This window comes from Yersinia ruckeri ATCC 29473, assembly GCF_000754815.1.
Lineage (GTDB): Bacteria > Pseudomonadota > Gammaproteobacteria > Enterobacterales > Enterobacteriaceae > Yersinia > Yersinia ruckeri.
On the sequence record NZ_KN150747.1, the window covers coordinates 3,614,891 to 3,672,048 of the forward strand.

The window sequence follows — 57,158 nt, forward strand, 5'->3', positions numbered from 1 at the left end:
TTGTCCATATCATCCAGATCAGCAACATTGGTTTCAGGACGATATTTACAGATAGCTTCTTTCATCGTCAGTTTGGTAAATGGCTTACCAAAATCGAATTCCTGTTCACCATACTTAACTACGCTGCTACCCAAAATAGTTTCGGTCAGAGTGCGGAACAGTTCTTCAGTCAGCACGATCAGGTCTTTGTAATCCGCATACGCCATATAGAGTTCCATCATGGTGAACTCTGGGTTATGGCGAGGGGAAACACCTTCGTTACGGAAGTTACGGTTAATTTCGAATACGCGCTCAAAACCACCAACAACCAGACGTTTCAGATACAGTTCCGGCGCAATACGCAGATACATATCGATATCTAACGCATTATGATGGGTAATAAACGGGCGTGCAGATGCGCCGCCGGGAATCACCTGCATCATTGGGGTTTCAACTTCCATAAAGCCTTTTTCCACCATGAACTGGCGGATACCGGACATAACCCGAGAACGCACTTTGAATGTGTTGCGGGATTCGTCGTTAGCGATCAGATCCAGATAACGCTGGCGATAACGGGTTTCTTGATCAGCCAAGCCATGGAATTTATCAGGCAGAGGGCGCAGAGCTTTTGTCAGTAAACGCAGTTCGCTACAGTGGATAGACAGTTCACCGGTTTTGGTTTTAAACAGCTTACCGCGCGCACCGAGAATATCCCCCAGATCCCACTTTTTAAACTCTTCGTTGTAGACGCCTTCCGGTAAGTCATCACGGGAAACGTACAACTGGATCTGGCCACCCACATCCTGCAAGGTCACAAATGAAGCTTTACCCATAATACGACGAGTCATCATTCGACCAGCAACGGTCACTTCAATACTCAGGGCTTCTAATTCTTCGTTATCTTTATCACCATACGCAGCATGCAACTGGTCAGAAAGGTTCTCTCGACGAAAATCGTTAGGAAAAGCAATACCCTTCTCACGCAGTGCCGCTAATTTTTCACGGCGTGCCTGTAACTCACTATTCAGTTCTTGCGCTTGCTCAGCGACTTGTGGTTTTTGTTCTGACATTTCAGTTCCTCATAACCCGGCTTTCAAACTTGCCTCAATGAATTTATCCAGGTCGCCATCCAGTACGGCCTGCGTATTACGCGTTTCAACGCCAGTGCGCAAATCCTTGATACGGGAATCATCCAGTACATAAGAACGGATTTGGCTGCCCCAGCCGATGTCGGACTTATTGTCTTCTAACATCTGTTTATCAGCATTTTTCTTTTGCATCTCAAACTCGTACAGCTTGGCTTTCAGCTGTTTCATTGCTTGATCTTTGTTTTTATGCTGAGAACGGTCGTTCTGGCACTGAGTCACAATATTGGTTGGTATGTGAGTAATACGTACCGCAGACTCAGTTTTGTTTACGTGCTGACCGCCGGCACCGGAAGCACGGTATACATCAATACGCAAATCAGCCGGATTGATTTCGATATCAATATCGTCATCAACTTCTGGATAGACAAAGGCGGAGCTGAATGAAGTATGGCGGCGGCCACCGGAGTCAAACGGGCTTTTACGTACCAGGCGATGCACGCCGGTTTCAGTACGTAACCAACCAAATGCGTAATCACCGATAATCTTGATAGTGGCAGACTTCAGACCAGCAACGTCACCGTCAGATTCTTCGATGATCTCGGTTTTGAATCCTTTGGCTTCGGCCCAGCGCAAGTACATGCGCAGCAACATGCTGGCCCAATCCTGCGCTTCGGTGCCGCCGGAACCAGCCTGCAAATCCAGGTAACAGTTTGCACTGTCATACTCACCGGAGAACATGCGGCGGAATTCCAACTGGCCCAATTTGCCATCAAGAATTTCCAACTCGGCAACAGCTTCGTCGAAAGTCTCTTCATCGTCAGCTTCAATAGCCAGTTCCAGCAGACCAGATACGTCTTCCAAACCTTGAGCCAACTCGTCAATTGTGGTGACAATTTCTTCCAGTGAGGAACGTTCTTTGCCCAAGGCTTGCGCGCGCTCAGGCTCGTTCCAGACGTCAGGCTGCTCCAGTTCGGCGTTTACTTCTTCCAGTCGCTCTTTCTTGGCATCATAGTCAAAGATACCCCCTGATAACGGCGGTCCGATCGGACAGATCCTGAATACGGCTTTTTACCGGATTAATTTCAAACATTTTTTTGATGTCTTAGGTTGAGTCGTTGATGGCGGAATGCCATTCGAACCAATAATTCTAACGGATCTCAACGACGGTTTATAGCGAGTTAATTGTATTATTATATTTATGGTGCTATATCGGCGAATAGCACCATTAGCCGTAGCATTTAACGCGGTTTTAGCATTCTGGTTAATAGGACCAGATATGCTGAATCAACAATTGAACACTGCGGTTACCGCGAAATTCATTAATATCTAATTTATAAGCCAGTTTAACCTCTCGCACGCTGCTATCCGGCCACAAAGTCGTATCAATATTGAATGCGATACCATCCAGTAACGGGCCGCCACTTAACGGTTCCAGCATCAGTTTAAGATGCCTTTCCCCCACTAGCCGCTGTTGTAGCAGGCGAAATTTACCGTCGAAGGTTGGTTCAGGGAAAGCTTGCCCCCAAGGGCCGCCGTCGCGCAATAACTCCGCCGTTTCCAACGTCAATTGGACGCCAGTCAGTTCGCCATCTGACCAGATAACGCCTTCAAGCTGAGAGGGATCCATCCATTCACCCACCAAGGCAGCAAACCGCTGGCGGAATTCATCAAATTTATCCTGCTCCAGTGATAAACCCGCAGCCATAGCGTGTCCACCGAATTTCAGCATCAAACCGGGGTTTAATGTGTCTAGTCGTTCCAGTGCATCACGCATATGTAGACCTGCGACTGAACGACCTGAGCCTTTCAATATCCCATCGCCGGCGGGCGCAAAGGCAATAACCGGACGATGGAAACGCTCTTTGATTCGTGAAGCCAGAATTCCCACGACGCCCTGATGCCATTCAGCGTGGTACATGGCAATACCGTAAGGCAATTCGCTACTGGTGCGTTCCAGTTGCTCACACAGTTGTAAGGCTTCGACTTGCATGCTTTGCTCAATTTCACGGCGCGTCAGATTCAGAGTATCCAAATCAATGGCCAGCGCTCGAGCCTGAGCGATGTCGTCACTCAACAATAACGCGACCCCAATGGACATATCATCCAGTCGACCGGCAGCATTCAAGCGTGGCCCGAGAGAAAAGCCCAAATCGTTAGCAGCCAGTTGGCGAGCGTCACGATTTGCCACTTCTAGCAGCGCTTTGATGCCTGGGCGGCATTTTCCGGCGCGAATACGGCTCAATCCTTGATGCACCAAAATACGGTTATTGGCATCCAGTGGCACCACATCGGCTACCGTACCCAATGCTACCAAATCCAGCAGCTCAGCCAAATTCGGTATGGCTAAAGCCCGTTGTTCGAACCAGCCGCTCTCGCGTAAACGCGCACGCAACGCCAGCATCAGATAGAAAGTCACCCCCACTCCTGCCAGAGATTTTGACGGAAAATCACAACCCACCAGATTTGGGTTGATAATGGCTTCCGCTGCGGGCAGTACTTCACCTGGCAAATGGTGATCGGTAACAAGAACCTTTATCCCTTTCACATGAGCCAAATCGACTCCAGTATGTGAAGAAATACCGTTATCAACGGTGACGATCAAGTCGGCTCCACGCGCTGCAACCTGCTCAACCACTTCTGGACTAAGACCATAACCATCGTCAAAGCGATTAGGCACCAGGTAATCAACGTTACCGCAGCCCATGCTACGGAGCGACAACACCGCCAATGCCGTACTAGTGGCACCATCAGCATCAAAATCGCCCACAATCATGATGCGCTGACGTTCGACCAGCGCTTGTTGCAATAAATTCACACCGGCTTCAATGCCATCCAGTAGCCCATAAGGTTGCAGGCCTTTAACACCACGCTCCAGTTCATCTGGGCTTTTCAGCCCACGCGTGGCATATAGGCGGCGCAGCAATGGGTGTAATTCTGCCGGCAGGCCACTTTCATCAGCGGCCTCGCGACGACGGAGTTGAGTTTTTATCGCCACCGGTGATTAACCACCTGTTTTCTGATTGGCCTGACGTGCGTTCAACATCGCCAGCATTTCTTTTGGCCCTTGATAGCCTGGAACAACGCTACCGTCTTGCAACACAATGGCCGGTGTGCCCTGGATACCGAACTGCACGCCTAATTGATAGTGTTTGGCTATATCGGTTTTACAGGTGGCTGGAGAGATAGCATCACCTTTCATCGCCGCATCGAAGGATTTATTACGGTTAGCAGTACACCAGATAGAACGCATATCTTTTTCAGCCTGAGAACTCAGCCCCTGACGTGGGAATGCCAGATAACGCACCGTGATGCCGAGGGCATTATAGTCACTTATTTCTTCGTGTAATTTATGGCAGTAGCCACAGGTAATATCGGTAAACACCGTAATAACGTGCTTTTCCTGTGGAGCCTTGTACACAATCATTTCGCCGCTCAATGCTTCCAATTTTTTCAGCAAAAGTTGATTAGTGACATTCACTGGTTGAGCACCACTAACATCATATAACGGGCCTTGCAGCAGGTTTTTTCCATCTGCGGAAATATACAACACACCGCTCTCGGTCACTACCGTACTCAAACCAGCAATCGGCGATGGTTGAATTTCAGCGTTTTTAATGTCGAGCTTTTTCAAGGTGTTGTAGATAGCCGTATCATCGGCATGAGCTAGGCCGACCAGCGATGCCATCAAAAATGGCAGCAGCAGTAAACTTTTTTTCATTCAATAATCCTATTTCTTTTCTACCGCACAATCATGCGCGAGGATGATGCTGTTGATGTAGCTGTTTCAAGCGTTCCGTTGCTACATGAGTATAAATCTGGGTGGTCGATAAATCGCTGTGACCTAATAACATCTGGACGACACGTAAATCTGCCCCATGATTTAGCAAATGCGTAGCAAATGCGTGACGTAATACATGGGGGGAAAGACGCTCACTATCAATACCCGCAAGGATCGCATAGTGTTTGATTCGATGCCAGAAAGTCTGCCTGGTCATTTGTTGGCTGCGATTACTGGGAAATAGCACATCCAGTGCCTGACCGTTAATCAGCCAGGGACGCCCATATTCCATATAATTCTCAATCCAGTAAACCGCCTCTTCCCCCAAAGGAACCAGCCGCTCTTTATTGCCTTTACCGATAACGCGAACCACCCCTTGGCGTAGGCTCACGTCACTGATGGTCAGACCAACCAGTTCTGAAACTCGTAGTCCGGTGGCATAAAGGACTTCGAGCATGGCTTTATCTCTAAGTTCCAACGGAATATCAACATTCGGTGAATTCAGCAAGGCATCAACCTGCGCTTCACTTAAATCCTTCGGTAAACGCTGAGGTAATTTTGGCGACGACAGCAATGCCGTCGGATCGTCTTCCCGCAGTTTTTCCCGGTATAAATACTGAAAGAAACGCCGCATGGCGCTCAGTAAGCGAGCCGAACTGGTAGCCTTATAACCGCCCTCAATACGTTCTGCCAAAAAAGATTGCAGATCCAGAGGATCGGCTAATAACAGACTTTTATTATGGCGTTGTAACCAGCCCGCCAGCGCCTGAAGATCCAGACGGTACGAAGCTAACGTATTTTCGGCCAGATTGCGTTCTAGCCACAGAGCATCCAAAAACTGTTCAATCAGCGGGTTATTTTGCTGTTGCATCCTGGCTCCTCTCATTGATTGAACTTAGCATGGCATTATGCCTGATGAGCACACAAATCTGATACACTCGATGCTATTCCTATTCGTTAATGCTATGGCTACACATCATGAAGATTGGTCTCTTTTACGGCTCCAGCACCTGCTATACCGAGATTGTGGCAGAAAAAATCCGTGAAATCCTCGGCGAAGACTTGGTAGATTTACATAACCTGAAGGACGTCGACCCTCGCCTGATGGAGCAGTACCCGGTGCTGATTCTCGGTATCCCCACTTGGGATTTTGGTGAACTGCAGGAAGATTGGGAAGTTATCTGGCCGCAACTGACTCAGTTGAATTTACAGGGCAAAATTGTCGCCATGTATGGCATGGGTGACCAATTCGGCTATAGCGAGTGGTTCCTAGATGCATTGGGTATGTTGCATGATCATATGCTCCCCCTTGGCGTGCAGTTTATTGGTTTCTGGCCGACTGAAGGGTTTGAATTTACCAGCCCGAAACCGCTCACTGCCGACGGTAAACATTTTGTTGGTCTGGCTTTGGATGACGTGAACCAATACGATTTGACCGATCAACGCGTTGAACAATGGTGTGAGCAGATTCTAGTGGAAATGGAGCCATTGCTATAATCGCTATGCTGGAAAGCCGTTGTGCAATGCTGCCAGCAACGGCTCGCCACGCTCAAACATTTGACGTCAAATTCCTCACCTTCCCAGTGTAGATTCGCGTCTCTGTTATGCTCGATTCGTCTTCCATCCACCAGATCGATGGGTTCATTACTCACGGCCTGCCGCAGAATCAAAAGTATGTCGTAATATCAGACACAACTCGCGCCATTTTTCTTCCGACATGCTGTCGGAGGCTAGCCAAATACGTTTTCGGCGGCGGCTGCCAGCGCCTTGTAACGATAATAATACGCCGTAGCGGGTAATCCACGGCGGCCGCACCAACGTCCACTCTTGCCACTTCCAAATCAACAGATTTCCCGCTTTAAGCCGGATCTCTCCCTGTCGAGAGGTAATGTTCTTCTGGCTGCGAATGCATTCAAACACCACCAGCGTCAGCAATATAAGCCATAGCGGAGTAAATCCGTCAGGCCAAGGTACCACCAGTGTCAGTAATACCAGAACACCGTGTACCAATAGTGAGAAAAGTTGGGTGCGCCATGAAACCCGCAGATCACATCGCCACTGGGCCACGGGCTTTATTTCGTGTCTGAATCAGTTTAACCATTCGTTTCAGTTCGCTATCCTGCGGCTCGCCGTGGTTCATCAACCAATTGAATAAATCAGGATCATCACTCGTCAGCAAGCGGATAAATACGCGCTTATCATTATCGTTTAGCGTGTCATATTCATGTTCGAAAAATGGCATTATGGAGATATCCAGTTCACGCATACCCCGGCGGCATGCCCAATGGATTCGGGCTTTGTTATCAATTTCCATGTTCTGATTAACCCCTTGCTTAAAATGTTGTCCAAATTCTGCCACAGACTCAGTTGCCCGATAGAGTAGCAATTTGGTATCCCCAACGCCGCGAAAACGCGGAGTAAGACGTTAAATGATAAAGCAATCCGTTTTTTTTACCCGCATTAATCATCTCATTAGCCAATATTTGCGTATTGTACCGCAGGATGGACTGCAACAAGGGTGAATGCGGATAATTACCCTTTGCAAAGCTCACCGCCTCTTTTACCATTGAGGCATAAGTTCACGACACCTTATTGGTAGGATGTAACATGGCATATGCAACTCCGCTCTCTACTCGCAAACCTTCCGCCTCTTCTACGCTACCTTTGACGCTGATTTCATTGGAAGATTGGGCATTAGTTACAGTAACCGGTGCCGACCGCGTAAAGTATCTTCAGGGTCAACTCACCGCCAACGTCGAAACCCTGGCGCCGGATCAACATGTTCTCACCGCCCATTGTGATGCTAAAGGCAAGATGTGGAGTGACCTGCGGCTGTTTCATCGTGGCGAAAGCTTCGCTTTTATCGAACGTCGTAACCTGCTGGAAAATCAGCTTGCCGAGTTGAAAAAATACGCTGTGTTCTCGAAAGTCACCTTTGCAGCACCGGCTGACTGCATTCTGCTCGGTGTTGCTGGCGAAAATGCCAGAGAAGCCCTTGCGCAAAGCTTCCCTGAGCTGCCTACGGCAGAAAAATCGGTGGTGCAATGTGGCGAAACAACGCTGTTGCACTTTACCCTTCCGGCCGAGCGTTTTTTACTGGTAACTGAGGCAATACAGGTTCAGAACCTGATTGACAAACTGGGTGATCAGGCTCAATTAAATAGTAGCCAGCAATGGCTAGCGCTGGAAATTGAAGCCGGATTTCCGGTGATTGATAGCCCGAATAGCGCCCAGTTTATTCCCCAGGCCACCAATATTCAGGCGCTAGCGGGTATCTGTTTTACCAAAGGCTGCTATACCGGGCAGGAAATGGTTGCCCGTGCAAAGTATCGTGGTGCCAACAAGCGCGCGTTGTACTGGCTTGCTGGACAGGCTGAGCGGGTACCTGAAGCGGGTGAGGATCTGGAATGGCAGTTGGGTGAAAATTGGCGTCGCACCGGTACCGTACTGGCCGCCGTACAACTGGCTGAGGGTTCACTTTGGGTTCAGGCCGTATTGAATAACGATCTGGCGGCGGATAGCATCTTACGAGTTAGGGAAGAGAGTACCGGAGTGTTGAATATTCAGCCATTGCCCTACTCTCTGGAAGAAGAAAAGTAAGCTATCAGGTCATCATGATATTTAGAGGCCGGTTCTGGCCTCTAAATATCCGATAATTTGCCGAGTCGACTCATGGCAGAAAAAGTCAATCGGATGCTGGCGCCACACCCGATTCAGTATCCGATATCTACCCCAAAATTAAACATAGAGATATATCGCCATAAAATGGCACAGGCTACCGCCTAAGACGAAGCCATGCCATATCGCATGACCAAACCGAATGCGTTTAGACGCGTAAAACACTACGCCCAAGGTGTACAGCAAACCACCGATGGCTAACAATGCGAGGCCCCCCATATCTAACTTAACCGCCAATTGATAAATAACGATCAGCGATAACCACCCCATAGTCAGATAAGTGATCAATGAAAGCACTTCAAAACGATGAGCGAAAGCTAACTTGAAGATAACGCCAAGCAACGCTAACCCCCAGATTACTGCCATCAATCCTCTCGCCAGAGGAGAGTCCAGTCCAACCAATAAGAAAGGTGTATAAGTACCAGCAATCAATAAGTAGATGGCGCAATGGTCAAATTTCTTCAGCCAATGCTTGGCTTTACGATACGGCACCGCGTGATACAAGGTCGAGGCTAGATACAACACAATAATACTGCCGCCATATAAACTGTAGCTAGTTAACGCAGTCGTATTTGCACCGTTATCAACGGCCTGTACCAGTAATAGTACCAACCCAATAATACCTAACACCACGCCAATACCGTGGCTGATACTGTTGGCAATTTCCTCGGCCCAAGGATAAGACGGGGCCTCGGCGCTCGCCGATTTCACTGATTCATTATTCAATACGGATATATCCTGTTGATTACGTTGTATATGGTTGGGGGATATTATTTCAGGTTCAGGCCTGTTCATTCTTGTTGAGATCCTCACGAAGTCATTGTATAAAAATACTACTTTTAGGTTATCTGAGAATCATTCCAGTGTACAAGTGTAAGCTCAAAATAATCTGTCATTCTTTGTAACCCGATAAAAACTCATAAGCTAATAAAATAGCTCACCGGCCTAAACACACCGTGAAAAATAGAAATAACCAACTGTTTTAAATTAATTTTTACCAAAATGATATCGTTATCCGCCCTACTGACTACCAAGGTTTATTATGTCGTTTCCCCCACCGATTTTGGGCTTTTGCTCTCTGACTGACTCAATTCAGTTTTTGATAGAAATTGATAAGCTAAAAACTATTTAGCGTCGTACCAAGCTCATTGTCTGCGGACGTCAGGAGAACTCAGCGATGCTCCGCTGGCACGGCAAAATGCTAATGAGGGAGTCAATATCAATCGGGGGATTCAAATGGCGTTATTGCACGATATTGTCGAAATCGATGCGAGTGATGTGATGGTTTACGACCTTGCCGACACCAGCGATAAAAACCCTATGGTAAACAACTTATTAGCAAATAATATCGTTCTCAAGCCAATCAGTTGGCTTACCACGTAAAAAGGGCCACTTTCGCGGCCCTCTATACAGATTTCGAACGTTAATTACTCGTAATCACTGATAGGTACACAGGAACAGAATAAATGACGATCGCCATAAACATCGTCCAAACGTTTTACCGTCGGCCAGTATTTATTCTCCATTACGCCTGCAATCGGGAATACCGCCAGCTCGCGGCTATAAGGATGTTGCCATTCACCAATCAGTTCAGCCTGAATGTGTGGTGCATTAACTAGCGGGTTATCTTCCAGCGGCCATTCACCTTTGGCTACTTTGTCGATTTCAGCACGGATGGCCAGCATGGCGGCAATAAAGCGATCCAACTCAACTTTGCTTTCAGACTCTGTTGGCTCAACCATTAAAGTACCAGCAACCGGGAAGGACATGGTTGGTGCGTGGAAACCAAAATCGATCAGACGCTTGGCGATATCCATTTCGCTAATGCCAATCTCTTCTTTCAACGGGCGAATATCCAGAATACATTCGTGAGCTACGCGGCCATCGTGGCCGGTATACAGCACTGGATAGGCATTTTTCAGACGGGTAGCAATGTAGTTGGCGTTCAATATGGCAACCTGACTCGCCTGTTTAAGCCCTTGGGCACCCATCATGCGAATGTACATCCAACTGATTGGCAGAATAGATGCGCTACCAAATGGAGCCGCAGAAACCGCCCCCAGCTGGGTGGTCATGCCATCAATTTGCACCACGCTGTGACCCGGAACAAAAGGTGCCAAATGTGCTTTCACACCTATCGGCCCCATGCCCGGCCCGCCGCCGCCATGAGGAATACAGAAGGTTTTATGTAGGTTAAGGTGGGATACGTCTGCGCCAATATAACCCGGCGTCGTAATACCGACCTGCGCATTCATGTTCGCGCCGTCCAGATAAACCTGCCCACCAAACTGATGAACAATCTGGCACACTTCACGGATGGTTTCTTCATACACACCGTGGGTTGACGGATAAGTCACCATGATGCAGGAAAGCTCATCACCGGCGACTTCGGCCTTCTGACGCAGGTCATGTAAATCAATGTTGCCTTGCTTATCACAGGCGACCACCACCACTGACATACCAGCCATTTGCGCCGATGCCGGGTTAGTACCATGAGCCGAGCTAGGAATCAGGCAAATATGGCGTTCGGTTTCATTGCGGCTTTCATGATAGCGACGAATCGCCAGCAAACCGGCGTATTCACCCTGAGCACCAGAGTTCGGTTGCATACACACGGCATCATAGCCAGTCAATTGCACCAGCCATTGTGATAGTTGACCAATCATCTGCTGATAACCCGCCGCCTGCTCTGGTGGGCAGAACGGATGCAATTCAGCGAACTCTGGCCAAGTGATTGGAATCATCTCGGCGGCAGCATTCAACTTCATGGTACAAGAACCTAATGGAATCATAGCTTGATTCAGTGCCAGATCCTTTTTCTCCAAACGATGCATATAACGCATCATTTCGGTTTCGCTGTGATAGCGATTGAATACCGGGTGCGTCAGAATAGGATCTTTACGCAACAAAGCTTCAGGAATGGAACGACTGTCTTGGCTAACTTGAGCGTCAAGTTTGTCAATATCCAAACCGTGTGCATCACCCGCCAACAAATTAAACAACGTCTGAATATCTGCGCGAGAAGTCGTTTCATCCAGGGTAATACCCACTGCGCCGTGAATATCAGTACGCAGGTTGATACCAAAGCTCAACGCCCGCGCCAATACTGCCGCTTTGTCTTTAACTTCAACCGTCAGCGTATCAAACCAGGTTTTGAAACGCAGCGTCAGCCCAGCCTGCTGCAAACCGCTAGCCAGAATATCCGTCATACGATGGATTCGCCCAGCGATACGCTGCAAACCTTGTGGACCATGATAAACCGCGTACAGGCTGGCAATATTGGCCAGTAAAACCTGTGAAGTACAAATGTTGGAGTTGGCTTTTTCACGGCGAATATGTTGCTCACGAGTTTGCATCGCCATACGCAGCGCCGTATTACCGGCAGCATCGCGGGAAACCCCGATAATCCGACCCGGCATTGAGCGTTTAAACTCATCGCGGCAAGCGAAGAAAGCGGCGTGTGGGCCGCCGTAGCCCATTGGCACACCAAAGCGCTGAGCCGAACCAAACGCCACATCAGCACCCTGTTTGCCCGGTGCCGTCAGCAGCACCAATGTCATGAGATCGGCGGCCATACAGGTAATGATTTTGCGTTGCTTCAATTGAGCCAATAATGCGCTGTAATTGTGCAATTCACCGGTGGTACCCACTTGTTGCAGCAGCGCACCAAAGATGCCATCTAGCTCCAACACTTTTTCAGCGCGATCGACAATCACATCAAAACCAAAGGTTTCGGCGCGCGTGCGAACAACATCAAGGGTTTGCGGATGCACATCGTCAGCAACAAAGAAACGGTTGGCATCTTTTAACTTACTGGCACGTTTAGCCAATGCCATGGATTCTGCCGCCGCAGTGGCTTCATCCAGCAAAGAGGCGGAAGCCAGATCCAGTCCGGTTAAGTCGAGTGTCAGTTGTTGGAAGTTCAACAAGGCTTCCAGTCGCCCCTGAGAAACTTCTGGCTGATAAGGCGTATAAGCAGTATACCAACCTGGATTTTCCAGCATGTTGCGTAGAATGACTGGCGGCGTCAGTACTGGGCTGTAACCCATTCCGATATAGGATTTATAGCGTTGGTTTTGGCTGGCAATCGCTTTAAGTTCGGCCAGCGCCTGATGTTCAGTGGCGGCATCACCTACCGGCGGTGGACAAGGTAACTGAATGTCTGCCGGAACAATCTGCTGGATCAATGCACTTAACGAACGGGCACCTACGGCTTCCAGCATTTCTTTCTGCTGTTCAGCATTGGAGCCGATATGGCGCTGGATAAACGCATCGTTATGTTCAAGTTGGCTGAGAGTCTGAGTCATGTGCAACAAATTCCTGAGTCAAGCATGGGACGGGAAACAGTCGGGCGATAGCAAAAAAACACCCCGATTCAGTGAATGAAACGGGGCGGAAGTCTTATTCGTCCAGCGTAGCGCGGTAGGCATCGGCATCAAGCAAATTTGCCAGCTCGGCTTCGTCTGCGGCCTTGATGCTGAAGAGCCAGCCTTCAGTATAAGGTGCGCTGTTTACCCACTCTGGCGAGCTTTCCAAATCGGTATTCACCGCAACGATTTCGCCGCTAATTGGCGCATAAATATCAGATGCAGCTTTAACGGATTCAGCCACGGCACAATCGCTACCAGCAGAGACTTCGCTGCCCACTTCCGGCAAATCAACGAACACCATATCACCTAATAATTCCTGCGCATGTTCGGTAATACCGACACTATAAACACCGTCTCCGTCGGCACGAACCCATTCGTGAGAGGATGCATACTTCAATTCTGATGGCACATTGCTCATGACTACCTTCTCCTTAGAAGATATTGGTGATTTGTTTTTAGATAAAATTACAGCGCGACCGCTTTACCCGCTCGCACAAAACCGGGTTTGGTGACCTTAACTGGCATTTCACGGTTACGAATTTGCACTACCGCCTGCTCGCCAATACCCGCAGGGACTCGCGCCAAGGCGATACTGAAGCCCAGCGTTGGAGAAAATGAACCGCTGGTAATCACCCCGGTATGCAGGTTACCTGCTGCATCGCTGAAATGAACGGGTAGCTCATTTCGCAGCACGCCTTTTTCCGTCATGATCAGGCCAACCAACTTATCGGTGCCTCTGGCACGTTGTTGTTCCAGCGCTTCACGGCCAATAAACTGACGATCTTCCGGTAGCCAAGCCACAGTCCAGCCCATATTGGCTTCCAGCGGAGAAACGCCTTCGTCCATCTCCTGACCGTAAAGATTCATGCCCGCTTCCAGACGCAGAGTATCTCGGGCGCCCAACCCAGCAGGTTTCACACCAGCAGCTAGCAGTTTCTGCCAAAAATCAACCACTTGTTCTTTTGGTAAGGCAATTTCATAACCTGCCTCGCCGGTATAACCGGTGGTGGCAATAAACAGATCGCCAGTCTGAATACCAAAGAATGGTTTCATCTCTGCAATAGCCTGCTTTTGCTCGGCAGTTAATAAGGTTGCCACGCGCTCCTGCGCTTGAGGCCCCTGAATGGCAACCAAAGCCAAATCATCACGTACGGTAATGGAGATGTTGTAAGACTCAGCGTGCTGAGTGATCCAGGCCAGATCTTTTTCCCGCGTAGCTGAGTTAACCACTAGGCGGAAATAATCTTCAGTAAGGAAATAAACAATCAAATCATCAATAACACCGCCAGAAGCATTCAGCATGCCGGTGTAGAGCGCTTTGCCCGGCTGAGTAAGTTTGGCAACGTCGTTCGCCAACAGATAACGCAGGAATTCACGGGTTCGGGCACCGTGTAAATCGACAATTGTCATGTGAGAGACATCGAACATACCAGCATCTTGCCGAACGATGTGGTGTTCATCTAACTGGGAGCCATAATGCAGCGGCATCATCCAGCCATGAAAATCTACCATGCGCGCACCGCACGCCACATGTTGGTCGTACAGTGGGGTCTGCTTTGCCATCTTTTCCCTCTTTTCACTCAAACAGTGTTCCGGACACAAGAGAAATTCAGGGCACCAATTCTGCGATAGAAATAATCCGAACATATAATCCGGTTCACGGCCTTACCGCTGGCACTCGCTGACTTGCTCAACAGAACGTTGCGTCAGACCAAATCCATCAAGACTTCGGTGAACGGTCGTGAAATCGCGGTTAAACACCGAAACGCAAACGATACCTTTCACCTGACGTTATCACTGAATCGACTAGGGAACCATAAACTAAATTATTCGGTAGGCGGTTCGGCAACCACAAAAGGCAGGGATATTGTGCAGAGTTTTCAACTAGCAAACTGCGCACAGAGGCACATAATTAACAAATAATCAGTAAAGTTACCGATGTTATATAACCAAACTGCCAGCTAGCCCTCAGTTTCAACTTTTGGGCATCTGGCAATACATGAGGAAATATAATGTGAAAACAGACTTGAAATTAGATTTTTTCAACCGAGGGTTAATACTTTAGCCATTCAGGTAGATCATTTAGCCCCATAGCCTGACGAACCAGCTTTGGTTTTACACCAGGTAGATTGTCAGCCAGCGTTAATCCGATATCGCGTAACAGTTTTTGCGCGGGATTACTGCCAGAAAATAGTTCGCGAAAACCCTGCATACCGGCAAGCATCAGCGCAGCACTGTGTTTGCGACGGCGCTCATAGCGGCGTAAATACAGGTTCTGGCCAATATCCTTGCCCTGTTTTTGTAACCGACGAAGTTCTGACACCAACTCAGCAACATCCATAAAGCCTAGATTGACCCCCTGTCCAGCCAGCGGATGTACGGTGTGAGCGGCATCCCCCACCAGCACCAGACGATGTGCGGCAAAGCTGCGGGCATAGCGCCCCATTAGCGGGAAAGTCTGTCTTTCGCTTTCAAGCTGACACATGCCCAAGCGCATATCAAAGGCGACGCCAAGCTCACGGTTGAATGCTTCAGGGGTTAATTCCGCCAATCGCACGGCTTTTTCTGGTGGTAACGACCAAACAATCGAACAAAGATCTGGCTCACTCAATGGCAAGAATGCCAGAATGCCATCACCGTGAAAGACTTGGCGAGCTTTGGCATGGTGTGGTTCTGCGGTACGGATGGTAGCCACCAGTGCATGATGACCATAATCCCAGAAGGTCAATGGAATATCCGCATGCTGGCGCAGCCACGAATTAGCGCCATCGGCTCCAACCACCAATCTCGCACTGAGCAGACGGCCGTCAGTTAGGGTAATGAAAGCTTCGTTCTCCCCCCAAGCTACCTGTTTCAGGCTGGCGGGAGCCAGCAACGTCACATCAGGTAACTGGTTGGCTCGTTGCCATAACGCTTGCTGAATCACTCGATTTTCAATGATATGGCCTAAATGACTGAAACCGTACTCATCGGCGCGGAAAGCAATTTTACCGAAGCTGTCTTGATCCCAGACTTCCATACCGTCATAAGGGCTGGCGCGCATCGCCACCATACGATCCCAAACGCCAATATGCTGAAGCAATTTCTCACTAGCGGCATTGATAGCAGAAACCCGCAGCTCTGGCGCACCCATCAGCGGCTCGGTTAATGCGTCTTCCGGCTGTTGATGCTCCAAGATGGCAATACGTAGGCCACTGCCCTGTAAACCGCAAGCCAGTGCCAGCCCCACCATACCGCCACCGGCGATAACCACATCAAATGATTGCATGCTGCTTTATTTCCTGTCGTGAAAACTGAAAAGAGCCGGTCCACCACGGATGGAAGGCTCTAAATGCACGCTTAACGCTCAACCCAGCCCAGCGTCCGCCGGGCAAAGGTATCACGCAGAGCTGGCGTCTGCTCCATCACCATTAAGCCCAAATTGCGCCCGACAGCCAGTGGCGCGTAATTATTTGCAAACAAACGAATCAACCCATCAGTGACGCCGATGGTGGCCTGTTGGTCCTTCTGGCGACGATGATGATAGCGACTTAATACTGCATAAGTGCCCAGATCGACACCTGCATGCACCGCATCAGCCAGCGTTTCGGCGAGCGACATCACGTCACGTAATCCCAGATTAAAACCTTGTCCAGCAATTGGATGCAGGGTTTGCGCCGCATTTCCCACCAATGCCAAGCGGTGGCTAACATGGCTGGATGCCGTTAACAATCGCAGTGGGTAGCTGTGTCGTTTTCCTGCTTGCAGCATTTTACCTAGTCGCCAGCCAAAAGCCTGTTGCAGCTCCGCCAAAAAGCGAGCGTCATCCCAACCATCGACTTGGCCCTGAGCTTGCTGTGGATGGCACCATACCAGCGAGCTACGTCCTTCCGACATCGGTAGTAACGCCAGCGGCCCATTGCAGGTAAATCGCTCAAATGCCCGACCGGCAGGAAGTTCAGACGTAGTGATATTAGCGATCACGGCAATTTGCTGATAATCCTGCTGCTGCCACTGAATATTGCAGGCCGCGGCCAGTTTGGAGTGAGAACCGTCAGCAGCAACCAGTAAATCAGCCGTCAGGCACTGACCGTTATCCAATATCACAGTCGCATTGTCAGCCGTTCGCTGTACGTCCACGAGTTTGGCGGGACAATGCACAGTCACGCCCGGAGCCTTCGCCAGTAACGCAAATAATCGCTCTCCGGCCTGGTGTAACTCGATAACGTTGCCCAAAGCCGGAACCCGATAGTCGTCAGCGCGCAGATTAACAAAACCAGCGTGACCCGTATCGCTAACCTGCACATGGGTTATCGCCGTCGCACCCTCAGCCAGCGCTGGCCAGATACCGATACGCGCCAATTGTTGGCAGGTTCCCTGAGATAACGCAATCGCCCGTCCATCAAAGCCTGGATGGGCAAGATTATCGGGCGAAGCAGCCTCTACCAGCGCAATGGATAATTGACCACGAGTCAGGTAAGAGAGCGCCAGAGCCAGTGTCGCACCGGCCATGCCACCGCCAACTATAATGATGCTCATCGTTTACTTTGCCGCCGCCATTAAGGCTTCAATCTCTTCAACCTTTTTCACGACTTTCGCCGTTAGGTTTTCATTACCGGTTTCGGTAATCAGAATATCGTCTTCGATACGAATACCAATACCCCGGTACTCCATAGGAACATCAGCATCTGGCGCAATATACAAACCCGGCTCAATGGTTAACACCATGCCTGGCTCCAAAATACGACTCCGATCGCTGGTTTGGTAATCGCCAACATCATGCACATCCATTCCCAGCCAGTGACTCAGGCCGTGCATAAAGAACGGTCTGTGGGCTTGCTCGGCAAGCAGTTGCTCGACGTCACCTTGAAGAATACCCAGTTCAACCAAACCGGTGACCATGATACACACCACGCGATCATTCACGTCACGGATACTGATGCCCGGTTTGAACAATGTCAGCGCGGTATCAATAGATTCAAGCACAATGTCATATACCGCACGCTGTGCGGGAGAAAACTTGCCGTTTACCGGGAAAGTACGAGTGATATCACCAGCATAACCCTGATATTCACAACCCGCATCGATCAATACCAGATCGCCATCGCGCAGCTCACACTCATTCTCGGTATAGTGCAAAATGCAGGCATTCTCGCCGCCGCCAACAATGGTGTTATATGCAGGAAAACGTGCACCGTGGCGGATAAACTCATGCAGAATTTCCCCTTCCAATTGGTATTCGAACATGCCAGGACGGCATTTTTGCATCGCACGGGTATGAGCCATTGCGCTGATTTCACCGGCGCGACGAATCGCTTCAATTTCTTCCGCCGATTTAAACAGGCGCATTTCATGCAGCCACGGACGCCAGTCTGTCAAGGTTGCTGGTGCGCGCAGGTTTTTACGGAACCCACGACGTAATATATCCAGCGCCGAATACACAATCTGATCGGCGTAAGCATATTCACCTTGAGCGTGGTAAACCACATCCAATCCATTGAATAACAGATGAAGTTGTTCATCAATCTCATCAAAAGGCAATGCCCGATCAACGCCGAGTTTCTCCGGCGCAGCATCCTGCCCCAAACGACGACCAAACCAGATTTCGGCGGTAAGATCTCGCACCCGATTGAACAAAACACTGTGATTATGGGTTTCGTCACTTTTGACTAAAATCAGTACTGCTTCAGGCTCATTAAAACCGGTTAAATAACTGAAATCACTATTCTGACGATAGGGATATTCAGAATCCGCACTGCGAATGGCCTCCGGAGCGGAGAAAATAATTGCGGCACTGGCCGGAGCCATCTTGGCCAGCAGCGCCTGACGTCGATTCTGATATTCTTGCTGAGTCATCACCTTCTCCTGAAATCTATTGTATCGAATATGGGAAACGATCAATCAATCTAGAAAAATATCAGCCTGTCGCAGTAAAACACGCCAGGCCGATGGCGGGTTGTATAACCGAAGTCATCAACCACCGATGCACGGTTAGTGCAGCGTAGGTTTCGGCATTTCTACCGCTGTCGGTTTTGGCTGAGTAAACTCGATATGGCAGAGTAACGCAGCAACCCGAACGTATTCGGCAACTTCTTCCAATGATTGAGCCAGTTCTTCTTGATCTTCATCTTCGTCATAGCCAAGTTGAGCAATATTACGTAAATCGTCAATGGCTTCGCCGACTTCGTCTTTCACTTGAGCCAGCTTAGGTTGTAGCATTCCCAAACCGAGCAGGAAGTGATTGACCCAGCCAGACAGGGCATCGGCGCGATCAAATACGCTGACATCATCGCCCTCTGGCAGTAATAGCTGGAACATAAAGCCTTCATTTTCGAGAGCTTCCTGAGTGGTTTCATGCAATTGTTGCAGAGGCAACCCCAGGGCCTGAGGGAAGGCCAAGCCTTCGTTGGTCAGTTCGTGAAGCAGCGTTTGCCAACCGTTGTCTTTACTGCCACCACACAGCATACCGCTGATCAGGCCATGCATTTCGGCAGGAGTTAACGCCACGGCCTGCTGATTCAGCGCCTGAGCAAGTGATAGGTAAGTGGGTAATGTATTCTGTATGGACATGCGTATTCATCATCGTTGGCAGGATAAGTTCGTGTTATGCTACCACCAAGATCAGTCGCTATACCAGAAAACGCAACGCTATAAAGGGGTTGTATCTTGGTATCGAGGTATATATAGTGGCGCCCGCTTTGACCGTCAAGAGCCATTCAGCTCTGGTGTTACAAGGCTAGCGCGAAAATCAGTCAGGAAGGTGGCATGTCTGCACAACCGGTAGATATTCAAATTTTTGGTCGCTCGTTAAGAGTTAATTGTCCGCCAGAACAACAAGATGCGTTGAACATGGCTGCAGAAGATCTTAACCAACGGTTGCAAGATCTTAAAGTTCGCACTAGAGTCACCAATACGGAGCAATTAGTTTTCATCGCAGCATTGAACGTATGTCACGAACTTGCTCAAGAAAGATTAAAAACACGTGACTATGCATCCAATATGGAGCAACGTATTAGGATGCTACAACAGACCATTGAACAAGCATTACTTGAACAAGGTCGCATCTCTGAACGTCAGGATGCACAATTTGAATAAATCGTTGTTGAATGATAGATTCAGCAGTGAGTAAAGAATTTCTCTGAGGTGTTCGTCAGCGGGCCAGTCCCCTGAGCCGATATTTAATACCAACAGAATGTTGTGATCCGTAACCGGTGAGCATGCTCGGTTCGCCGAGAAGCCTTAAGGTAGCGACACTGCGTTCACCTTGAACCAAGGGTTCAAGGGTTACAGCCTGCGGCGGCACCTTGGAGATCCCTTTATTAATCATGAAACGACGTGTTCGTGATTAGCAAAAATACCGATTTGTAAAATAGGCAGTTTATGCCTTTCAATTCCCAGCATAGTTCGTTACGCCAACAAATCAGAAGCGAGATTCGCCAACGGCGACGCTTACTCAGTCCTGAACAGCAACACGATTCCGCTCTGCTCGCCAGCCAGCAAGTCCAACAGCATAAAAAAATTCAACAGGCTCGCAGTATCGCTCTGTTTCTTTCTTTTGATGGCGAACTCAATACCCAGCCCATTATTCAGCAACTCTGGCAACAGAATAAACATGTTTATCTTCCGGTCTTGCACCCGTTTAGCCCCGGGAACTTACTGTTTTTGCGCTATGATGCCGAGACGCCGCTGAGACAAAATCGGCTGAAAATCCGCGAGCCACAATGGGATGTCACGCAGGTTCTACCATTATCACAGTTGGATATCATGATTACGCCGCTGGTGGCTTTTGACCGTCACGGGCAACGTTTGGGAATGGGTGGCGGATTTTATGATCGTACTTTGCAGAACTGGCAGCAATGCGGCCCTTACCCTATTGGATTGGCGCATGATTGCCAATTAGTCGACGACTTGCCAGTGGAACATTGGGATATTCCCTTACCTGAAATTATCACCCCTGGCAAAGTGTGGCGCTGGTAGCAATCCGAAACGGTTAGGCCAAATAATCGTGCAGATTTCCCGGAGTCAGAAGACACCGGGAAAATCGGACTAATACAGCAGACGGGCACGAATGGTCCCTGGAATCGCCTTCATCAGTTGCAGTGCTTTCTCCACCAACACCACATTTTCAGTTTCCACGTCGATAACCACATAACCGATTTCCGCACTGGTTTGCAGATACTGCGCGGCAATATTGATGTTTTGTTCGGCAAAAATCTGGTTAATACTGGTCAGAATGCCTGGACGGTTCTCATGAATATGTAGCAGGCGGCGAGTCTCATCGCCGTGAGCCGGTAGAGAAACCTCAGGGAAGTTGACAGCCGATAAGGTTGAACCGTTATCGGAATACTTAGCCAGCTTACCAGCGACTTCATCACCGATATTTTCTTGTGCTTCCTGGGTTGAGCCACCGATATGCGGCGTCAACAAAACGTTATCAAACTCGCAAAGTGGTGAGTTGAATGGGTCGCTGTTAGTGGCAGGCTCGGCCGGGAAGACGTCAATCGCCGCACCCGCGATATGGTTACTGGCCAGTGCATCACACAGCGCGGGAATATCCACAACAGTGCCACGTGAAGCATTTATCAGCAGCGCGCCAGGTTTCATCAGGGCCAATTCTTCAGTGCTGATCATATTCTTGGTCGAACGCGTTTCCGGTACGTGCAGGCTGACCACATCGCTCATATTGAGTAAGTCGGACAGATGACGAACCTGTTGGGCATTACCTAATGGTAGTTTGTTTTCAATATCATAGAAAAAGACCTTCATCCCCAGACTTTCTGCCAAGATACCAAGCTGCGTACCGATATGACCGTAACCGATGATGCCCAGCTTTTTACCCCGTGCTTCATAGGAACCAGCGGCCAGTTTATTCCACTCGCCGCGATGGGCTTTGGCGTTGGCCGACGGGATGCCACGAAACATCAACAGTAGTTCGCCCAGAACCATTTCGGCAACGGAGCGGGTATTGGAGAATGGCGCATTGAATACCGGAATACCGCGTTTGGCTGCAGCTTTTAAATCAACCTGATTCGTGCCGATACAAAAACAACCCACGGCGACCAATTTTTCAGCCGCAGCGAAAATCTCTTCGGAAAGATGTGTGCGCGATCTTAGCCCAATAAAGTGAGCATCGCGGATCGACTCCTTCAGCGATTCAGTATCTAGCGCACCCTTATGGTATTCAATATTGCTATATCCGGCTGCGCGAAGATTATCAACCGTGCTCTGATGAACCCCTTCAACCAACAAAAATTTAATTCTGTCTTTTTCCAGTGATACTTTTGCCATTTCCCCAACCCTATTTTCAGACTTCAGATGTGGCTGCCTTTATCGATGAATCTGGCTAGCACCTAGTCAACATAACAAATATTCTGCCGACGGCAATACAAACGATTGCCTGAACATCAGCATGAATTTCATTCAATAGTAAGTTTTACGGCAGAAAAAACCATGTAACTGCAAGTTAACGATAGGTTAATGGAATAGATAAAGGCACTGTGACATATGTCACTAAAATTAAGGTTTTAAAGAAAAGATGATTAAAGGCAAAAATAATCGGGATAACGTCGAAACGCCATCCCGGTGACCGTATTAGCGAATAACTTTTTTAACGCCTTCGGCTGTGCCTACCAAGGCAATATCCGCACCACGATTGGCAAACAGACCAACGGTAACCACACCGGCAATACCGTTGATTTTATTTTCCAGTGCAATAGCGTCCATAATATTCAGATTATATACGTCCAGAATCACATTACCGTTATCCGTTACCACATTCTGGCGATATTCTGGCAGTCCACCCAGTTTCACCAATTCACGGGCGACATAAGAACGCGCCATTGGGATCACTTCTACTGGCAACGGGAACTTGCCCAGAATATCAACCTGCTTGGAAGCATCAACAATGCAGATAAACTGACGCGCCATTGCAGCAATGATCTTTTCACGAGTCAGGGCAGCACCACCGCCTTTAATCATTTGCATATGACCGTTGATTTCATCCGCGCCGTCAACGTAGATATCCAATCCATCCACTTCATTACTATCAAAAACGTGGATACCCAGGCTTTTCAGTTTTGCTGTTGAAGCATCAGAGCTGGAAACCGCACCTTCGATCTGATTTTTGATCGAGCCAAGTGCATCAATAAAATGTGCGGCGGTAGAGCCGGTGCCAACACCAACAATCGTGCCTGGCTTGACGTATTCTAACGCTGCCCAACCAACCGCTTTTTTAAGTTCATCCTGAGTCATGGTAAGTTCACTGCCTATTGATATGAAAACCTGTGGCTATTATAGAACATGACTGTGGGAAATCCCGCCAATTAAGCCGGAAACTCACCCGGTTAATCCTGCCTGGATCACAGATAGGCTCCGATATGGCCAGATTATTTACGGTGATTTTTGCCGCAGCAAAATAACCAAACTGTGGCATAGTGCCTTATTGATTTAATTTTTGAGAGAGTACTCCGATGAAACGCCCAGACTATCGAACGCTGCAAGCGCTGGACGCGGTGATCCGTGAACGTGGTTTTGAACGTGCGGCACAAAAACTTTGTATCACCCAATCGGCAGTATCTCAGCGTATTAAGCAGTTGGAAAATCTGTTCGGCCAGCCATTATTGGTGCGTACTGTACCACCCCGCCCAACCGAGCAAGGCCAACGTCTGCTGGCTTTGCTGCATCAGGTAGAACTGCTGGAAGAAGAGTGGCTGGGCAACGATAACGGTGCGGATACACCGTTGCTGCTATCTTTAGCAGTTAATGCCGACAGCTTGGCAACCTGGCTGCTGCCCGCACTGAAGCCGGTGCTGTCAGATTTACCGATTCGATTAAATTTACAGGTCGAGGATGAAACCCGCACTCAGGAACGTTTACGCCGCGGCGAAGTAGTTGGCGCAGTCAGTATCCAACCGCAGCCACTACCGAGTTGTCTGGTCGATCAACTGGGCGCGCTGGATTATCTGTTTGTGGCATCGAAAAATTTTGCCGAGCGCTATTTTCCCAATGGCGTAACCCGTACTGCACTGTTGAAAGCGCCAGCGGTGGCCTTTGACCATCTGGATGATATGCATCAGGCATTTTTACAGCAAAACTTTGATTTATCTCCGGGTAGTGTACCTTGCCACATAGTGAACTCATCCGAGGCCTTTGTGCAGCTAGCTCGTCAGGGTACGACCTGCTGTATGATTCCGCATTTGCAGATTGAAAAAGAATTGGAGTCTGGGGAGTTGATCGATTTGACACCGGGGTTGTTGCAGCGTCGCATGCTGTTTTGGCATCGTTTTGCGCCAGAAAGTCGTACCATGCGGAAAGTGACTGACGCCCTGTTATCACATGGGCGTCAGGTACTACGGCAGGATTAACACTGTCGGCTTATTTAGCCGGATTCAGTTGGAATACCACATCGACCTGATCGTCAAAGTGGATAGTTTGCTGCTCATAAGTTTGGGCAGCATCGTTCTGTCTCCCGGCTTCTGGGCTTTTATACATCCGCGCTATCGGCATTGGCTGGTAGTTAGCAACGCGATAGCGAATGCTATAAACCGGTCCCAACGTCGTGTTAAAACCCTGAGCCAGAGAACCGGCCTGAGCAATGGCGTTATCAATGGCTTTTTTACGCGCCTGCTCGCGGTAAGTCTCCGGGTTTGCTACGCCTAACTCAACGGCACGAATTTCATTCAGACCCGACTTCAACGCACCGTCCAACAGTTCGTTCAGCTTATCCAACTGACGCAACGTCACCTGAACCTGGCGCACCGCGCGATAGCCTTTTAACACCGCTTCGCCAGTTTTCTTATAATCATATTCAGGTTGAGTCCGTAAATTAGCCGCATTAATATCTTTCTTATCAATACCGTTTTTCTTCAGAAAATCAAAATACTGCGCCACGCGAGCATCAACCTGTTTTTTCGCTTCGGCTGCGTCTTTGGCGGATACGCTGACTTCGATCGCCAGAGTAGCGATATCCGGTGTAGCATCAACGCTGGCAGTCCCGGAGGTGATAACATGCGGCCCTTCCGGCAGTTCAGCGGCTTGTAAAACTAAAGGTAACGTCCCAAATCCCATCATTGCGGCTAAAGCCAATGTCTTAAACTTCACAGTGCCTCCTAAAAATATGCGAGTGCGAAAAATTGCTGCAAAATACCAAACTCCAGTTAATCTCACTCAAAAGCAACTTACTTTGCAGTTAATTACGCTTACCGAAATCCGATTTATGAACAATTACTTCGCCACTTAACTCATGCAGTAACCTATCAAAACTAGCATATCTTTTGCTGAGATGGATTCGGAATAATGATAAAAAATCAGAAACTCAGCCCCTGTTTGGCTAATTGAAAGGCAATAAACCACATAACACCGCCAACTAATAGATTTATCGCTCTCTGTGCCGTTGGTCGATTAAGCCAAGGAGCCAGCCAAGCAGCCAATAATGCCAGAGCAAAGAACCAGCTGATCGAAGCACTAACAGCACCGAGAGCGAACCACAGACGCAGGTCTGGCAACAATTGTCCCCCCAGGCTGCCGAGGACGACAAAAGTATCCAGATAGACATGAGGGTTAAGCCAGGTCACCGCCAACAGAGTCATGATGATCCGCCAACGATTTTTTACACTCTCAGTCGAGCAAGTCTCTTGCGTATCCCCACGCCATGCCGCACACAGCGCCCCCCAGCCGTACCACAACAGGAAAGCCACCCCGCCCCAAGTCACTAATGCCAGCAGTAACGGAGACTGATTGAGTAAGGCGCTGCCGCCAAATATTCCACCACAAATCAGGATGATATCGCTCAAAGCGCACAGACTGGCGCTCATGATATGGTGCTGGCGCTTAATTCCCTGATTCATCACAAAAGCATTTTGTGGCCCTAGGGGCAGAATCATCGCAGCGCTGAGGGCAAAACCTTGAAGAAAAGTAGCTAACATATTGTTCCCTTTAAATAATACTCACTGATATGCGAAGTGATTGCGAGCATATTACGGAGAGATATTCATCAGAGGAAATTGATATTTCTTATACCTGATAAGCAAAACTAATCACCGGTGGGAAGAATGGGAAAAAATGAGGTGAAAATGATGAACAGTAGCCGAGTCAAAGCGGGTCGTTGCGACCCGCTTTGACTGGATTAAGATCGACAACAGAATTATTCTGCCACTGCGGGCTTTTTCTCTGTCTGATGGAGATGAACATCCATCTGCGGGAAAGGAATACCAATGTTATGAGCATCCAGAGCGCGCTTGAAGTTCTCCAGTAAATCCCAATACACTTCCATCGCTTCGCCATTCGTCGTCCAGACACGAACGGTAAAGTTTAGCGAGGACGCAGCCATCTCATTCAGCCGGACGGTGACGCCATTTTCATGGATAATACGACTATCGGCAGCGATAATATCACCCAACACTTTTTTCACTACGTCGATATCAGCATCATAAGCCACGCCAATCGTGATATCGGTACGGCGGTTTGGTTCGCGGCTGGTGTTAATGATGTTGTTGGCAATAATCTTACCGTTAGGCACCACAATGATCTTTCCATCGACGGTACGTAAAGTGGTAGAGAAAATCTGCACCTGCACTACGGTACCAGCAATGCCGCCTAAATCGACATATTCGCCAGCACGGAACGGACGGAAGGCAACCAGCAACACACCGGCAGCAAAGTTGGAAAGGGAACCTTGCAGCGCCAAACCCACGGCTAAACCAGCAGCACCGATCACGGCAATCACTGAAGCGGTTTGCACACCCAGTCGGCCCAATACAGCGACAATCGTGAAAGCCAGGATGCTATAGCGTACCATCGCCGCCAAGAAGTCAGCCACGGTGACATCAATGCCCCGCAGGCGCATAACCCGGTTTACGGCACTGGAAACCATTCTAGCGATAACAGAACCGACTGCTAGAATCAGTAATGCTGCAATGACATTCACTGCATACTGAACCAGCAGTTCCTGATTATTCACCAGCCAGCTACTTGCATTGTTAATACCATCAACTACGTTTAACTCTTCTAATTTAAGCATCCTACGAAGCTCTCCCAATAAAGAGAAATTACATAAAAACTGCCGCCAGTCATCGACTAGCATCGTATGCGACCCTGGAGGGTAGCGAATAATCGGCACGGTTACCCACATTGACAGAAAAACCATACCAACAGAATCAGACTTTTTACCTAAAATTGGCCAAATATACGACCAGAATTCTGTTTTTACCCAATGAGTTCGCTAAAAAAGAAAAAGGCCCCAACAGGGACCTTTAAGCGGATGACAAAAAAAGCGAATTACAGTACGTCTACCGCGTTCAATTCTTTGAATGCCAGTTCCAGACGGGCAATCATTGAAGTCTGCGCCGAACGCAGCCAAACACGTGGATCGTAATATTTCTTGTTAGGTTTGTCTGCGCCTTCTGGGTTACCCAGTTGAGCTTGCAGATAGCCTTCGTTCTTTTTGTAGTACTCCAAGATACCTTCCCATGTTGCCCATTGGGTATCGGTATCGATGTTCATTTTCACTACGCCGTAGCTAACGGCTTCTTTGATTTCTGCCGCAGTAGAACCTGACCCGCCGTGGAATACAAAGTCCAGGCTGTTATTCGGCAGATTGTGTTTCTTAGCAACATAATCCTGAGAATCGCGCAGAATAGTTGGCGTCAGCTTAACGTTGCCTGGCTTGTAAACACCGTGAACGTTACCGAAAGAGGCAGCGATGGTGAAGCGTGGGCTGATTGCGTTCAGTTTTTCATAAGCGTAATCAACGTCTTCTGGCTGAGTGTACAGGGAAGAAGCGTCCATGTGGCTGTTGTCTACGCCATCTTCTTCACCGCCGGTACAGCCCAGTTCGATTTCCAGAGTCATACCAATTTTCGACATGCGAGTCAGGTATTTGCTACAGATTTCGATGTTTTCTTCCAGAGACTCTTCAGACAGATCGATCATATGAGAAGAGAACAGTGGTTTGCCGGTAGCGGCGAAGTGTTTTTCACCCGCGTCTAACAGGCCGTCTAACCACGGCAGCAATTTCTTGGCGCAATGGTCTGTATGCAAGATGACAGGAACGCCGTAATGCTCAGCCATCTGATGGACATGGTGTGCACCAGAGATTGCGCCCAGAATTGCAGCACCTTGTGGTACATCAGTCTTCACGCCTTTACCTGCGATAAACGCAGCGCCGCCGTTAGAGAACTGAACGATAACTGGAGCACGCACTTTCGCGGCTGTTTCCAGCACGGCGTTAATGGAGTCAGTACCCACGCAGTTTACTGCTGGCAGCGCAAAGTGGTTTTCTTTAGCTACTGCGAACACTTTCTGCACGTCATCACCGGTGATGACGCCTGGTTTTACGAAATCAAAAATTTTAGACATGTTACGTTGTCCTGTTTCGTCGGCCGAAGATAAATGGAATCGGTTTCGCTGATCAATCTGTCGGCGGCTACCGACAGCAGCGAAATAGCGAAACGGGCGGCTTTCGCCCCCCGTCATCTAAATTACTGCTTAGCGCGCTCTTCCAGCATCACTACTGCTGGCAGTTTTTTGCCTTCCACGAATTCGAGGAATGCGCCACCGCCAGTAGAGATGTAAGAAATTTGGTCAGCAATACCGAACAGATCGATTGCTGCCAGAGTGTCACCACCGCCGGCGATAGAGAATGCTTCGCTCTCAGCGATGGCGCGAGCCACGATCTCGGTTCCTTTACGGAAGTTAGGGAACTCGAACACGCCAACCGGGCCATTCCACAGAATGGTTTTGGCGCTTTTCAGAATCTCGGCCAGACGTTCAGCAGACACGTCGCCCAGATCCAGGATTTGTTCATCGTCTTTGATTTCAGTGGCTGGTTTCAGCGTGGCGATAGCGGTTTCAGAGAACTCTGTCGCTACGCGTACATCAGTAGGAACCGGAATGTTGCAGGTTTCCAACAGACGTTTGGCTTCTGGAATCAAATCAGCTTCGTACAGGGATTTGCCCACGTTGTTGCCTTGAGCAGCCACGAAGGTGTTCGCAATGCCGCCACCCACAATCAGTTGGTCAGCAATTTTGGACAGCGCGCCCAGTACCGTCAACTTGGTAGAAACTTTAGAACCACCCACGATAGCAACCATCGGACGAGCCGGGTTACCCAGCGCTTTACCCAATGCTTCCAGCTCTGCTGACAGCAGCGGGCCGGCACAAGCGATAGGTGCAAATTTGCCTACGCCGTGGGTAGAAGCCTGTGCACGGTGAGCGGTACCGAAGGCATCCATCACATAAATATCACACAGAGCAGCATATTTTTTGGATAGGGTTTCGTCGTCTTTTTTCTCGCCTTTGTTAAAGCGAACGTTTTCCAGAACCACCAGTTCACCGGCAGCCACTTCAACGCCATCAAGGTAATCTTTAGCCAGACGCACCGGAGAAGACAGTTTGTCTTTCAGGTAGTTAACCACTGGCAGCAAAGAAAACTCTTCGTTGTACTCGCCTTCGGTCGGACGACCCAGGTGAGAGGTAACCATTACTTTAGCGCCTTGTTTCAGCGCCGCTTCGATAGTCGGCAGGGATGCACGGATACGCGCATCGGAAGTCACTTTGCCATCTTTTACCGGAACATTGAGATCCGCACGGATCAGCACGCGTTTGCCAGCTAGATCCAGATCGGTCATCTTAATTACAGCCATGGTGAATCCTCTCGTTGATTCTCTTTAAAGTTGCTTATCAGTAGGTCAACTCCGGGTAACCCGTTGAATTGAACCGCCGTATTAGAAACCGCTGTCGGCCATTGCCAATGTCGTATCCAACATTCTATTGGCAAAGCCCCATTCATTATCGCACCACACCAGAGTCTTGATCAGGTGCTGCCCACTGACCCGCGTTTGGGTACCATCAACAATGGCACTGTGCGGATCGTGGTTAAAATCGGTCGACACCAATGGTAATTCCGTATAGTCAACTATACCACGAAATGAGCCCATTGCCGCCTTTTGCAAAAGCTGGTTGACGTCGCTCACCCGGACGGAGCTGCTCACACTGACGCTCAAATCGATCGCCGTGACGTTGATTGTCGGTACACGTACCGAGATAGCTTCAAACCTATCGCAAAACTTCGGAAATATACGGGTAATGCCCACCGCCAGCTTGGTATCAACCGGAATAATCGATTGACTGGCCGCTCGGGTGCGCCGTAAATCCTGATGATAAGCATCAATAACCGGCTGGTCATTCATCGCAGAATGGATGGTGGTGACAGTACCGGATTCGATGCCATAGGCGTCGTCCAGCAGCTTAATAATGGGAATAATGCAATTGGTCGTACAAGAGGCGTTGGAAACAATCCGATGTTCTGCCCGTAGATCCTGATGGTTAACCCCATAGACCACGGTGGCATCCAAATCATGGCTACCTGGATGAGCAAACAGCACCTTCCTGGCACCGGAGGCCAAGTGCGCCTCGCCATCCTGACGGGAACCATACACGCCGCTGCAATCCAGTACCACATCAACGTCCAGCTCATCCCAGGGCAGTTGGGCTATTTCTGGCTGATGGAACAACTGGATAATATCGTCCCCGACATATAATTTGTCACACTCTTGACGCACATCCCAAGCGAAACGACCATGGCTGGAATCATACTTAAGCAGATGAGCCATACCTTCCGCGTTTGCCAGTTCATTAATGGCAACCACTGAAATTTCTGCCCGACGGCCAGATTCATACAGCGCACGTAATACACTACGACCAATACGCCCAAAGCCATTTATCGCTATGCGGATTGTCATGTTACTCCCTGTTTTATGGTTATCTTCATGCAACCTCATAGAGTACTGTAGCGTGCGGTCTGATATTCATCGCTTTATCACATTTCAGAAAATCATACTGTCAGTATGCGTCATATTGTTCCTGACAGGCTGTGATAATGAACCACAACTGAAACGCTTCAGCCAGAATAAACCAAACGAGGTACAAAGGGAATATCTTGCTGATAAAGGGTAGATATCTATCTTTTTTTCGCGAAAAACAGACAAAAAAAAGGCCGCAGAAGCGACCTTTTAACATCGATATTACCAGGGGATACCTTCCCCTTTACACATTGAAAACAGGGGCGGTTACTTCAACAGCGCCTGAGCTTTCGCAACGACATTTTCAACGGTAAAACCGAACTCTTTGAACAGCAGATCTGCCGGAGCAGACTCGCCGAAGCTGGTCATACCCACTACGGCACCGTTCAGACCAACATATTTGTACCAGTAGTCTGCAATACCCGCTTCCACTGCAACGCGTGCGCTAACCGACGCAGGCAGAACAGATTCGCGGTAAGCTGCGTCTTGTTTATCAAATGCATCGGTAGATGGCATAGAAACAACACGGACTTTACGCCCTGCGGTAGTCAGTTGATCTGCGGCAGCAACCGCCAGCTCAACTTCAGAACCGGTAGCAATGAAGATCAGCTCTGGCTGACCAGCGCAATCTTTCAGGATATAACCACCTTTGGCGATGTTAGCCAACTGCACCGCATCACGTGGCTGCTGCGCCAGATTTTGACGAGAGAAGATCAGTGCGCTTGGGCCGTCTTTACGTTCCAATGCGTACTGCCATGCTACCGCAGATTCAACCTGGTCACATGGACGCCATGTGCTCATATTTGGCGTAACACGCAGACTCGCCATTTGCTCAACTGGCTGATGGGTTGGGCCATCTTCACCCAGACCGATAGAGTCATGAGTGTAAACGAAAATGCTACGAATCTTCATCAGAGCAGCCATACGCACTGCGTTACGCGCGTATTCGACGAACATCAGGAAGGTTGCACCGTAAGGGATAAAACCGCCGTGCAGGGCAATACCGTTCATGATGGCGGACATACCAAATTCACGCACACCGTAATGAATGTAGTTACCGGCGATGTCATCGTTCAAAGCTTTCGAGCCAGACCACATAGTCAGGTTGCTTGGTGCCAAATCAGCAGAACCGCCCAAGAATTCAGGTAGCACTTTACCGAAAGCTTCCAACGCATTTTGTGATGCTTTACGGCTGGCGATGTTAGCTGGGTTAGCCTGCAACTGCTCAATGAATTTTCTGGATTCTATTTCCCAGTTGGCGGGTAGTTCACCGCTTACGCGACGTTTGAATTCAGCAGCCAGTTCCGGGAAAGCTTTAGCATAGGCAGCAAACTTCTCGTTCCAAGCCGCTTCTTTGGCTTTGCCTGCTTCTTTCGCATCCCAGGCCGCGTAGATATCCTGTGGAATTTCGAAGGCTGAGTATTTCCAGCCCAGCACTTCGCGAGTTGCGGCCACTTCTGCAGCACCCAAAGGTGCGCCATGGGAATCGTGGGTACCGGCTTTGTTTGGCGAACCGAAACCGATAACGGTTTTACACATCAGCAACGAAGGTTTATCCGTAACTTTATGTGCTTCTTCGATCGCCGCTTTGATCGCGTCTGCGTTATGGCCATCTACATGGCGAACGACATGCCAGCCATAGGCTTCGAAGCGTGCGGCAGTATCATCGGTAAACCAGCCTTCAACGTGGCCGTCGATGGAAATACCGTTGTCATCGTAAAATGCGGTCAGTTTACCCAATTTCATGGTACCGGCCAGAGAGCACACTTCGTGAGAAATGCCTTCCATCATGCAGCCGTCACCCATAAAGGCGTAGGTATGGTGATCAACAATATCGTGCCCTGGGCGGTTGAACTGCGCGCCCAGCGTGCGCTCGGCAATCGCAAAACCCACTGCGTTGGCAATACCCTGCCCCAATGGGCCGGTAGTGGTTTCTACGCCGGCAGTGTAGCCGTATTCCGGGTGACCCGGAGTTTTCGAATGCAACTGACGGAAGTTCTTCAGCTCTTCCATCGGCAAATCGTAACCGGTGAGGTGCAACAAGCTGTAGATCAACATGGAGCCGTGACCGTTGGACAGCACGAAGCGGTCACGGTCAGCCCAGTGTGGATTGGTTGGATTATGGTTCAGGTAATCACGCCACAGGACTTCGGCAATATCTGCCATACCCATAGGGGCTCCGGGGTGGCCGGAATTCGCTTTCTGCACGGCGTCCATGCTAAGGGCGCGGATCGCGTTGGCAAGCTCTTTACGAGAGGTCATGTTTTACTCCAGGTCGGATTTAAAAAGCGTTCAAGTCTACCATTTTCTCAGACTCGATATTGAAACGGCAATCACTAAAAACAAATGAAGGCAACTTCCATGACGCTACAGCAGAATCTGTTAGTTTTTCAGATTAAAGCTATCGCTCTAGCGTTGATTACGCGTTACCTTCGCAACCCACCGACAGCCACGTCAACGGTCAATTATCGCCAGTCAGATTAGAGGAAGCTGCTCTGATGCAACAGCTATTAATACAATTGCTGTAATGTAGCAATCAACCTGACTGAATTGAATCACATAGCGTTATTACATCACATAACCATCGACTAAACCTTATCATCAGTGTTTACCCTGCCTGCTGAGTGCTGGCAGGGTTATTTTCAATAGTATTAACTTTCAATAATTTCCACTTGAATTCGCCCCGCCTCTACCCGCACTGGATAAGTTTGCAGGTCGCGATCGCCCGGCTCCCGTAAACACTGGCCGGTTCGTACATCAAACACCGCGCCGTGCAACATACATTCAATCGTGCCCTCATCAAAAAAACCGGGGCTGAGTAACGCGTTGGCGTGGGGGCAAATATCATCCATCGCAAAATACTCACCATCAATAATATAAATCCCAATCCGTTTATCCCCCACACGAGCGGAGAAAGGTGAATCCGGTTTGACATACGATACTTCACATACATTCAGCCAGCTCATTTTATCACTCCATTTATCATGAGAAACAGGTGTCAGCCCACTGATCTGAGTGTGGTTGATTTTACGTGTTATGCGGGAAATGAGTGCGACGCAGTAAAGAAAAATGGAGGAGATAAAAATAACAAGGGCAAACCGAAGTCTGCCCTAGGGTAACAACCGATAAATCCGTTAGCTATTACTCATCTTCGAGATAAGTGTAACCATATAAACCGGCCTCGAACTCTTCCAGGAACTGGGCTTGCAGCTCTGGTGCCAGATCGGTTTCTTTTACCTGATCGCGGAAGTGATTCAACAGTTTTTCCGGATCCAACTGCACATAGGCCAGCATATCTGCCACGGTGTCGCCTTCATCGGTTTGTTCCACTTCAACAGTACCGTCAGGGAAAACAAACACATCGACGGCGGCAGTATCACCGAACAGGTTATGCATGTTGCCCAGAATTTCCTGATAAGCACCCACCATAAAGAAGCCCAGCGCTGGTGGGTTTTCTGGATCGTACGGAGGCATTGGCAACGTGGTGGCCACACCGTCACCATCGACATAATGATCGATAGTCCCGTCGGAATCGCAGGTAATATCCAACAGTACCGCACGACGCTCTGGTGGTTTATCCAAGCCTTCCAGCGGCAGAACCGGGAACAGTTGATCGATGCCCCACGCGTCCGGCATTGACTGGAACAGTGAGAAGTTGACGTACAGTTTGTCCGCCATGCGTTCTTGTAGTTCGTCAATAATCGGGCGATGTGCGCGGTTACTTGGATCTAACTGTTGCTGGATCATATTGCAGATAGTCAGGTACTGCTGCTCAGCCCAGGCTCGTTGGGTCAGATCCAACATCCCGTGGGCGTATTGGGTATGCACATCGTGCAAATCCATCTGACTGTCATGCAGCCATTCGCGCAGCGAACGACGGCTTTCCGGCCGCTGCATTTCCTGCCAGGTATCCCACAGACTTTCCAGCGCGCGAGGTGCATCTTCTGCCGGTGCCTGCGGTTCGCTAAATTCGTTGCGTTCTACGCCGATAACATTGGAAACCAGCACGGTATGATGCGCGGTGACTGCACGGCCTGACTCGGTAATCACGGTAGGATGCGGCAAACCGTGCTCATTGCAGGCGTCGCCAATCCCCCAAATCACGTTATTGGCGTATTCATTCAGACCATAGTTTACCGAGCAATCAGATTGGGAGCGCGTTCCTTCGTAATCTACGCCTAAACCACCGCCCACATCGAAGCACTGGATATTCACACCCAGTTTATGCAATTCGACGTAGAAACGAGCGGATTCACGTACACCAGTGGAAATATCGCGAATGTTGGAAAGCTGGGAACCCAAATGGAAGTGCAGCAATTGCAGGCTATCCAGTTTGTCGGCTTCACGCAGCATTTCAACCAGTTGCAAAACCTGTGTCGCCGATAAGCCAAACTTGGACTTTTCGCCACCACTGGCCTGCCATTTACCGGAACCTTGTGACGCCAAGCGAGCACGGACGCCCAAGCGCGGCACGACGTCCAAACGCGCGGCTTCTTCCAGTACCATTTTGATTTCTGACATCTTCTCGATGACCAGATACACTTTATGGCCCAGTTTTTCGCCGGTCAGCGCCAAACGGATATATTCACGATCTTTATAACCATTACAGACAATCACAGAACGGGTCATGCCTGCGTGCGCCAGCACTGCCATCATTTCTGCTTTTGAACCCGCCTCCAGCCCCAAAGGTTCACCAGAATTCACCAAGGATTCAATCACTCGGCGATGCTGGTTCACTTTTATCGGATAAACCAGGAAGTAGTTACCCTGATAGCCAAACTCTTCGCGCGCACGTTTAAACGCTGCGTTGATTGAACGCAGACGATGCTGCAAAATTTGCGGGAAACAGAATAAAGCAGGTAGACGCTGCCCACGCTCTTCCTGCATATCCTTGACCAGTTGCGCCAGATCGACTCGTGCCTGAGGGACGTCTGGATCAGGACAAACACTGATATGGCCCAATTCGTTGACGTCAAAATAGTTTCCGCCCCAGTAGGCGACGTTATAAGTGCGCAGCATTTTGCTGGCATTACGATCATTCATGGCAACCTCCTGCATGGAGCGTAAAGAAACATGTGCGCCCGCAGTAGACGGACGGCCAATCAAGTTATCATCAGACATAATTCGCCTCTATTGCGATACTGACGATAAAGTCAGCCACTATCGCAGCTACAACCTGCAAGGACAACCCGTGTGCGCGCCGTTTAAGCTGATTAATGCGTTGTAAAGCACCGCATTACCGCGAGTTATCACTCAGATAATTGTAAAACACATTTAAATGTAAAATACGTTTAACGAAACATACGTATTGAGATTTCGTGAATCGGATGTCGCACACGCCGGGAAAGATAGACGGCTGACGACCCAGATTCAGTACTTCAGGCGACCGTTAACCAGCCCGCGAATCCTGAGTGGCACCCATATGGGTGTAACATCGGGTTGATGGTATACAAGAAAGGAAGGTTGCAAGGGGGGATTGAACGTCAGAACGACGCAGCTGTTGATGTGCAGCAACCAATAGACAACGGATCATTAATCCAACCACCTCCACGCATGTCGTTCACGATTGAACGAGCAAGACTGATTAAATAGCCCAAAAAAGTAACAGTTTGATGACGCCGCCACCTAAGTCAAAGTTGTCAACGGGGTTATTACCGCCAACATACCTCAATTAAACAATGAGCTAATGCCATTTTCTGCCATCTTCTTCATTGCGTATCAAATAAGCTGCGCGCGCAGTTTATACCTAGAACAGAGGGAAAATGCAAAATGAAAATGGTTGAATAACTGTTTCAATAGGTAAAAAAATTGCCGCAGGGACTCACTCAGCATGATTTGATGTCAAAAAGAGCTGGTAATAAGGTTTAAAGGTGACCTAAAATAGCCATCCAGATGTTAATCCGTCCATACTATCATGATGGATATGATTAATAGGCCGCTATCGGCTCTCTTTTTTAGATTACTGCTTGAGGCTTTGCCTAAGGGGGCGTTGTAGGACTGTAGGATCAGAAAATGAGCGTCATTCGTTCAACTGATTCACACCGCAACGCTATGCAGTGATTCTTTAACCCGAACACCAAGGTAAAGGATAAAATGGCTAAACACCTTTTCACATCAGAATCCGTTTCAGAAGGGCATCCTGATAAAATCGCCGACCAGATTTCCGACGCCGTACTCGACGCGATCCTGGAGCAGGATCCTAAAGCACGTGTTGCCTGCGAAACCTATGTTAAAACCGGCATGGTGATGGTTGGCGGTGAAATCACCACCAGCGCTTGGGTCGATATCGAAGAAATTACTCGCAATACCATTCGCGAGATTGGCTATGTTAATTCTGATATGGGCTTTGATGCGAATTCCTGCGCGGTACTGAGCGCTATTGGCAAACAGTCTCCTGATATCAACCAGGGCGTTGACCGTGCCGATCCCCTGGAACAAGGCGCTGGCGATCAGGGCCTGATGTTTGGCTACGCGAGCAACGAAACCGATGTGCTGATGCCTGCGCCTATTACTTACGCTCACCGTTTGGTTCATCGTCAGTCTGAAGTGCGTAAAAACGGCACTCTGCCTTGGTTGCGTCCCGATGCCAAAAGCCAGGTGACTTTCCAATATGAAGACAACAAAATTGTGGGTATTGATGCCGTCGTGCTGTCAACTCAGCATTCCGAAGACATCGGGCTGAAAGACCTGCAAGAAGCGGTGATGGAAGAAATCATCAAGCCGGTTCTGCCAGCCGAGTGGCTGTCTGCCAGCACCAAGTATTTCATCAACCCAACGGGTCGTTTTGTTATCGGTGGCCCCATGGGTGACTGCGGTCTGACCGGTCGTAAAATTATCGTTGATACTTACGGCGGCATGGCTCGTCACGGTGGCGGTGCATTCTCCGGTAAAGATCCTTCTAAAGTTGACCGTTCTGCCGCTTATGCTGCGCGTTACGTGGCGAAAAATATTGTCGCAGCCGGTTTGGCTGAACGTTGTGAAATTCAGGTTTCCTACGCTATCGGCGTAGCAGAGCCGACTTCCATCATGGTGGAAACCTTCGGTACTGGGAAAGTCCCTGCAGAACAGCTAATGTTGCTGGTTCGCGAGTTCTTCGACCTGCGTCCATACGGTTTAATCCAAATGCTGGATCTGTTACAACCGATCTACCGGGAAACCGCATCTTATGGTCACTTTGGTCGCGAACACTTCCCTTGGGAAGCCACTGACAAAGCTGAACTACTGCGTGATGCTGCTGGCCTGAAATAAATTCTCAAGCCTGTATGCCTCCAGCTTAACACCTCAATTTCACGGGGTGTTAAGCTTAACGGCCAAGTGGTCGTAGTGATGAAAACCGGTAGCTCGTTAAACGCCGTGAATACGTTCTTGTTTGGCGCAGACGCTTGACTCGTCTACCAGCCTTCTTCACCAGAGATCGCAGGGGCGAGGTTTGTCAGCAGTCTGAAATTTTTTTATGCCTGACGATTTGCCCTCACGCGCTCAATCAGTCTAAAAATCGCCATTCCTGCTATCATTGCCAATGTAAATATCACCCCTTTGCTGACGCCCGCCCCGACCAAGACCAACGCCGGTCCTGGACAAATCCCGGCCAATCCCCAACCCATGCCGAATAACAGGCTGCCGCCAATTAAACGCCGGTCAATCTTTGTTGCCACCGGTAATTGCATGGGTAATCCCAACAGGCTAATACGGCGTTTGTTCGTCAAGAAAAAGGCGAATGTTCCCACCAGAATCGCGCCGGCCATCACTAGCCCCAAAGACGGATCCCACAGGCCACTGATATCGAGAAATCCTAATACTTTCGCCGGATTGGCCATTCCAGCCACTATTAGTCCCAATCCAAAAAGCAGCCCAGCCAGCAAAGAAAATAACAGTTTCATTTTATTGTCCTAAGCCAATACATGACGAACCAGCCATACCGTCAGGAACCCACTGAACATAAAGCTCAACGTGGCCACCAACGAACGTAGAGAAAAACGGGATAAGCCACAGACGCCGTGACCGCTGGTACAACCGGAACCATAGCGGGTACCAATACCAACCAGTAATCCAGCCACCACCAGTGTGCCAATATCAGCATTGATCTCAATGGTCGGCAGTGGCCTAAACAGCGCGTAAAGGAACGGAGAAACGATCAGACCAAGCAAGAACATCAGACGCCAGCCAATATCCCCTTTCCCCGCACCAAGTAACCCGCCCATAATGCCGCTGATACCGGCAACTCTCCCGTTGAAAAGCCAGAATAGCGCCACCGCAGCACCTAATATGACACCGCCGACTAACGCCGAATACGGGGTAAAATTAGCCCAATCTATCGTCATATTCTCGTCCTCACCCTTTCGGGCAGTAAAGTTGATACAAGGTGTGTAAAATTGCCAGAATCCGCGGATCAGCGATGGAATAATAAATACGCTTTCCTTCTCGCCGCGTGGTGACCAGCCCTTCTGCACGCAATACGCCTAATTGCTGCGATAGCGTCGGTTGACGAATATCCAGTAAGACTTCAAGTTCACTGACCGATTTCTCTCCCTGACTGATCTGACACAACAACAGCAACCGATCTTCGTTTGCCAGCATGCGCAGCGCGCGGCTGGCTTCTGCCGCCGCCAGTTTCATCTGACTCATGCTCAATTGGGTGTTATCACTCATTCTGTCTCCCGCCATCTCACCATTCATTATATAAAAACATATAATATTATTTAGTGATATGTAATTCGTGCGCATTGTTTGCCAATTATCGTCAGGTGTAACCAAAAACCAGGGGATTTATTAATTGTCTGCTGAAAACAATCGCCTGAATCCGCAGCTTGCATCTGGCTATCTGGCGCATTATTCTTCCGCACTATGAGCTTATTAAGAATTCCCATCGCCCTGCAACAAGGGGTTATGCAGTGCCTGCGCCAGAAATTACAATTGGCGAATCAACATTTGTCCAACCAGTATCCGGAGCCAAAAATCAACTACCATCAGCGCGGAACCAGCGCCGGTAGCGCGTATTTACAAGCCTGGGAAATTCGCCTAAATCCGATATTATTATTAGAAAATAAACAGCCTTTTATTGATGAAGTTGTGCCTCACGAATTGGCTCACCTGCTGGTGTTTCGCCAATTTGGCCGGGTGGCACCCCACGGTAAAGAGTGGCGCTGGATGATGGAAACGGTTTTGCAGGTGCCCGCCCGCCGAACCCATAAGTTTGAAATTGCTTCCGTACTGAGTAAAACGTTCCCTTATCGCTGTCGTTGCCAGCAACATGACCTCACGGTACGTCGCCATAATCGGGTATTACGCGGAGAGAGCGAATACCGCTGCCGCTATTGCGGAGAAAAACTGCAATTTATGGTGACACAACCATCTTAGTTATTTGATTTACTGGATAAAAAACCACTTCTTTATTTGCCTGTACTCATAATCTTCTATAACCTGCGTGCTTTTCCATATTTGAGTCATTTTGGAACATGTTACGCAAAATTTTGTTGGTTCTAGTGAGTTCTTCCTCATTATTCTCTCCGGTCAGTCATGGCCAAAGTATTAATAACTTTTCTCAAGCCAAGGCCGCCGCCGCCAAAATTCATCAGGATGCGCCCGGTACTTTCTATTGTGGTTGCAAAATTCAGTGGCAAGGCAAGAAAGGTCTTCCCGATCTGAACAGTTGTGGTTATCAGGTACGCAAAAATACTAAACGGGCAGAACGTATCGAATGGGAACATGTGGTACCCGCCTGGCAATTCGGCCATCAACGTCAGTGCTGGCAAGATGGTGGTCGCAAAAACTGCAATAAAGATCCGGTCTATCGTCAAATTGAAACTGACCTGCATAACCTACAACCTGCTATTGGTGAGGTGAATGGCGATAGAAGCAATTTTATGTACAGCCAATGGAAAGGTGGCGAAGGACAGTACGGCCAATGTGCCATGAAAGTAGATTTCAAGAACAAGCAAGCTGAGCCACCCGCCCGTGCCCGCGGTGCAATTGCCCGAACCTACTTCTATATGCGTGATCAATATCAATTACGCCTTTCCAACCAGCAGACCCGACTTTTTGACGTCTGGAATCGTCAATATCCGGTTGATAGCTGGGAATGCCGGCGGGATGAGCGCATTGCCAAAGTTCAGGGTAACCACAATCCTTATGTACAACAGGCTTGCCAGCAGCAAAAAAGCTAACCGACGCTATTGACCAATATCCCCGCAGCTCTGTTATCCTGCGGTTATCCTTTTATTTCGCGTCGTTAACCGGCGGCGCGCTAAAACTTTCGTTACGGAAGCAAGAGCGTATCCATGCGTATACCCCGCATTTATCATCCACAGCCGTTGTCGGCTCATACTGAACTGGCTCTCAGCGATGACGCCGCTAACCATGTAGGCCGCGTGTTACGCATGAGCGAAGGGCACCACCTGCAATTGTTCGACGGTAGTAATCAGGTATTCAGTGCGGAAATTATTCATGTAGATAAAAAAAGTGTCCACGTACACCTCGGTGAAGCCGCGCTAGAAGATCGAGAGTCCCCGTTAAACCTGCATTTAGGTCAGGTCATTTCTCGTGGTGAAAAAATGGAATTCACCATTCAGAAATCCATTGAGCTGGGCGTCAACGTGATTACGCCTCTATTTTCAGAGCGTTGTGGCGTAAAACTGGACGGTGAGCGTTTAGCGAAGAAAATTCAACAATGGCAAAAAATTGCAATTGCTGCCTGTGAACAATGTGGCCGTAACACCCTGCCGGAAATCCGTGAGGCCATGCAATTAGAAGCCTGGTGTGCCGAGCAGGACGATAGCCTGAAGCTGAATCTGCATCCACGCGCCAGCAACAGCATCAATACCTTGCCGCTACCGGTGAACAGGGTTCGCCTGTTAATCGGCCCGGAAGGCGGTTTGACTGCCGACGAAATTGAGATGACCTCACACCACGGATTTACTGATATCCTGCTAGGGCCACGCGTTTTGCGTACAGAAACGACCGCACTCACCGCAATCACTGCCTTACAAGTGCGTTTCGGCGATCTGGGTTAAAGGAGAAAAGAATGATCAAGCTCGGCATCGTGATGGACCCCATCTCATCCATCAATATTAAAAAAGACACCAGTTTCGCCATGCTGATGGAAGCACAGCGCCGCGGTTATGAATTACATTATATGGAGATGAACGATCTTTATCTTCACGCTGGCGAAGGCCGCGCTCGTACCCGTTTACTGACGGTTAAAGAAGATTACAACGCGTGGTTCAGCTTCGGCACTGAGCAAGATCTGCCGCTGGACGATCTTAACGTCATTCTGATGCGTAAAGATCCGCCGTTTGATACCGAATTTATCTATGCGACCTACATTCTGGAACGTGCGGAAATCAAAGGTACACTGGTGGTAAATAAGCCACAAAGCCTGCGTGACTGTAACGAAAAACTGTTTACTGCCTGGTTCCCGGAATTGACGCCCGATACTTTAGTCAGCCGCAATAAAGACCTTATCCGTAAATTCCACCAGCAGCACGGCGATATTATCCTAAAACCGTTGGATGGCATGGGTGGCGCATCTATTTTCCGCGTGAAAAAAGACGATCCTAATCTGTCAGTCATTATCGAAACACTGACCGAGCATGGTAGCCGTTTCTGTATGGCGCAGAACTTTCTGCCCGCCATTACCGAAGGTGACAAACGCATTCTGGTGGTCGACGGCGAGCCAGTGCCTTATTGCCTGGCGCGAATTCCGGCACAGGGTGAAACTCGAGGCAATCTGGCGGCCGGTGGTCGTGGCGAAGCACGCCCTCTCAGTGAAAGCGACTGGAAAATTGCCAGAGCAGTGGCACCTACGCTAAAAGAAAAGGGACTCATTTTTGTCGGCCTGGATATTATTGGCGATCGTCTGACTGAAATTAACGTCACCAGTCCAACCTGTGCCCGCGAAATAGAAGCGGCATTCCCGCAGGTTTCTGTCACTGGAATGCTGATGGATGCGATAGAAAAACGTTTATCCAATAAAAAAGTCTGATTAAAATCACCGGTTATGGCATTTTTACCTGCTGCAACCGGTGACTTTCGCTATTCCCATCTGCATACTGGCGCCTGTTTACCTTTTACTTCAGCGAATTTCCTATAAAACATAATGAATTTACAGAATCACTTCCTTATTGCTATGCCTTCACTACAAGACCCTCAGTTTAAACGCTCGGTGGTTTATATTTGCGAGCACAACGAACAGGGAGCCATGGGTTTAGTGATCAATAAGCCAGTGGAAAAATTCACTGTTGAAACCGTTCTGAAGAAACTTAAAATTACGCCTTCACCTCGCGATCCGGCAATTCGATTGGATAAACCCGTACTGTCTGGCGGCCCTTTGGCTGATGACCGTGGCTTTATTTTGCACTCCCCGCTGACGGGTTTTGGCTCAAGTATCCGTATTTCACCGGAAACCATGATCACCACGTCCAAAGATGTGCTGAAAACACTGGGTACACCGGAACAACCGAAAAATGTATTGGTGGCGCTGGGCTATGCTGGTTGGCAACAAGGCCAGTTGGAGCAAGAGTTGTTAGATAATGCCTGGCTAACGATTGAAGCTGACACTGACATTATCTTCCATACGCCAATTGCCGAACGTTGGCAGCAGGCAGCCAATAAACTGGGCATTAATATTTTCAATATTGCCCCTCAAGCAGGACACGCCTGATGGCTAATCGCACCATTCTTGCCTTCGATTTCGGCACAAAAAGTATCGGTGTTGCTATCGGTCAGGAAATTACCGGCACCGCCCGCGCCCTGACATCCTTTAAAGCTCAGGATGGCACGCCGGATTGGCAACAAGTTGAGAAACTGCTGAAAGAGTGGCAACCGGACCTGGTGGTCGTTGGCTTACCGTTAAATATGGATGGTACCGAGCAACCACTAACGGCCAGAGCACGCAGATTCGCCAACCGTCTACATGGCCGCTTTGGGGTTACGGTAGCTTTACATGATGAACGCCTAAGCACCGTAGAAGCCAGAGCCTATCTGTTCGACAGCGGAGGTTATCGCGCTCTAGATAAAGGCAGCGTAGATGCAGCCTCTGCGGTGATTATTCTGGAAAGCTGGTTCGAGCAACAACCCCGGAAATAGTACCGCAAAAACGTATGATAAATGCCCCAAGCTATCGTATAGGGTCGCATCCTCAGTCTTTTCTAATTTTTCATCAATATATTGATTTTAATTATATTTATTCATATCACATGGACTATCCATGACAGAATCCCGCCAATGTATCCCCATTAACCTATGCACGCGGTACAATAGGGCTTGGCGAATAGTTTTAGCTGACATAGTATGCTGCCCCGCGATGATATTGGCGGATGAAATTGGGCAATAGTGGCCTTGATTACTCTGTTTAGCCTCTATTGTCTTGATGCCGGAACCGCCACGTTGCGCAACGGCTAACGCAGCCGTCTCCCCCAGAGAGCGATTTCACTCTGGCAGATTGATGGCCCAGAATATTGCTCATCCTTAGATGGGTATATTTTACATTTATTGAGGTTTTCTCATGACAAAAGTGACTGTTGCTGCAACACAAATGGCCTGTTCCTGGGACCTACCTAAGAACATTGAGAATGCCGAAAAACTGGTGCGACAAGCTCACGCCAAAGGTGCGCAGATCATCCTGATTCAGGAGTTGTTTGCCGCACCGTATTTCTGCATTGATCAAAGCCCGGAACACTATGTACTAGCCCAAGAGCTGGACAATAGCCCTCTCATTAAACATTTTTCCAAGTTAGCAGCTGAGCTGGAAGTCGTATTGCCACTGAGCTTCTTTGAACGCGCCAATAATGCTTATTACAACTCTTTGGTGATGATTGACGCCGACGGTTCTGTACTAGACGTTTATCGTAAAACCCATATTCCAAACGGCCCGGCTTATCAGGAAAAACAATTCTTTATTCCTGGTGATACCGGTTTTAAAGTGTGGCAGACCCGTTATGCCAAAGTCGGTGTAGGCATTTGCTGGGATCAGTGGTTCCCGGAAACGGCCCGTAGTTTGGCGCTGCAAGGTGCCGAAGTTATCTTTTACCCAACCGCTATCGGTTCAGAGCCTGCCTTCCCAGATATTGACAGCCAGCCACATTGGACCCGTGTGCAGCAAGGTCATGCGGCAGCTAATCTGGTTCCGGTCATTGCATCTAACCGCATTGGCACTGAGGCCAGTAAGTTTATCGACGGTCTGGAAATGACCTTCTACGGTTCTTCCTTTATTGCTGACCAAACCGGTGCCTTGGTTGCTCAGGCGAATAAAACCGACGAGACCGTATTGATTCACGAATTCGATCTGAAAGAAATTGCTGCACAGCGTGCTTCCTGGGGCCTGTTCCGCGATCGTCGCCCTGAGATGTATCAGGCGCTGGCCACTTCTGATGGTAAAAACCGGAGATAATCATGGCGTTGCAAACAACTCCACGGCAAGACGGCTTTTACATGCCGGCCGAATGGGCACCTCAGGATGCGGTGTGGATGCTTTGGCCTTACCGTCAGGATAACTGGCGTGGCAAAGGCATTCCTGCACAGCAGACTTTTGCCAAAGTCGCTGAAGCTATCGCCCGAGCTACACCCGTCTATATGGGGGTTCCTGCACGCTTTATGGAGCAGGCGAACGCCACTATGCCAGCCAATGTCACATTAGTTGAAATGGAATGTGACGATGCCTGGATGCGTGATACCGGCCCAACCATAGTCATCAATGGTAAAGGTGAACGCCGAGGCGTCGACTGGCAGTTCAATGCCTGGGGCGGATTACTCGGCGGACTGTATGCCGACTGGCAGCAGGATGAAAAAGTGGCCGAGCAAGTTAACCAATTTCATCACTGCCAGAGCTACACCGCACCACTGATTCTGGAAGGCGGTTCAATTCATACCGATGGCGAAGGCACGCTATTAACCACGGCAGAATGTCTGCTAAACCCGAATCGCAACCCGCACCTTAGCCAGCAGCAGATTGAACAATTGCTGCGTGAGTATCTGGGCGTGACGCACTTTATCTGGCTACAAGACGGCGTATACAACGACGAAACCGATGGCCACATTGATAATATGTGCTGCTTTGTACGCCCGGGCGAAGTCGCTCTGCACTGGACTGACGACCAACAGGACCCGCAGTATGCCCGTTCTGTTGCTGCCTATGACATTTTGTCACAGTCAGTGGATGCCAAAGGCCGTAAGTTGAAAATCTGGAAGCTGCCAGCACCAGGTCCGTTATTTAACACAGAAGAAGAGACCGCCGACGTGCTGTCTACCGATGCCGTGCCACGGACTGCCGGTGAGCGATTGGCTGGCTCTTACGTCAATTATCTGATCAGCAACCAGCAAATCATTTTCCCGATGCTGGATAGCCGTACCGATGATTTAGCCAAAAGTCTGTTGCAACAAATGTATCCTGGCTACGCCATCCTCGGTGTACCAGCGAGAGAAATACTATTGGGTGGCGGCAACATTCACTGTATTACCCAACAGATTCCCAAACCTTAGTTAGCCAAGTCCACGCTTTCTGTAGCACCAGCCCGGATCTTGAATCCGGGCTGAGGTTAATGACAAAGTGCTCGCTGCAGTGAAAACAGGTGGATCGTCAAGACACCGTGAATACGTCCTTGTCAACTCCTTCCACGCTATCCCTGGCGCGGGCGTTTGACTCGTCCTCACTACCAGAGATCGTATTGTCAGGGTTTGTCCGTGGTCTGAGTCTATTTTTTGCTTTCCGCACCGCATAGCCATTTTATTTCACTCTCATTGATCAATGATGTATCTGGCTAATGTCTTCCGCCAATGGCAATAACCCCTGATGTTGACGCTGTTGTAATCCCTGCTCAAAAGTTTGCATTCCCATTGCACCGCCGGTTTGCATAATTCCAGGTAGTTGGTGGGTTTTTCCCTCGCGTATCAAATGGCTAACTGCCGCTGTCTGTATCATGGTTTCAAACACCGCCACCTGCCCTCCTCCGCGACGCCGCACCAGCTTTTGCGCAATTACCGCCATCAGGCTGTTTGCTAGCTGGCTTCGCACACTGGTTTTTTCTTCAGCTGGAAATACATCAACCAATCGATCCACCGCCTGCGCGGCTGTCCGGGTATGTAGTGTGCCCAACACCAAATGCCCGGTTTCCGCCGCCGTCAACGCAAGTGCAATAGTTTCCCGATCTCGTAGCTCTCCCAACAAGATAATATCGGGATCCTGCCTTAGTGCCGCTTTTAGCCCCGCGCCAAAAGAAGCAATATGTCCACCCAACTCCCGCTGTTGAATCAGACAACCCTCACTGTGATGAATAAACTCAACCGGATCTTCCAATGTAATAATATGCCGCCCGCCCGTTTGATTGATGGATCCAATCATCCCCGCCAGAGTGGTTGATTTCCCACTACCCGTGGCTCCCGTTACCAAAATCAAACCACTTTCACAGGGCAATAATTGATGAACAACTTCCGGAACTTCAAGATCAACCAATGTTGGGCATTGGGACGCAATCAAGCGAAAAGCGGCTGAAAGCCCGCACTGCTGCCGAAAGAAATGCCCTCTCAATCTTGATCCACAAGATGATGAAAATGAAAAATCGACCTGTCCATGCCGTTGTAATTCCAGAGAATGAACCTCATTTAATAGCTGCTGAGCCAGATTTTCCATCCACATCGGCGTTACCTGAGTGAGATGCTTGAAAATATGCAGGTCACCAGCAATACGCAGCACCGGGTAATGGCCAGTGCACAGGTGCAGATCAGAGGCGTTATGCTTTACACTAGCCGCCACCCATTCATCAAAATCCATATCAAACTCCCGGGGTCATATGAGCACTATCCAACAGAACCTACAGGATGTCAGGGATCGGATCGCCACCATTGCCAAAAATTGCGAACGCTCCCCAGAAGAAATTACGCTGCTTGCAGTCAGTAAAACCAAACCTGTGGCTGCGATCGAAGAAGCCATTGCTGCCGGGCAACGTGCATTTGGTGAGAATTATGTTCAGGAAGGGGTGGATAAAATCCACTATTTTGCAGGGAATACCGAACTGGAATGGCACTTTATCGGTCCGTTGCAATCCAATAAAAGTCGTCTGGTAGCTGAAAACTTTGCCTGGTGTCATACGGTAGATCGGCTGAAAATCGCCACGCGTCTCAGCGAGCAACGCCCGGCAGAAATGCCTGCACTCAATATTCTAATTCAGGTTAATATCAGCGACGAGCAAAGCAAGTCCGGGATTAAACTGGCTGAATTACCAGAGCTGGCGGCCAATATTCACGATCTGCCACATTTACGGCTACGTGGTTTAATGGCCATTCCGGCGCCGGAAAGTCATTTTGATCGTCAACTCGCCGTATTCCAGCAAATGAATCAGGCTTTCCTGGCGCTAAAAAAACACTACCCACAGATGGATACGCTTTCCATGGGTATGACCGATGACATGGCCGCCGCTATTGGTGCTGGCAGTACCTTGGTGCGTATCGGTACGGCTATTTTCGGTGCTCGTGACTACGGTTCAGTCGCTCCTGTTCAGGCTTAAGCAAGGATATTTATGCAACATCGCAAAATTACATTTATCGGTGCCGGCAATATGGCACGGGCTATCATTGCTGGTCTGGTTGCTGGCGGTTATCCGGCAAAATTGATCGGCGTTTGCGCGCCTTCGGCCAAGAATCGTGATGCATTGGCACAAGAATTTGGCGTTATCAGTAGCAGTGATAATGTTTCTCTGGCTCGTGAGGCCGATGTGGTGGTGCTATCGGTAAAACCACAATTAATGGCTGACGTCTGCCAACCGTTGCATGAACAGGTCGATTTTAGCAATAAATTGGTACTGTCCATTGCCGCCGGTATTCAGGTTTCACGTTTTTATCAATTATTGGGTGATAAACTGAATCTGGTTCGCATCATGCCAAACACGCCATCGCTAGTCGGTAAAGGGATGAGCGGGTTATATGCACCAGCGCAGGTTAGTCAGACCGATCGCGACTTCACCGCTCAACTAATGGGTTCTGTCGGTAAAGTGTGCTGGGTGGAAAACGAAAGTGGTATCAATAGCGTAATTGCTGCGGCGGGTAGTGCTCCGGCCTATTTTTTCCTGTTTATGGAAGCCATGCAGCAAGAGGCCGAACGTCTGGGTTTTGATAACGAAACCGCCCGCCTGCTCGTGCAGCAGGCCGCATCTGGTGCCACGGCTCTGGTAGAGGCTAATCCGCAGCTGCCGCTGTCGACGCTACGGGAGCAAGTGACGTCAAAAGGTGGTACCACCGCAGAAGCGTTGCGGGTTTTTAATGAGCAACACTTGTCGGATATTGTTTCTCGTGCGATGCAGGCAGCAATCAGCCGAGCACAAGCAATGGAGAAGCTGTTTTAATCTGTCACCATGATTTACAAAACAACACGTTAACCCCGAATCTTTATTCTTGGGATCGGGGTATTTTAAACTGACTGAATTGATCGAGGACTAAACGCTACTCATGCTAACGCTGACTTTTTTGGCTAAAACCGTCATTGACCTGTACGTTATGGTGCTATTGTTGCGCACTTGGATGCAAATGGTGCACAGTGACTTTTACAATCCATTTTCGCAGTTTGTGGTGAAAATCACCCAGCCGATCATCGGCCCACTGCGTCGAATGATTCCTTCACTAGGCCCCATCGACAGCGCGTCCTTGCTGCTGGCCTTCTTACTGATGACCATAAAATACCCGCTGTTATTGCTGATTCAGGGCGGTGGGGTATCTTTGAGTCCATATAATTTGCTGTTCGGCGTCATTTCGCTGGTGAAAGCCACCGGTTACCTGATTTTCTGGGTGATGATTATTCGCGCACTGATGAGTTGGGTCAGTCAGGGCCGTAGCCCGATGGACTACCTGCTGTATCAATTGACCGAGCCACTGATGGCACCAATCCGCCGCATTCTACCGGCGATGGGCGGGATCGATTTCTCCGGTATGGTGGTGATCCTGGTTCTGTATTTGATCAATTACTTAGGAATGGATCTGTTAGGCGAGCTCTGGTTCGTACTGTGAGTGCAGTGACGCCCTTGCTGGACGGGCTGGCGATCAGACTATATATTCAGCCGAAAGCCAGCCGCGACCAGATTATCGGTTTACACGGCGATGAATTAAAAGTGGCCATTACCGCTCCGCCGGTAGATGGGCAAGCCAATGCCCATCTGGTCAAGTTTATCGCCAAACAGTTCCGGGTGGCCAAGAGCCACGTTATCATCGAAAAAGGTGATCTGGGACGGCATAAACAGATCAAGATTATTAATCCGCAGCAGATTCCACCGCAGGTTGCAGCACTGCTTGAATAACCGGATAACGCACCCGATTAAACCAGCGTAAAAGCTGCTCGCATTAATGTCGCCGTGGGCAACAACCGGTTATTAGTGCCACAATGAATCAGGATTCATCATGCAAAAAGTTGTTTTAGCTACCGGTAACCCCGGTAAAGTACGTGAGTTAGCCGGCCTGCTGGCAGATTTCGGTCTGGATGTGGTTGCTCAAACTGAGTTGGGTGTCGAGTCCGCTGAAGAAACTGGTTTGACCTTTATCGAAAATGCGATTCTAAAGGCTCGCCATGCCGCACAGATTACCGGCTTGCCAGCGATTGCCGATGACTCGGGCCTGGCTGTTGATGCACTAGGCGGCGCACCGGGTATTTACTCCGCTCGTTATGCCGGAGAGAGCGCCAGCGATCAGGCAAATTTGGAGAAGCTGCTGGTTACCATGAAAGATGTACCTGACGAGCAGCGTGGCGCACAATTCCATTGCGTTTTGGTGTATATGCGCCATGCCGAAGATCCGACGCCACTGGTGTTCCACGGCCGTTGGCCGGGGATGATCGCTCATGAAAGTGCGGGTGTGGGCGGTTTTGGTTACGATCCTATTTTCTATGTACCTGAGTTAGGTAAAAGCGCTGCCGAACTGAGCCGCGAAGAAAAACAGGCAGTATCACACCGCGGAAAAGCGTTGAAATTGATGCTGGATGCCCTGCGCAATGCTTAAGTTACCACCGCTAAGCCTCTATATCCATATTCCGTGGTGCGTGCAAAAATGTCCCTATTGCGACTTTAATTCGCATGCATTGAAAGGTGATGTTCCTCATCAAGAATATGTCGATCATCTGCTGGCCGATCTGGATGCCGACTTGCCACTGACCAGTGGTCGTGCAATTAGCACCATTTTTATCGGTGGTGGGACGCCCAGCCTGCTAAGTGCCGAGGCAATGCAAAGCCTGCTCGATGGCGTCAGAGCGCGGCTGCCAGTGGCGGCCGACGCCGAAATAACGATGGAAGCCAACCCTGGCACGGTTGAAGCCGATCGCTTCAGCGGTTACCAGCGTGCTGGCGTCAATCGCATCTCAATCGGCGTGCAGAGTTTCAGCGAACAGAAGTTAGTGCGACTGGGGCGGATACACGGCCCAGAAGAAGCTAAACGTGCGGCAGCACTGGCAACTGGGCTGGATTTACGCAGCTTTAATCTGGATTTGATGCACGGTTTGCCGGATCAAACGCTGGAAGAGGCGCTGGATGACCTGCGTCAGGCGATTGCCTTGAATCCACCACATCTGTCTTGGTATCAGTTAACCATTGAACCGAATACCGGTTTCAGTTCTCGTCCGCCAAAACTGCCGGACGACGATGCGCTGTGGGATATTTTCGAACAAGGCCATCAACTACTGAGCGCTGCAGGTTATCAGCAATATGAAACCTCAGCCTATGCCAAACCTGGTTATCAATGCCAGCACAACCTCAACTATTGGCGATTTGGTGACTACCTCGGCATTGGCTGCGGCGCTCACGGTAAACTCACCTTCAGTGATGGTCGTATTCTGCGTACGGTAAAAACCAAGCATCCGCGCGGTTTTATGCAGGGTAACTATATGGATAAGCAGCATGAAGTTGAGGTAGCCGATCGGCCCTTCGAGTTCTTTATGAATCGTTTCCGTTTATTGGAAGCTGCGCCACGCGGCGATTTCTTTAATTTTACCGGCCTGGAAGAAAGCGAGATCCGCCCGCAACTGGATCAAGCCATCACCAAAGGCTACCTACTGGAAACGAATGAAGACTGGCAGATTACCGAGAAAGGGAAACTATTTCTGAACTCACTGCTGGAACTGTTTCTGTAAGGCTGAAGTGCCATTGAGGTTAATGACAAAGTGCTCGCCGTGGCGAAAACCGTCAGATCGTCAAGACGCCGTGAATACATCCTTGTAGGCTCGTTCCGTGCCATACCTGGCGCAAACGCTTGACTCTTCTGCCGGTCTTCTCCACCCAAAATTACTGGGGTAAGGTTTGTCAGCGGTCTGAAACGGGTGTAATGCCCGTTTTTTATTCGATTGAAGCGGAGAGTCTTATTTGAGCGAGTTAAGTAAATCGATGCGCTGCTGCTCCAACGTTGTCACCCGAGCACAAACTTCATGACCAAAGTTCTGAAAATCCTGCTCCTGATGATTCCATTCGGTCTGAATCGCTTGCTGTAAGCCACCCAAATTACCCATAATCGCCTGCAATGGATTGTTGGAAGATCCACTGGTGGCTTGCTTAATGCCCATTTCATTCAGGCTATCCTGCAACACACCACCGAGACTTTGTTGCACGAGCACGCGGCCATCTTTTTCAACCTGATCAATCGCCTGATGGTGGAAAGTCAGACCATCACTGCGTTTCTCAATAATACGGCTCATTTGCTGTTTCAGTTGATCATTCAACGTGGTGAGCCGCTGGCGAACATTGCTGCTAGTTCCTAATTGTTGGACAATAATATTGTCCAAAGACACGCGAGCTTTTTCCAGATGCTGCTGCGCACCTTTATCAATCCACGGTAAATCTTTGCGTAAGTCACTTTGATAACGAAATGCCCGCTGACGTTGCGCATCGGTGAGAGTTAATGTTTTACCATTGCGGGTGACATCACCGTCCGGTGAAATGACCAGATTGCCGCTGGCACCAACAACCTGCACACTTTGTGGGTTAATGATGACATCATCCTGAGGTTTTACGCTGCACTGATATTCTGCCTGCGCCGATCCGGCAGCCAGTAATAAAACTACCAAGCCTGCTTTTCGTAACATAAATTCTCCTGAAACTGTTTATCTACCACTCATTATGACACTGCCAGAGTTTTAGCGCCGACAGAAGTAGACTGATCCTAAAAAATCGAACGGCCAATGCGCTGAGCAAGCAATTCCAGTGCTGCGGTTCCGGCCAATGAGTTCCCCGAGGTATCCAGTTCCGGCGACCAGACGGCAATACACATCTCATCTGGCACCACGGCAATAATACCGCCGCCGACACCAGATTTCCCCGGCATACCAACTCTGAAAGCAAACTCGCCAGCACCGTCATACATCCCGCTGGTGATCATAAGCGCATTGATTTGTCTGGCCTGCATCGGTGTAATAACCTGCCTGGTTCCGTTGATACTACGCCCCTGATTAGCCAGATAGACAAAGCAGCAGGCCAGCTCAACGCAGCTCATACGCATTGCACAATAGTGGAAATAAGTTTGTAACACGGTGAGAACATCGTTCTCAAAATTACCGAATGATTTCATCAGATAAGCAATAGCAGCGTTGCGATCCGAATGTTCGAATTCAGAGCGAGCAACCCGGCTGTCATAGCTGATAGAATCGTCATCAACCAATTGGCGCACCACCTCCAGCATTCGCTGTTTTGGCGCGCTAAGTCGACTCTGCAACATATCGCAGATCACCAATGCACCCGGATTGATAAAGGGATTACGCGGCTTCCCTTGCTCCAGCTCTAGCTGAACCAATGAGTTAAACGGCTGGCCAGAAGGCTCTTTACCTACCCGTTGCCAAACCTCATCTTCGTCATAGCGCCCCAGGGCTAGCGTCAAGCTGAGAACTTTTGAAATAGACTGGATAGAAAAACGCTCGGTGGCGTCTCCAGACTGAAATACCTGCCCATCGATGCTGCAAACGGCAATGCCGAGTTTACCCGCCGGCACTTCGGCCAGAGCCGGAATATAATCAGCCACCTTGCCCTGGCCAATCATCGGGCGAACCTGGCTGAGGATCTCGTCCAACAGCTGATTCGATAAGGTTTTTACCACGGAAATACTCCAGCGCTTTCCCTAATAAAAATAAAGGCACCAATAACGGTGCCTTTATTATCAAACAGTGGTTAGATCTTCAGGATCAATCCCACCAGATATCAAACAGCTCGCTGGTTTCTACATTCTTCATTTTGCGAGCCTCCAGCCATTTGCTGACTAATGCGCGATGCTCATCAGTGCAACGACCGATTTCTTGCAAGCAGATTAAACCTTCCCACTGCATATAGCCGCTACCATCGAAAGCCATGCCGTTTGGTTCGATAACTTCATCGATAAATGCATCAACGGTAGAGTCGATCACATCAACGCCAGTCCCTTCAGGGAAAGTCCACTGAACGGAAAAACCAATTTCCTGAAACTCGTCAATATGCATTTTTTTGCGTAAACGACGACTGCGATTGTTAGCCATTATTCTTTCCTCTCAAACATCAGATCCCAAACGCCATGTCCCAGACGCTGGCCACGTAATTCAAACTTCGTCAACGGACGTGAATCCGGACGGGGAACATAATCATTGCTATTGGAAAGATTGTGGTATCCGGGGACAGCCGACATCACTTCCAACATATGTTCCGCATAATGCTGCCAATCGGTGGCCATATGGAACACACCGCCGATCTTCAATTTGCTTTTTACCAGTTCCACAAATGGAGTCTGGATAATACGTCGCTTGTTATGGCGCGCCTTGTGCCAAGGATCAGGGAAGAAAAGCTGCACCATCTCCAGCGAACTATCCGGGATCATGTTTTCCAACACTTCGACCGCATCGTGACACATCACGCGTAAATTGGTCAGTTCCGCTTCATGAGCGCTACCCAAACAGGCACCAACGCCCGGTGAGTGTACTTCGATACCTAAAAAGTTCTGATCGGGATTATTGGCCGCCATCGTGACCAAGGAAGTTCCCATTCCAAAACCAATTTCCAATACCGTCGGTGCCTCACGGTCAAACAGGGTATTTAGCTCAACCGGAGTCGCCTGATATTCTACACCCATCACCGGCCAGTAGTTATCCAGCGCAAACTGTTGCCCCTTGGTTAACCGCCCTTGGCGGCGGACAAAACTACGAATCCGGCGCAGTGCGCGGCCGTTTTCATCAAATTCCGGAGAGATGACGTCATTTATCATGGTGCTTTCTGTCTGTTGAGTTGCGCAAAATAAGAACACGCATTATGCAAAGATACGCTAGTTTATCAACTATGAGCGCCAGAAGTACAAATTTAACCGGTAAATTACATATTTCAACCGGTAAAACTCCGCCAACCCTTCGAAAAGTTCCGGTTTACAGCCTGTGTACTCTATGCTGCAATCCCAGCCTTAAATTATTTCTCTGCCGGATATCGATACTTACCTATGATGCAAGCGCAACAGTTCGCGCAAGTGGTGCTGGACTGGTACCAACGCTATGGACGAAAAACCCTGCCGTGGCAACAGGACAAGACCCCTTACCAAGTATGGCTATCGGAAGTGATGTTGCAACAAACTCAGGTTGCTACCGTCATTCCCTACTTCCAACGCTTCCTGGCGCGGTTCCCTGATGTCCGGATACTGGCTGCCGCGCCGCTGGACGAAATTCTGCATCTGTGGACTGGACTGGGTTATTACGCCCGCGCCCGAAACCTGCACAAGGCAGCGCAAACTATCGTGGCGAAACATCAGGGTGAATTTCCAACTACCTTTGATGAAATCGCCGACTTGCCTGGCATTGGTCGTTCTACCGCCGGAGCCATACTATCACTGGCACTAGGTCAGCATTTTCCGATCCTTGACGGTAATGTTAAACGGGTTCTAGCTCGTTGTTACGCAGTCGATGGCTGGCCGGGAAAGAAAGAGGTGGAAAAACGCTTATGGCAGCTCAGTGAGGAAGTTACGCCAGCTAAAGGCGTCGGCCAGTTTAATCAGGCAATGATGGATCTTGGAGCGATGGTTTGTACTCGCTCCAAACCAAAATGCGAGCTTTGCCCACTGAATACCGGTTGTATCGCTTATGCCAACCACAGCTGGTCACAGTACCCTGGAAAAAAACCGAAACAAACCATACCAGAAAAAACTGCTTACTTTCTTTTAATACAAAATGATACACAGGTTTGGTTAGAACAACGTCCTCCCGTAGGCCTGTGGGGCGGGTTATTTTGCTTCCCGCAGTTTAGTGAACGGGAAGATCTCAGCCGCTGGTTGCAGCAGCGCGGAATGCCAGAGAAAAATCTTCAGCAGTTGACCGCCTTTCGCCACACTTTCAGCCACTTCCATTTGGATATTGTCCCCATGTGGTTGAATGCAGCAACGCTGAGTGGATGCATGGATGAAGGCGCAGGTCTCTGGTATAACTTAGCACAGCCACCGTCAGTAGGTGTGGCTGCGCCCGTTGAACGCCTGTTACAACAGCTAACCAAACAACCACCGACGCAAACAGCGTTATTTGGCGACAGTGCCATCAATGAGGATTTAGCATGAGCAGAACGATTTTTTGCACATTTTTACAAAAGGATGCTGAAGGGCAAGATTTCCAGCTCTATCCTGGTGAAGTTGGCAAACGTATTTATAACGAAATATCCAAGGAAGCCTGGTCACAATGGATGTCCAAACAAACCATGCTGATTAATGAAAAAAAACTCAACATGATGAACGTGGACGATCGTAAATTGCTGGAACAGGAGATGATTAAATTCCTGTTCGAGGGTCAGGATGTTCACATCGAAGGGTATACCCCACCGAATCAGTGACACCCAAGGGTCAGCAATGGCCCTCATGTTATTCCTCATCATGATATGGCTTGTAAGATGAAGAAAATTTTAGCTTTGCTAGTGATCGCCCCATTGTTAGTTTCCTGCTCAGGCAATAAAGACCAAGCAAACAATGAAGCCTTTGTGAAAGACACCAATGGGTTCGAGATTTTAATGGGTCAGTTTGCCCATAATATCGAAAATATTTGGGGTCTAAATGAAGTTCTCATCGCGGGTCCGAAAGACTACGTTAAATACACTGATCAATACCAAACCCGCAGCCACATCAACTTTGATGCTGGTACCATTACAGTTGAGACTATTGCGACCACCGATCCTGCCGCCCATTTGCGTCAGGCGATTATTACCACTTTATTAATGGGCGATGACCCAGGCTCGATCGACCTATATTCTGATGCCAACGATATTCAAATCAGTAAAGAGCCGTTCCTCTATGGTCAGGTATTAGATAACAATGGTCAGCCGATCCGCTGGGAATGGCGAGCAGCGCATTTTGCAGATTATCTATTACAAACCCGAATGAAAAAACGCAGTTCTGGCCTGCATGTTATCTGGTCCGTGACGCTGCAATTAGTGCCAAACCATTTAGACAAACGAGCGCATAAATACCTGCCGCTAGTGCGCCGCTCAGCAGAGAAATATGGCGTAGAAGAATCACTGATTCTGGCTATCATGCAAACAGAATCCAGCTTCAACCCTTA

Annotated in this window: 58 protein-coding genes, 1 other RNA gene and 1 pseudogene (2 of these 60 running past the window's edge); 25 read left to right on the forward strand and 35 right to left on the reverse strand. The window is 49.2% G+C overall.

Going from position 1 to position 57,158, the window contains the following annotated elements:
* The 5 genes from lysS to xerD all read right to left on the reverse strand — a co-directional run.
* Positions 1-1,049, reverse strand: the 5' portion of a protein-coding gene (gene lysS, locus DJ39_RS16300; protein ID WP_004719189.1) for a lysine--tRNA ligase. Its footprint begins 469 nt before the window's first position; the window shows 1,049 of its 1,518 coding nt (coding positions 1-1,049); the start codon lies at positions 1,047-1,049; its stop codon lies off the left edge, out of view.
* A gap of 9 nt (positions 1,050-1,058) precedes the next feature.
* Positions 1,059-2,157, reverse strand: a protein-coding gene (gene prfB, locus DJ39_RS16305; RefSeq protein ID WP_096823597.1) for a peptide chain release factor 2 whose coding sequence is annotated in 2 segments (ribosomal slippage) — positions 1,059-2,081 and positions 2,083-2,157 — 1,098 coding nt in all. Because the reading frame shifts where the segments join, the coding sequence is not laid out codon by codon here.
* A gap of 171 nt (positions 2,158-2,328) precedes the next feature.
* Positions 2,329-4,062, reverse strand: a complete 1,734-nt coding sequence (gene recJ / locus DJ39_RS16310) for a single-stranded-DNA-specific exonuclease RecJ (protein WP_004719191.1) — start codon at positions 4,060-4,062, stop codon at positions 2,329-2,331.
* A 6-nt stretch (positions 4,063-4,068) separates the two neighbouring features.
* Entirely contained in the window at positions 4,069-4,785 is a 717-nt protein-coding gene (dsbC, locus tag DJ39_RS16315) for a bifunctional protein-disulfide isomerase/oxidoreductase DsbC (RefSeq protein ID WP_004719192.1), read from the reverse strand.
* Between the two features lie 31 nt (positions 4,786-4,816).
* A complete protein-coding gene (xerD, locus tag DJ39_RS16320; RefSeq protein ID WP_004719193.1) occupies positions 4,817-5,716 on the reverse strand; it encodes a site-specific tyrosine recombinase XerD in 900 nt (299 codons plus the stop codon).
* Between the two features lie 107 nt (positions 5,717-5,823).
* Between xerD and fldB the strand changes: the two genes are divergently transcribed.
* On the forward strand, positions 5,824-6,342 hold the full coding sequence (fldB, locus tag DJ39_RS16325) for a flavodoxin FldB (RefSeq protein ID WP_038241022.1): 519 nt from the start codon (positions 5,824-5,826) through the stop codon (positions 6,340-6,342).
* A 147-nt stretch (positions 6,343-6,489) separates the two neighbouring features.
* Here the strand turns inward: fldB and DJ39_RS16330 are convergent, their stop codons facing one another.
* Complete coding sequence (locus DJ39_RS16330; RefSeq protein WP_038241020.1) at positions 6,490-6,912, reverse strand: protein YgfX; 423 nt, start codon at positions 6,910-6,912, stop codon at positions 6,490-6,492.
* Positions 6,893-7,159 (reverse strand): FAD assembly factor SdhE, encoded by a 267-nt coding sequence (gene sdhE, locus DJ39_RS16335; RefSeq protein ID WP_004719196.1) that lies wholly within the window; start codon positions 7,157-7,159, stop codon positions 6,893-6,895. The genes DJ39_RS16330 and sdhE overlap by 20 nt, the downstream gene beginning before the upstream one ends.
* A gap of 293 nt (positions 7,160-7,452) precedes the next feature.
* On the opposite strand from sdhE, the gene ygfZ reads away from it, so the two are divergent.
* Positions 7,453-8,445, forward strand: coding sequence for a tRNA-modifying protein YgfZ (ygfZ, locus tag DJ39_RS16340; protein ID WP_038241018.1), 993 nt, complete (start codon positions 7,453-7,455; stop codon positions 8,443-8,445).
* A 138-nt stretch (positions 8,446-8,583) separates the two neighbouring features.
* Here ygfZ and trhA read toward each other — a convergent pair whose 3' ends face one another.
* On the reverse strand, positions 8,584-9,249 hold the full coding sequence (trhA, locus tag DJ39_RS16345) for a PAQR family membrane homeostasis protein TrhA (RefSeq protein WP_004719198.1): 666 nt from the start codon (positions 9,247-9,249) through the stop codon (positions 8,584-8,586).
* Between the two features lie 316 nt (positions 9,250-9,565).
* On the opposite strand from trhA, the pseudogene DJ39_RS17785 reads away from it, so the two are divergent.
* Positions 9,566-9,822: pseudogene (locus tag DJ39_RS17785) on the forward strand (HD domain-containing protein); the annotation flags it as partial.
* 128 nt (positions 9,823-9,950) lie between these two features.
* On the opposite strand, the gene gcvP reads toward DJ39_RS17785, so the two are convergent.
* The 7 genes from gcvP to DJ39_RS16380 form a co-directional block, all read right to left on the reverse strand.
* Positions 9,951-12,830: an aminomethyl-transferring glycine dehydrogenase gene (gene gcvP / locus DJ39_RS16350; protein WP_004719201.1), complete on the reverse strand. Its 2,880-nt coding sequence runs from the start codon at positions 12,828-12,830 to the stop codon at positions 9,951-9,953.
* A 94-nt stretch (positions 12,831-12,924) separates the two neighbouring features.
* Positions 12,925-13,311 carry a glycine cleavage system protein GcvH gene (gene gcvH / locus DJ39_RS16355; protein ID WP_004719202.1) on the reverse strand — a complete coding sequence of 129 codons (387 nt, stop codon included), beginning with the start codon at positions 13,309-13,311 and terminating at the stop codon, positions 12,925-12,927.
* Between the two features lie 47 nt (positions 13,312-13,358).
* On the reverse strand, positions 13,359-14,456 hold the full coding sequence (gene gcvT, locus DJ39_RS16360; protein WP_038241016.1) for a glycine cleavage system aminomethyltransferase GcvT: 1,098 nt from the start codon (positions 14,454-14,456) through the stop codon (positions 13,359-13,361).
* A 490-nt stretch (positions 14,457-14,946) separates the two neighbouring features.
* Positions 14,947-16,161, reverse strand: a complete 1,215-nt coding sequence (gene ubiI / locus DJ39_RS16365) for an FAD-dependent 2-octaprenylphenol hydroxylase (RefSeq protein ID WP_004719205.1) — start codon at positions 16,159-16,161, stop codon at positions 14,947-14,949.
* Positions 16,162-16,232: 71 nt separating this feature from the next.
* Positions 16,233-17,411 carry a 2-octaprenyl-6-methoxyphenyl hydroxylase gene (ubiH, locus tag DJ39_RS16370; protein WP_004719207.1) on the reverse strand — a complete coding sequence of 393 codons (1,179 nt, stop codon included), beginning with the start codon at positions 17,409-17,411 and terminating at the stop codon, positions 16,233-16,235.
* A 3-nt stretch (positions 17,412-17,414) separates the two neighbouring features.
* Entirely contained in the window at positions 17,415-18,728 is a 1,314-nt protein-coding gene (pepP, locus tag DJ39_RS16375) for a Xaa-Pro aminopeptidase (protein ID WP_038251590.1), read from the reverse strand.
* A gap of 135 nt (positions 18,729-18,863) precedes the next feature.
* On the reverse strand, positions 18,864-19,442 hold the full coding sequence (locus DJ39_RS16380; RefSeq protein ID WP_004719211.1) for a YecA/YgfB family protein: 579 nt from the start codon (positions 19,440-19,442) through the stop codon (positions 18,864-18,866).
* 195 nt (positions 19,443-19,637) lie between these two features.
* Between DJ39_RS16380 and zapA the strand changes: the two genes are divergently transcribed.
* The 3 genes from zapA to DJ39_RS16390 all read left to right on the forward strand — a co-directional run bounded on the left by zapA (position 19,638) and on the right by DJ39_RS16390 (position 20,849).
* Positions 19,638-19,967: a cell division protein ZapA gene (gene zapA, locus DJ39_RS16385; protein WP_004706812.1), complete on the forward strand. Its 330-nt coding sequence runs from the start codon at positions 19,638-19,640 to the stop codon at positions 19,965-19,967.
* A 37-nt stretch (positions 19,968-20,004) separates the two neighbouring features.
* A non-coding RNA gene (gene ssrS / locus DJ39_RS17645) (6S RNA) lies at positions 20,005-20,187 on the forward strand.
* 65 nt (positions 20,188-20,252) lie between these two features.
* Positions 20,253-20,849 carry a 5-formyltetrahydrofolate cyclo-ligase gene (locus DJ39_RS16390; protein ID WP_004719213.1) on the forward strand — a complete coding sequence of 199 codons (597 nt, stop codon included), beginning with the start codon at positions 20,253-20,255 and terminating at the stop codon, positions 20,847-20,849.
* 69 nt (positions 20,850-20,918) lie between these two features.
* On the opposite strand, the gene serA is transcribed toward DJ39_RS16390, so the two are convergent.
* Positions 20,919-22,160, reverse strand: coding sequence for a phosphoglycerate dehydrogenase (serA, locus tag DJ39_RS16395; RefSeq protein WP_004719215.1), 1,242 nt, complete (start codon positions 22,158-22,160; stop codon positions 20,919-20,921).
* A gap of 303 nt (positions 22,161-22,463) precedes the next feature.
* Positions 22,464-23,123 (reverse strand): ribose-5-phosphate isomerase RpiA, encoded by a 660-nt coding sequence (gene rpiA, locus DJ39_RS16400; protein ID WP_004719217.1) that lies wholly within the window; start codon positions 23,121-23,123, stop codon positions 22,464-22,466.
* 218 nt (positions 23,124-23,341) lie between these two features.
* Here rpiA and DJ39_RS16405 point away from each other — a divergent pair, with 218 nt between their 5' ends.
* Entirely contained in the window at positions 23,342-24,235 is an 894-nt protein-coding gene (locus DJ39_RS16405) for a LysR family transcriptional regulator ArgP (protein ID WP_004719221.1), read from the forward strand.
* A 10-nt stretch (positions 24,236-24,245) separates the two neighbouring features.
* Here the strand turns inward: DJ39_RS16405 and DJ39_RS16410 are convergent, their stop codons facing one another.
* From DJ39_RS16410 to DJ39_RS18500, 10 genes are all read right to left on the reverse strand, one after another.
* Positions 24,246-24,971 carry an oxidative stress defense protein gene (locus tag DJ39_RS16410; protein WP_004719222.1) on the reverse strand — a complete coding sequence of 242 codons (726 nt, stop codon included), beginning with the start codon at positions 24,969-24,971 and terminating at the stop codon, positions 24,246-24,248.
* Positions 24,972-25,177: 206 nt separating this feature from the next.
* Positions 25,178-25,795: an arginine exporter ArgO gene (gene argO, locus DJ39_RS16415; RefSeq protein ID WP_004719224.1), complete on the reverse strand. Its 618-nt coding sequence runs from the start codon at positions 25,793-25,795 to the stop codon at positions 25,178-25,180.
* Between the two features lie 218 nt (positions 25,796-26,013).
* Entirely contained in the window at positions 26,014-26,889 is an 876-nt protein-coding gene (mscS, locus tag DJ39_RS16420) for a small-conductance mechanosensitive channel MscS (RefSeq protein ID WP_004719225.1), read from the reverse strand.
* A gap of 257 nt (positions 26,890-27,146) precedes the next feature.
* Positions 27,147-28,226, reverse strand: a complete 1,080-nt coding sequence (fbaA, locus tag DJ39_RS16425; RefSeq protein ID WP_038241115.1) for a class II fructose-bisphosphate aldolase — start codon at positions 28,224-28,226, stop codon at positions 27,147-27,149.
* A gap of 122 nt (positions 28,227-28,348) precedes the next feature.
* On the reverse strand, positions 28,349-29,512 hold the full coding sequence (pgk, locus tag DJ39_RS16430; RefSeq protein ID WP_038241010.1) for a phosphoglycerate kinase: 1,164 nt from the start codon (positions 29,510-29,512) through the stop codon (positions 28,349-28,351).
* An 81-nt stretch (positions 29,513-29,593) separates the two neighbouring features.
* Positions 29,594-30,610 (reverse strand): erythrose-4-phosphate dehydrogenase, encoded by a 1,017-nt coding sequence (gene epd / locus DJ39_RS16435; RefSeq protein ID WP_038241008.1) that lies wholly within the window; start codon positions 30,608-30,610, stop codon positions 29,594-29,596.
* Between the two features lie 327 nt (positions 30,611-30,937).
* Entirely contained in the window at positions 30,938-32,932 is a 1,995-nt protein-coding gene (gene tkt / locus DJ39_RS16440; protein WP_038241006.1) for a transketolase, read from the reverse strand.
* A gap of 389 nt (positions 32,933-33,321) precedes the next feature.
* Positions 33,322-33,636: a non-heme iron oxygenase ferredoxin subunit gene (locus DJ39_RS16445; RefSeq protein ID WP_038251592.1), complete on the reverse strand. Its 315-nt coding sequence runs from the start codon at positions 33,634-33,636 to the stop codon at positions 33,322-33,324.
* 175 nt (positions 33,637-33,811) lie between these two features.
* Positions 33,812-35,791: a biosynthetic arginine decarboxylase gene (gene speA / locus DJ39_RS16450; RefSeq protein ID WP_038241001.1), complete on the reverse strand. Its 1,980-nt coding sequence runs from the start codon at positions 35,789-35,791 to the stop codon at positions 33,812-33,814.
* Positions 35,792-36,059: 268 nt separating this feature from the next.
* On the reverse strand, positions 36,060-36,203 hold the full coding sequence (locus DJ39_RS18500) for a hypothetical protein (RefSeq protein WP_420804279.1): 144 nt from the start codon (positions 36,201-36,203) through the stop codon (positions 36,060-36,062).
* 560 nt (positions 36,204-36,763) lie between these two features.
* On the opposite strand from DJ39_RS18500, the gene metK reads away from it, so the two are divergent.
* Complete coding sequence (gene metK, locus DJ39_RS16455) at positions 36,764-37,918, forward strand: methionine adenosyltransferase (protein WP_004719246.1); 1,155 nt, start codon at positions 36,764-36,766, stop codon at positions 37,916-37,918.
* Between the two features lie 203 nt (positions 37,919-38,121).
* On the opposite strand, the gene DJ39_RS16460 is transcribed toward metK, so the two are convergent.
* From DJ39_RS16460 to DJ39_RS16470, 3 genes are read right to left on the reverse strand one after another with little or no spacing between them, the layout of a single operon-like run.
* Positions 38,122-38,550 carry a DUF6691 family protein gene (locus tag DJ39_RS16460; RefSeq protein WP_004719247.1) on the reverse strand — a complete coding sequence of 143 codons (429 nt, stop codon included), beginning with the start codon at positions 38,548-38,550 and terminating at the stop codon, positions 38,122-38,124.
* 9 nt (positions 38,551-38,559) lie between these two features.
* The gene (locus DJ39_RS16465) at positions 38,560-38,991 is read right to left on the reverse strand and encodes a YeeE/YedE family protein (RefSeq protein WP_004719250.1); all 432 of its coding nucleotides are present in this window, start codon (positions 38,989-38,991) and stop codon (positions 38,560-38,562) included.
* Positions 38,992-39,001: 10 nt separating this feature from the next.
* Complete coding sequence (locus DJ39_RS16470; RefSeq protein ID WP_038240994.1) at positions 39,002-39,319, reverse strand: ArsR/SmtB family transcription factor; 318 nt, start codon at positions 39,317-39,319, stop codon at positions 39,002-39,004.
* A 195-nt stretch (positions 39,320-39,514) separates the two neighbouring features.
* Between DJ39_RS16470 and DJ39_RS16475 the strand changes: the two genes are divergently transcribed.
* From DJ39_RS16475 to aguA, 8 genes are all read left to right on the forward strand, one after another.
* Positions 39,515-40,027, forward strand: coding sequence for a SprT family zinc-dependent metalloprotease (locus tag DJ39_RS16475; protein WP_004719254.1), 513 nt, complete (start codon positions 39,515-39,517; stop codon positions 40,025-40,027).
* Between the two features lie 98 nt (positions 40,028-40,125).
* Positions 40,126-40,833 (forward strand): deoxyribonuclease I, encoded by a 708-nt coding sequence (endA, locus tag DJ39_RS16480; protein WP_004719255.1) that lies wholly within the window; start codon positions 40,126-40,128, stop codon positions 40,831-40,833.
* Positions 40,834-40,947: 114 nt separating this feature from the next.
* Positions 40,948-41,679 carry a 16S rRNA (uracil(1498)-N(3))-methyltransferase gene (gene rsmE, locus DJ39_RS16485; RefSeq protein WP_004719257.1) on the forward strand — a complete coding sequence of 244 codons (732 nt, stop codon included), beginning with the start codon at positions 40,948-40,950 and terminating at the stop codon, positions 41,677-41,679.
* A gap of 11 nt (positions 41,680-41,690) precedes the next feature.
* Positions 41,691-42,650 carry a glutathione synthase gene (gene gshB / locus DJ39_RS16490; protein ID WP_004719260.1) on the forward strand — a complete coding sequence of 320 codons (960 nt, stop codon included), beginning with the start codon at positions 41,691-41,693 and terminating at the stop codon, positions 42,648-42,650.
* Positions 42,651-42,764: 114 nt separating this feature from the next.
* Entirely contained in the window at positions 42,765-43,328 is a 564-nt protein-coding gene (locus tag DJ39_RS16495; RefSeq protein ID WP_004719261.1) for a YqgE/AlgH family protein, read from the forward strand.
* Positions 43,328-43,753, forward strand: a complete 426-nt coding sequence (gene ruvX, locus DJ39_RS16500; RefSeq protein WP_038240988.1) for a Holliday junction resolvase RuvX — start codon at positions 43,328-43,330, stop codon at positions 43,751-43,753. Before DJ39_RS16495 ends, ruvX begins: the two co-directional genes overlap by 1 nt.
* 418 nt (positions 43,754-44,171) lie before the next feature.
* Complete coding sequence (aguB, locus tag DJ39_RS16505; protein ID WP_004719263.1) at positions 44,172-45,056, forward strand: N-carbamoylputrescine amidase; 885 nt, start codon at positions 44,172-44,174, stop codon at positions 45,054-45,056.
* Positions 45,057-45,058: 2 nt separating this feature from the next.
* Entirely contained in the window at positions 45,059-46,144 is a 1,086-nt protein-coding gene (gene aguA, locus DJ39_RS16510; RefSeq protein ID WP_045844286.1) for an agmatine deiminase, read from the forward strand.
* A gap of 262 nt (positions 46,145-46,406) precedes the next feature.
* Here the strand turns inward: aguA and DJ39_RS16515 are convergent, their stop codons facing one another.
* Positions 46,407-47,432, reverse strand: coding sequence for a type IV pilus twitching motility protein PilT (locus DJ39_RS16515; RefSeq protein WP_004719267.1), 1,026 nt, complete (start codon positions 47,430-47,432; stop codon positions 46,407-46,409).
* 19 nt (positions 47,433-47,451) lie between these two features.
* Here DJ39_RS16515 and DJ39_RS16520 point away from each other — a divergent pair, with 19 nt between their 5' ends.
* From DJ39_RS16520 to hemW, 6 genes are all read left to right on the forward strand, one after another.
* Positions 47,452-48,165 (forward strand): YggS family pyridoxal phosphate-dependent enzyme, encoded by a 714-nt coding sequence (locus tag DJ39_RS16520; RefSeq protein ID WP_004719269.1) that lies wholly within the window; start codon positions 47,452-47,454, stop codon positions 48,163-48,165.
* 12 nt (positions 48,166-48,177) lie between these two features.
* Positions 48,178-48,999 (forward strand): pyrroline-5-carboxylate reductase, encoded by an 822-nt coding sequence (gene proC / locus DJ39_RS16525; RefSeq protein ID WP_004719272.1) that lies wholly within the window; start codon positions 48,178-48,180, stop codon positions 48,997-48,999.
* Between the two features lie 103 nt (positions 49,000-49,102).
* Positions 49,103-49,657, forward strand: a complete 555-nt coding sequence (locus tag DJ39_RS16530; RefSeq protein ID WP_004719273.1) for a YggT family protein — start codon at positions 49,103-49,105, stop codon at positions 49,655-49,657.
* Positions 49,654-49,944, forward strand: a complete 291-nt coding sequence (gene yggU, locus DJ39_RS16535; RefSeq protein ID WP_038240982.1) for a DUF167 family protein YggU — start codon at positions 49,654-49,656, stop codon at positions 49,942-49,944. Before DJ39_RS16530 ends, yggU begins: the two co-directional genes overlap by 4 nt.
* Positions 49,945-50,044: 100 nt before the next feature.
* Positions 50,045-50,638 carry an XTP/dITP diphosphatase gene (locus DJ39_RS16540; RefSeq protein ID WP_004719276.1) on the forward strand — a complete coding sequence of 198 codons (594 nt, stop codon included), beginning with the start codon at positions 50,045-50,047 and terminating at the stop codon, positions 50,636-50,638.
* Entirely contained in the window at positions 50,631-51,761 is a 1,131-nt protein-coding gene (hemW, locus tag DJ39_RS16545; protein WP_038240979.1) for a radical SAM family heme chaperone HemW, read from the forward strand. The genes DJ39_RS16540 and hemW overlap by 8 nt, the downstream gene beginning before the upstream one ends.
* A gap of 225 nt (positions 51,762-51,986) precedes the next feature.
* Here the strand turns inward: hemW and DJ39_RS16550 are convergent, their stop codons facing one another.
* The 4 genes from DJ39_RS16550 to trmB form a co-directional block, all read right to left on the reverse strand.
* A complete protein-coding gene (locus DJ39_RS16550; RefSeq protein WP_004719279.1) occupies positions 51,987-52,706 on the reverse strand; it encodes a YggN family protein in 720 nt (239 codons plus the stop codon).
* Positions 52,707-52,783: 77 nt separating this feature from the next.
* Positions 52,784-53,710, reverse strand: coding sequence for a glutaminase B (glsB, locus tag DJ39_RS16555; RefSeq protein WP_004719282.1), 927 nt, complete (start codon positions 53,708-53,710; stop codon positions 52,784-52,786).
* A gap of 85 nt (positions 53,711-53,795) precedes the next feature.
* Entirely contained in the window at positions 53,796-54,122 is a 327-nt protein-coding gene (locus DJ39_RS16560; RefSeq protein ID WP_038240973.1) for a YggL family protein, read from the reverse strand.
* The gene (trmB, locus tag DJ39_RS16565; protein WP_038240971.1) at positions 54,122-54,841 is read right to left on the reverse strand and encodes a tRNA (guanosine(46)-N7)-methyltransferase TrmB; all 720 of its coding nucleotides are present in this window, start codon (positions 54,839-54,841) and stop codon (positions 54,122-54,124) included. The genes DJ39_RS16560 and trmB overlap by 1 nt, the downstream gene beginning before the upstream one ends.
* A 225-nt stretch (positions 54,842-55,066) precedes the next feature.
* Here trmB and mutY point away from each other — a divergent pair, with 225 nt between their 5' ends.
* The 3 genes in view from mutY to mltC are tightly spaced (at most 57 nt apart) and all read left to right on the forward strand, a layout consistent with a single transcriptional unit that may run on beyond the window.
* Complete coding sequence (mutY, locus tag DJ39_RS16570; RefSeq protein ID WP_004719287.1) at positions 55,067-56,167, forward strand: A/G-specific adenine glycosylase; 1,101 nt, start codon at positions 55,067-55,069, stop codon at positions 56,165-56,167.
* Entirely contained in the window at positions 56,164-56,436 is a 273-nt protein-coding gene (locus DJ39_RS16575) for an oxidative damage protection protein (protein WP_038240969.1), read from the forward strand. Before mutY ends, DJ39_RS16575 begins: the two co-directional genes overlap by 4 nt.
* 57 nt (positions 56,437-56,493) lie before the next feature.
* A protein-coding gene (gene mltC / locus DJ39_RS16580) for a membrane-bound lytic murein transglycosylase MltC (RefSeq protein WP_004719291.1) crosses the window boundary here: on the forward strand, positions 56,494-57,158 show its 5' portion. The gene runs 412 nt beyond the window's last position; the window shows 665 of its 1,077 coding nt (coding positions 1-665); it begins with the start codon at positions 56,494-56,496; its stop codon lies off the right edge, out of view.

What these genes read in the sequence shown, in the direction of transcription:
- dsbC (WP_004719192.1), bottom strand. Translation starts at nt 4,785, where the DNA reads ATGAAAAAAAGTTTACTGCTGCTGCCATTTTTGATGGCATCGCTGGTC.
- xerD (WP_004719193.1), bottom strand. Translation starts at nt 5,716, where the DNA reads ATGCAACAGCAAAATAACCCGCTGATTGAACAGTTTTTGGATGCTCTG.
- fldB (WP_038241022.1), top strand. Translation starts at nt 5,824, where the DNA reads ATGAAGATTGGTCTCTTTTACGGCTCCAGCACCTGCTATACCGAGATT.
- sdhE (WP_004719196.1), bottom strand. Translation starts at nt 7,159, where the DNA reads ATGGAAATTGATAACAAAGCCCGAATCCATTGGGCATGCCGCCGGGGT.
- ygfZ (WP_038241018.1), top strand. Translation starts at nt 7,453, where the DNA reads ATGGCATATGCAACTCCGCTCTCTACTCGCAAACCTTCCGCCTCTTCT.
- gcvP (WP_004719201.1), bottom strand. Translation starts at nt 12,830, where the DNA reads ATGACTCAGACTCTCAGCCAACTTGAACATAACGATGCGTTTATCCAG.
- gcvH (WP_004719202.1), bottom strand. Translation starts at nt 13,311, where the DNA reads ATGAGCAATGTGCCATCAGAATTGAAGTATGCATCCTCTCACGAATGG.
- gcvT (WP_038241016.1), bottom strand. Translation starts at nt 14,456, where the DNA reads ATGGCAAAGCAGACCCCACTGTACGACCAACATGTGGCGTGCGGTGCG.
- ubiI (WP_004719205.1), bottom strand. Translation starts at nt 16,161, where the DNA reads ATGCAATCATTTGATGTGGTTATCGCCGGTGGCGGTATGGTGGGGCTG.
- ubiH (WP_004719207.1), bottom strand. Translation starts at nt 17,411, where the DNA reads ATGAGCATCATTATAGTTGGCGGTGGCATGGCCGGTGCGACACTGGCT.
- pepP (WP_038251590.1), bottom strand. Translation starts at nt 18,728, where the DNA reads ATGACTCAGCAAGAATATCAGAATCGACGTCAGGCGCTGCTGGCCAAG.
- DJ39_RS16380 (WP_004719211.1), bottom strand. Translation starts at nt 19,442, where the DNA reads ATGTCCATACAGAATACATTACCCACTTACCTATCACTTGCTCAGGCG.
- zapA (WP_004706812.1), top strand. Translation starts at nt 19,638, where the DNA reads ATGTCTGCACAACCGGTAGATATTCAAATTTTTGGTCGCTCGTTAAGA.
- DJ39_RS16390 (WP_004719213.1), top strand. Translation starts at nt 20,253, where the DNA reads ATGCCTTTCAATTCCCAGCATAGTTCGTTACGCCAACAAATCAGAAGC.
- serA (WP_004719215.1), bottom strand. Translation starts at nt 22,160, where the DNA reads ATGGCAAAAGTATCACTGGAAAAAGACAGAATTAAATTTTTGTTGGTT.
- rpiA (WP_004719217.1), bottom strand. Translation starts at nt 23,123, where the DNA reads ATGACTCAGGATGAACTTAAAAAAGCGGTTGGTTGGGCAGCGTTAGAA.
- DJ39_RS16405 (WP_004719221.1), top strand. Translation starts at nt 23,342, where the DNA reads ATGAAACGCCCAGACTATCGAACGCTGCAAGCGCTGGACGCGGTGATC.
- argO (WP_004719224.1), bottom strand. Translation starts at nt 25,795, where the DNA reads ATGTTAGCTACTTTTCTTCAAGGTTTTGCCCTCAGCGCTGCGATGATT.
- mscS (WP_004719225.1), bottom strand. Translation starts at nt 26,889, where the DNA reads ATGCTTAAATTAGAAGAGTTAAACGTAGTTGATGGTATTAACAATGCA.
- fbaA (WP_038241115.1), bottom strand. Translation starts at nt 28,226, where the DNA reads ATGTCTAAAATTTTTGATTTCGTAAAACCAGGCGTCATCACCGGTGAT.
- pgk (WP_038241010.1), bottom strand. Translation starts at nt 29,512, where the DNA reads ATGGCTGTAATTAAGATGACCGATCTGGATCTAGCTGGCAAACGCGTG.
- epd (WP_038241008.1), bottom strand. Translation starts at nt 30,610, where the DNA reads ATGACAATCCGCATAGCGATAAATGGCTTTGGGCGTATTGGTCGTAGT.
- tkt (WP_038241006.1), bottom strand. Translation starts at nt 32,932, where the DNA reads ATGACCTCTCGTAAAGAGCTTGCCAACGCGATCCGCGCCCTTAGCATG.
- DJ39_RS16445 (WP_038251592.1), bottom strand. Translation starts at nt 33,636, where the DNA reads ATGAGCTGGCTGAATGTATGTGAAGTATCGTATGTCAAACCGGATTCA.
- speA (WP_038241001.1), bottom strand. Translation starts at nt 35,791, where the DNA reads ATGTCTGATGATAACTTGATTGGCCGTCCGTCTACTGCGGGCGCACAT.
- DJ39_RS18500 (WP_420804279.1), bottom strand. Translation starts at nt 36,203, where the DNA reads ATGATCCGTTGTCTATTGGTTGCTGCACATCAACAGCTGCGTCGTTCT.
- metK (WP_004719246.1), top strand. Translation starts at nt 36,764, where the DNA reads ATGGCTAAACACCTTTTCACATCAGAATCCGTTTCAGAAGGGCATCCT.
- DJ39_RS16460 (WP_004719247.1), bottom strand. Translation starts at nt 38,550, where the DNA reads ATGAAACTGTTATTTTCTTTGCTGGCTGGGCTGCTTTTTGGATTGGGA.
- DJ39_RS16465 (WP_004719250.1), bottom strand. Translation starts at nt 38,991, where the DNA reads ATGACGATAGATTGGGCTAATTTTACCCCGTATTCGGCGTTAGTCGGC.
- DJ39_RS16470 (WP_038240994.1), bottom strand. Translation starts at nt 39,319, where the DNA reads ATGAGTGATAACACCCAATTGAGCATGAGTCAGATGAAACTGGCGGCG.
- DJ39_RS16475 (WP_004719254.1), top strand. Translation starts at nt 39,515, where the DNA reads ATGAGCTTATTAAGAATTCCCATCGCCCTGCAACAAGGGGTTATGCAG.
- endA (WP_004719255.1), top strand. Translation starts at nt 40,126, where the DNA reads ATGTTACGCAAAATTTTGTTGGTTCTAGTGAGTTCTTCCTCATTATTC.
- rsmE (WP_004719257.1), top strand. Translation starts at nt 40,948, where the DNA reads ATGCGTATACCCCGCATTTATCATCCACAGCCGTTGTCGGCTCATACT.
- gshB (WP_004719260.1), top strand. Translation starts at nt 41,691, where the DNA reads ATGATCAAGCTCGGCATCGTGATGGACCCCATCTCATCCATCAATATT.
- DJ39_RS16495 (WP_004719261.1), top strand. Translation starts at nt 42,765, where the DNA reads ATGAATTTACAGAATCACTTCCTTATTGCTATGCCTTCACTACAAGAC.
- ruvX (WP_038240988.1), top strand. Translation starts at nt 43,328, where the DNA reads ATGGCTAATCGCACCATTCTTGCCTTCGATTTCGGCACAAAAAGTATC.
- aguB (WP_004719263.1), top strand. Translation starts at nt 44,172, where the DNA reads ATGACAAAAGTGACTGTTGCTGCAACACAAATGGCCTGTTCCTGGGAC.
- aguA (WP_045844286.1), top strand. Translation starts at nt 45,059, where the DNA reads ATGGCGTTGCAAACAACTCCACGGCAAGACGGCTTTTACATGCCGGCC.
- DJ39_RS16515 (WP_004719267.1), bottom strand. Translation starts at nt 47,432, where the DNA reads ATGGATTTTGATGAATGGGTGGCGGCTAGTGTAAAGCATAACGCCTCT.
- DJ39_RS16520 (WP_004719269.1), top strand. Translation starts at nt 47,452, where the DNA reads ATGAGCACTATCCAACAGAACCTACAGGATGTCAGGGATCGGATCGCC.
- proC (WP_004719272.1), top strand. Translation starts at nt 48,178, where the DNA reads ATGCAACATCGCAAAATTACATTTATCGGTGCCGGCAATATGGCACGG.
- DJ39_RS16530 (WP_004719273.1), top strand. Translation starts at nt 49,103, where the DNA reads ATGCTAACGCTGACTTTTTTGGCTAAAACCGTCATTGACCTGTACGTT.
- DJ39_RS16540 (WP_004719276.1), top strand. Translation starts at nt 50,045, where the DNA reads ATGCAAAAAGTTGTTTTAGCTACCGGTAACCCCGGTAAAGTACGTGAG.
- hemW (WP_038240979.1), top strand. Translation starts at nt 50,631, where the DNA reads ATGCTTAAGTTACCACCGCTAAGCCTCTATATCCATATTCCGTGGTGC.
- DJ39_RS16550 (WP_004719279.1), bottom strand. Translation starts at nt 52,706, where the DNA reads ATGTTACGAAAAGCAGGCTTGGTAGTTTTATTACTGGCTGCCGGATCG.
- DJ39_RS16560 (WP_038240973.1), bottom strand. Translation starts at nt 54,122, where the DNA reads ATGGCTAACAATCGCAGTCGTCGTTTACGCAAAAAAATGCATATTGAC.
- trmB (WP_038240971.1), bottom strand. Translation starts at nt 54,841, where the DNA reads ATGATAAATGACGTCATCTCTCCGGAATTTGATGAAAACGGCCGCGCA.
- mutY (WP_004719287.1), top strand. Translation starts at nt 55,067, where the DNA reads ATGATGCAAGCGCAACAGTTCGCGCAAGTGGTGCTGGACTGGTACCAA.
- DJ39_RS16575 (WP_038240969.1), top strand. Translation starts at nt 56,164, where the DNA reads ATGAGCAGAACGATTTTTTGCACATTTTTACAAAAGGATGCTGAAGGG.